We start from the raw sequence: 57,671 nt of genomic DNA on the forward strand, positions 1-57,671 counted from the left end.
CGGTCGAAGCGACCGCGGCATCGCGCCGAGGTGAATCTGGTCAGCTGATCGTGACGACCTTGGCGGCGGAGTACGCCTGGGCGTGGTCGGCGTCAGCCGGGAACCATACCCGGTAGGCGATCTTGCCGCGGACGGCCGGCTTCATGCTGAAGACGTACTTGCCCGTCGAGCTCAGCTTCACCGAGGCGATCGACTTCCAGACCTTGTTCCCGTACTGCTGGAGGTACACGGGCTTGCCCGAGTGCGCGGGAGTGACATACCCGCTCAGGACTGTCGTCTTGCCCAGCGGCATCGTCGCCGGCGTGAGCGTCGCGGAGATCGCCGGTGCCACCTCGACGGTGACGTCGACGGTCCGGGTCCCCATCAGGTCGGCGTTGCCGGGGAAGGTCAGCATGTAGACCGACGACACGGCCGGCTTGTGGACGAAGCTGCTCGTCCCCGTCGACGACGCCTTGAGCGCGGCCAGCAACGTGAACTTGGTCGAGTTCTTCGGCCGCACGTACAGGTTGCTCACCAACCCGGGGTACGCGGCGCCGTCGATCCGCACCGTGCTGCCCTTGATCGTCACCGAGTCGCCGTAGTTGAGCAGCGTCGACGACATCCGGATCCCGGTCTTCATCCCGAGCAGTTGCGTGGTCGCGACCGGACTGGCCAGGCCGGTGCGGTCCTTGACCCACGCGCCGTAGGTGTACGTGACGCCCTGCGCCAGGCCGGTGTCCTTCACCGACGACTTGGTCCCGGCGTACACCAAGGTGCCGGTGTTGATCGACGGCGCCTTGCTCCCGGCGTTCCGCCGAACGATCACCTGGTCGAGGTCGGTGGGCGCCGGCACCTTCCAGGACAGGTTCGCGGCCAGGTAGGCACCGGTCGCGTCGAAGGTCCCGACCGGCTGCGGCGCGGTGTTCGCCGTCGAGAACACACTGCTGAACGGCGCAATCGCGACACCATCAGCGCCCTCCACCCCACTGACAACAATCTTGTACGGCGTGTTGTCCAACAGCGGCGCGGTCGGCGTAATCGTCGCCATGTTGAGGTCGGTCGCGTAGTCGACGGTCGCCCCGACCGAGGCGCCGGTCTTCCCGTTCAGCAAGCGAACCGTCGTATCCGACACCGTTCCGGCCGTCACCGGCCGCGCGAACCCCACAGTTGGCTTCGTGGACGCCAGTGCGTACGTGGACAGGTCCGTCGGCGCCACATTCCTGACTGGGTAGTCGGTCCCGGCCGGCGTCGATCCGGCGCCATCCGCCGAGACATACAACTTGTACGGCCGGTTGTTGTCGCGTGATCCGTTGTCGTTGCGTACGGCAATGTAGATGCTCTTTCCGGCCTCCGCACTGGCGTTCACGGTCGCGGACAGCTCCGTGGCTCGATTGCATCCGGTGACCGGATCGATCGGTGTCGTCGGGTACGGGTTCACCGCGTGCCCAAGCGAGATCAATTGGTCGTTGTACACGTCGACCCGGGGCCCGATGTTCGGAACAGACGCGCAATCGAAGCTAGGTCCGGTCAAGGTCACCTTGAGAGTGCGAGCGGTGTCCGAGTCCACCTCGTACCAGTCGACGTCACCCTCGACACCGAAGAACGTTTGGATCGGACTCATCTCCGGGGTGATCGTCAGCGCGTGCGCAGGCTGCTCGTTGCCGTCCGTCCCGACCGGGAAGTCCGTGGTCCACTTGCCGCCCAGAGCCGCGTACGCGTCGACGATCCCGGCGCCGTAGTACGGGTCGATGCCACGCGGACCGGCGTCCCGAGCGAGCGTCTTCAGCCACTGAGCCACTTGTGGCGCAGTCATCGTCGGGTACTTGTTCTTCACCAATGCCGCAATACCGGAGACGATCGGCGCCGAGCAGGATGTGCCGGTGCAGTACCAGTACGGCAAGTAGCCGGGCGGAGTCATCGAACGCACGCCGGTGCTGAGGATGTCCCAGCCAGGGGCCGCGATATCGACCCAGTCGCCGTAGGAGCTGAAGTTGGTCAGCTGGCCGGCGGCATCGGTGGCGGCGACCGCGATGGATTCGGGGTAGGCGGCGGGGTACTGCAGGGTGTCGTTGCCTTCGTTGCCAGCGGCAACTACTACGACGACGCCCGCGTTGACCGCGTTGATGATCGAGTTGTGCAGGACCTCGTTGTCGCCCGGGCCGCCGAGGGACATGTTGATCACCTTGGCGTGGTGGGCAACGGCCCAGTCGATGCCTTCGGCGATGTCGACGTCGTACCCGGAGCCCTCGGAGTCGAGAACCTTGACCGGCATGGCCTTCGCGTTCCAACCGACACCGGCGACGCCGGTGTTGTTGTTGGCCGCGGCGGCGATGATGCCGAGCGTCATGGTGCCGTGGCCGTTGTCGTCGATCGGCCCGCGGTTCGGCGAGGTCGCGTTGTAGCCGGCGACCAGGTGCCCGGCCAGATCGGGGTGACCGGCGTCGACGCCGGTGTCGAGGACCGCGACGATCTGGGTGTCACCGGTGGTCTTGGACACGTCCCAAGCCTGCGGCATCCGGATCGTGTTGAAGTAGGTCTTCTGGTCCTCGTTGTAATAGGTGTCGTTCGGGATCGCCGTCAGGTGGCGCTGGTAGTTCAGCGACGCCAGCTCGACGGTCGGGTCGGCCTTGGCCTTCTTCAGAAGGTCCTGCGCCGAGGCGGTTCCCTTGAGCCTGACGACGCTCGACGTCACCGAGTCTTCGGCGGTCGCACCGAACTTCGAGACCGCGGCCTTCCGGGCCGAGGTCGTGGTCTTCGCCTTGAACTTCACCATCACCGCGTTGGGCTCGAACTCGGCCTTCGCGGCGGTGTGGTGATGGGTGAAAGGCGGGCGGTACGCGCCGGGTTCAGCGGCGCTGCCGGACGAGCTGGTCAGGACGACCAGCGAGCCTGCGGCCAGGGCTGCGGGCAGGCCCAGACGCAGTAAAAGAGCAGGGCGGACGGACAAGGGGACCCCCCCAAGGGCCTCAGAGTGATAGTGGCCGGAGTATGTCAGAGGTCTGGTCCAGTCTGACCGGCACCGAAGATGTCAAAAGCTGCAATTCGGTCACGGGTCCTGCCCACACGCTCAGCCATCTTCGGGGCGCTGACGGTCCGTCATTGCGTCAACACGTACTGCGTGCGCGTCGTCCAGGATTTGACCCTAAGCTCGTGGCCATGATTGCGGCTGCGGACTCTGATCTGGCCGGTTGGCGGCGAGCGCCGTTCAGCGGTGCCGGCCTGACCTACGACTGCTTCGAGAAGGGCGAGGGGCCGGGCGTCGTACTGATCCCGGAGATCCCCGGTCTCACGCCCGGCGTGCTCGGGCTGGGCGAGCACCTTGTCGCCGAAGGGTTCACCGTCGTCATTCCTTCGCCGTTCGGTACGCCGGGACGCCCTGAGAGCGCCGGATACGCGATGGGGACGCTCGTACGACTGTGTGTCTCCAAAGAGTTCCGGTGCTTCGCAGCGAACGCCCAGCGGCCGATCACGCAGTACCTGCGGACCGTGGCGACCGACCTCGCCGCGCGGACGCCGGGACACGGGGTCGGGGTGATCGGGATGTGCTTCACCGGCGGGTTCGCGCTCGCGACGGCTGTCGAGGACGTGGTGAACGCGCCGGTGCTGAGCCAGCCGTCGACGCCGTTCCCTGTCACCGCGCGGCTGCGCCGCGATCCGGGGCTGTCGGAGGCCGAGCTCGACGTCATCAAGGAGCGCACGCACACCGACGGACTGTGCGTGCTCGGCTTGCGGTTCAGCGAGGACCGGATGTCACCGACCACCCGGTTCGACACGTTGCGTGCGCAACTGGGTGACGCGCTGGAGGTGATCGAGCTCGACTCCACGCCTGGCAACGCCGAGGGGTACGGGCGCGGCGCGCATTCGGTGCTCACCGCCGAAGTCCGGGAGAACCCGCCGAACTCGGCGTTCGCGGCTCGCGCGCGGGTGGTCGAGTTCCTCCGCGAGCGCCTCGCTGCTACGGACTGACGTCCCCGGTGACCGTCCGTGCGGAAATGTTAAAGCCTCGTTGAGGAACGCGCAGCGTGTGATTCGGTCGACTCCGGGTAGGGAACGCTGGGTTTATCTGGGGTGAATTGTTGCGGTGTGCAAGGTCGGGGGAGCGGTGAGTGACGCGATGTCATTTGCTCTGGTCTCGGGCGCCGCAGGCATGGCACCATCGGCCAGCGGAGGTACTTTCAGGGGGACGCGCATGGGGCCAAAAAATGCCATGGCCAGGCACTTGACGAGTGAGGCTGCATGAACGGGCGGACAGCGCAGGGAAACCGGCTGCCGGTGGACGATGTGGTGATCCCACCGGCCGACGGCACGACCGGCGAGAACTGGCAGGCCGACCAGCAGGTCGCCGAGATCCCGCTACCGCCCGCCGAGACCGGCAAGCCGACCGACAACGGCAAGCCGACCGACAACGGGAAGCCGACCGACAACGGGAAGCCGACCGACAACGGCAAGCCCGTCGAGAACGGGAAGCCCGAGACCGGCAAGGCGGCTGAGAACGACAAACCTGCTGAGAACGGCAAGGCGGTCGAGAACGGTAAGTCACCGGACGCGAAGCCGCTCGGCGACTGGACCACCGAGGTCCGCGACCGCCCGCGCGTCCCGAACGGCGCGACGCTGGGTGAGTTCAACACCCCCGTGCGGGTCGACGAGATCGCCGTCGCCGCGATGGCCCTGTCGGAGAACCTGCAGGCCGCGACCCGAGGTATGCCCGAAACCGTTGAGCTGCGGCGTTTCCGCCGCGACCTGGACCAAGCGGCGAGCACCTTCCGCACGATCGCGAACGAACTGGAAGTCACTGCCGGCAAGCTGATTCGCCTGGCCGCGAACGAAGGCCAGGCCTGCGGTGTCGGTTGGGGTGTCTGCCCGGAGCACGGCCTCACCCTGATGAACGTCGGTGAGACCGTCACCTGTCACGTCCTCGGTTGCGAGCGCGCGAACGAGGGCGCCGTCGAACGCTGCGAGCACCCGGTCGCGTACCGCGTGGTCGACGCCGCGGGGCCGGCGCTGCTCACCTGCGCCGGCCACGCGATCGCCTGCCGTCTCTACTTGGAGAACCCGGTCATCTCGGCAGCCTCCGACAGCATGGAGCTGTTCTAGTCATCACCAGGAACTAGGAGATCCGGCAGGACGTCAACTGGTCGTTGGCGTTCGGCGACAGGGCAACGAAGTTCGGGGTGTCGGCCGTGCGCACCCACGACTGGCCACCGAAGTTGTCGTCGGCAAAGATCGTCACGGTCCAACCGGCCGGCACCTTCACCGAGGAAGCCCAGTTGTCAGGTACGCCGGCGGCCTGTAGCTGTGCTCGCGTGTAGTTGCCCTTGGCAAGCGCTACGCCGGCGGCACCGCCGTAATCGATGTGCTGGTAGAAGATCACGCCGCCCGCGCCCTGACTGGGCATCGGAACCGTCGGCCGGACCTCGGTCAGCGGAATCTGCCCCTTGAGCATCCGTCCGCCGTCGTTGGTCAACCGCAGGTAGTAGTCCGCCGAGCACGCCGTACCGTCTTCGTCCAAGGCGCGGATGCCCGATCCGGCCGGCACCCACGCGCTGGTCTCGGCGGTCTTCGCGATCTGGTTGCCCTCGTTGTACTCGTCGAACATCGAGATGTAGAAACCCTGCACACCAACGCGCTTGAGGTTGTAGAACTGCCGCCACATCAGGTCTCCGTGGTGCCGATGCCCGGACTGCAGGTCACCCGGGATGACACACGGTTGGTAGTCGATCCCGTGCGCGTTGCAGTCGGCCTGGTCCTGCTGATTCACGTTGTTGTAGTAGTGATCCGCGCCGGCGACGTCGCTGATCCGGCCGACCATCCACGGCGAGATCATGTTGAACGCGTGATACACGTCCAGGTAACCGGCCCGCGAATCCTCGTTGCCAGGAAGCCAGTGCGTCGGCACCCCGCCGATCACGTAGCAGCCCTGGCCCTTGAACCAGTTGATCACGTCGAGACAGACCGACGCCGAGAAAGCCTTGTTGGCCTCGTTGAACCCGAAGCCCCAGATGCACACGACCGGCTTGCCGTTCTGGCGCGCGTACGCCGATGAGGACGTGTAGGCCTGCATCTTGTTGGTCCAGTCGGCCTTCATCTCCGACTGCATGTTCGTCCAGCCGGTGGCGTCGTACATGATGTAGAACTTGCGACCGTACTGCTCGGCGGCCTGCCGGACCTTGGCCGCCATCGCGTCGCGCGTCGGTCCTTCACCACCGGTCGGGTTGAACCGCTGCAGTGCGGCCGTGTCGCAGCCGTTCTGCTGCATCCACTGGAAGTGCGTGTTCACGGTCTGCTGGTCGTACGACGAGAACAGGCGCGCGCCCTGTCCGTTGCCGAGATTCGAGTACGCCGTCTGGTACGTCGAGGTGTAGTCGCGCACATCCGGCCAGCTCACGATCGCGGTGTTGGTCGGGGACGGCGGCTGACCCCAGTTGTTGCTCCAGTGCCACCAACCGTTGATCGGGGCACCGTCGCCGGCGCAGGCGAACCAGCCTTGGTAACCGACGGTGACCTTGCCAACGACATCACCAGGGCCGCTGGCAGCGAAAGCGGATTGCGGGAGGGTCCCGAGCGCGGCGGCGGTGGCGCCGGCGGCGGTCGAGGCGAGGAGGGTACGGCGAGACAGCTTCATGGGCGGACTCCTGTGGGGGCGGGAGGAAATTCCTGAACAGACTCTTGCAAGAAAGTGATGGTCGCAACCCCTTGACGGTAATCCTGCCGAAACTTAGTTTGTTGGCTCAACAGACAAAGTCTGGTGAGGGGGTGTCCGCATGACGTTGACCGACGGCAGTCGCCCGGGGAGTCGAGGTGTCGCCGCCGACCACGTCTCGCTCCGGCGGAACAACCTCTCCGTGGTGCTGCGGCATGTCCGCGACCTCGGACCGCGGTCGCGCGCCCGGATCGCCGCGGACACCGGCCTGAACAAGGCCACCGTCAGCAGCCTGGTCGCCGAGCTGGTCGAGCGCGGCCTGCTCCGCGAAGGCCCGGCCGACTCGACCCGAGCCCTCGGCCGACCCGGTCAGCTGGTCGAGCTCGACGGCACGAGCGTCTGCGGCGTCGGGGCCGAGATCAACGTCGACTACCTCGCCGTCGCCGCCCTGGACCTCACCGGCGAGCCAGTGCTGGAGCGCCGCGTCCCACTCGACGTCGCCCACCTCGACCCCGGTACGACGCTCGACCGCCTGGCCGACCTGGTCGGGGAAGCGGTCGCGGCCGTCGCCGCGCGAGGCGGACAGCTCGCCGGGGTGACACTCGCCGTGCCCGGCCTGGTCCAGGTCGATACCGGTGAGCTGAAGCTCGCACCGAACCTCGGCTGGGGCGAGGTGTCGGTGACGCAGGAAATGCGCGTTCGGCTAGGCGATCCGTCGTACCCGCTGCACGTCGACAACGAAGCCAACCTCGCCGCGCTCGCGGCGTACTCAGAGGTCCGGAACACCGACCAGGTGCAGGATCTCGTCCTTCTCACCGGTGCCGTCGGTGTCGGTGGCGGAGTGGTGTCGAACGGGCATCTGCTCCGCGGCGGGCACGGGTACAGCGGGGAGGTCGGGCACATGCCGGTCGCGCCACCCGGCCGGACCTGCGGCTGCGGCCGGACCGGATGCTGGGAGACGGTCGTCGGGCTGACCGCACTGTTGCACAAGGCAACGGACAGGGACGACCCGGTGCGAGATCCGTCCCTGGACGTGGAGCAACGGCTGGCCGGGATCACCCGGCGGGCCGAAGCGGGGGATGCGCGGACACTGACCGCGCTGAAGGACGTCGGCACCTGGCTGGGAATTGGGGGAGCGATCCTGGTGAACATCCTGAACCCGGACGTGCTCGTGCTCGGCGGCTACTTCGCCGTGCTCGGGCCGTGGCTGAAAGACCCGCTGGAGAAGGCGATCCGCGAGCGGGTGATCGCGCCGGACGGCGGCGGCTGCCGCGTGGTCCAGTCCGATCTCGGCTTCGCCGCGGCGGTCCGCGGTGGCGCCCAGATCTCGCTCGACCAGGTCTTCGTCGATCCGACCCTGATCGGCCGGACCGAGACCGGGGTGGCGCAATGAGCGAGCTGCTGCGAATGACCGGCATCGTCAAGGAGTTCCCCGGCGTACGGGCGCTCGACGGCGTCGACCTCGATGTGCGGGCCGGTGAGGTGCTGTGCCTGCTCGGGCAGAACGGCGCCGGCAAGTCCACGCTGATCCGTGTACTCACCGGAGCACACCAACCGGATGCTGGCACGATCCACATCAACGGTGCCGAGGTGCAGCTCAACTCGCCGACCGCGGCGATCCAGCGTGGCATCGCGGCGATCTACCAGGAGCTCGACCTGGTCCCGGACCTGACCGTTGCCCAGAACATCTTTCTCGGCAACGAACCGTCCCGCTTCGGCTTCAGCCGGACCCACGACGCCAACACCCGGGCCCGCGAGATCCTCACCGGCCTGGGGCACGGCGAGATCCCGGTCCACCGGGCGGTCGGGTCGCTACCGGCGGCCGGTCAGCAGGTCGTCAGCATGGCTCGCGCGTTGTCGCGGGACGCCCACCTGATCGTGATGGACGAGCCGTCCGCTGTCCTCGACTCCGAAGAGGTCGGCAACCTGTTCCGCGTCATCCGCGGGCTGACCGAGCGCGGCGTGGCCGTGGTCTACATCTCGCACCGGCTCGAGGAGATCCGCGAGATCGGCGATCGCGTCACCGTGCTGAAGGACGGCGCCACCGTCGCCACCGGCCTCGATGCCCACGAGACGCCGACCAAGGAACTCATCCGGCTGATGACCGGCCGCTCGATCGAGTACGTCTTCCCGCCGCGCCAGGAGATCGTCACTACGGCGCCCGTCGTACTGGAAGTGGACGACCTGAGTCGGCCGGGCGAGTTCGCCGGCATCGGCTTCAGCGTCCGCGCCGGCGAGATCGTCGGCCTGGCCGGCCTGGTCGGATCCGGGCGGTCCGAAGTACTGGAGACCGTGTACGGCGCTCGCCGGCAGGCAACCGGATCGGTCAAGGTCGACGGCGTGGAGCTGCGGCCGGGTCGCGTGCAGGCCGCTGTCAAAGCCGGCGTCGGGCTGGCGCCGGAGGAGCGAAAGAGTCAGGCGCTGCTGCTGGACGAGGCCGTGTACAAGAACATCACGGTCTCTACGATGCAGCGCTTTGCCAGCGGGGGATTCCTGAACAACCGAGCCGAGCGCGAGGCCGCCGCGGAGCTCACCACGGCACTGGATGTCCGCCCGGCCGGCGTGGACCAACCAGTGCGCAACCTGTCCGGCGGTAACCAGCAGAAGGTCGTGCTGGCTCGCTGGCTGCTGCGGGACTGCCGGGTGCTGTTGCTCGACGAGCCGACGCGTGGCGTCGACGTCGGCGCACGGTCGGAGATCTATGCGTTGATTCGCAAGCTGGCCGGTAACGGGGTCGCGATCGTGCTGGTCTCCAGCGAGGTCGAGGAAGTGCTCGGTCTGGCCGACCGGGTCGTCGTACTGCGGGAGGGGCGTGCTGTCCACATCGGGCCCGCGCAAGACATCGACGAACACCAGGTCCTCGACCTGGTCATGGAAGGAAGTGCGGTGTGAGTGAGGACGCACCACTCGAAACAACAACCACAACGACCTCGACGCAGGCGACGGTAACGCCGCCTGGGGCGCCGCCGTCATCGAGTCTGCTGAGGAGCGGCCTGGGACGCAACCTCGGCCTGGTGGTGGCACTGGTCCTGCTGTGCATCGTCGGCGTCGTCACGGCCGGGGACACGTTCGCCACCGGTGCCAATGTGCTGACGATTCTGCGGTTGGCGGCGGTGATCGGCGTGGTCAGCGTCGGGATGACCTTCGTGATCACGGGTGGCGGTATCGACCTCTCCGTCGGTGCGCTGGTCGCGCTGTCGTCGGTCTGGGCGACCACGCTGGCCACCCAGCAGCTGGCCGCCGACTATCACTGGATCTTCATGGTCAGTACGGCGCTCTTGGTCGGAGCCGCCTGTGGTCTGGTCAACGGACTGCTCGTTGCCTACGGCAAGATCGTTCCCTTCATCGCGACGCTGGCGATGCTGGCTTCGGCCCGCGGTCTGGCCGAACTCATCTCCGACCGGCGGACCCAGATCATCACGGTCAACTCGTTCGTCGACTTCTTCGGGGGCTCGCTGATCGGCGTACCGGTCCTGGTCTGGATCTTCCTGCTGGTCGCCGCGGCCGGGTGGGTGCTGCTCAACCGGACAACCTTCGGCCGGCGCACCTTCGCCGTCGGTGGCAACGCCGAGGCGGCACGGCTGGCGGGCATCAAGGTGCAGCGCCACACGGTCGCGCTGTACGTGCTGGCCGGGCTGTGCTGCGGGATCGCCGCGGTGATGTTGATGGCCCGGACCACGACCGGCAGCGCGACCCACGGCCAGTTGTACGAACTGGACGCGATCGCGGCTGTGGTGATCGGCGGCACGCTGCTGTCCGGCGGCCGGGGAACGATCGTCGGCACGGTCATCGGCGTCCTGATCTTCACCACCCTGAACAACGTCTTCACCCTGAACAACCTCAGCATCTCCGCCCAGTCAGTGGCGAAGGGCCTGATCATCGTGATCGCCGTCCTTCTCCAGCAGCGTCTGGCCGCACGCAGCACCAGCTCATGAGAAGGAGGACAAGGATGTCCACACGTTCCGCCCGAACTGTGATCGGCACCGTCGTCGCGGGTATGGGCGTGCTCGCGCTCGTTGCCTGCACCAACAACACCCCGAAGGCCGACGAGAACGCGAACACCGCGACGCAGGCGGTGGCCGCCGGCAAGAACGACGAGCCCGGCAAGAAGGTCAAGATCGGCTTCTCCGCGCCGGCCGCAGACCACGGTTGGATGAGTGCCATCACCAAGGCGACCCAGGCGGAGGCGAAGAAGTATCCCGACGTCGAGCTGCAAGTTGCCGCCGGCACCAACGACCCCAACCAGCAGATCAGCCAGGTCGAGACCTTCATCAACCAGAAGGTCGACGCGATCGTCCTGCTGCCGTTCGACGGTGCCGCGCTCACCGCGGTCGCGACCAAGGCGATGCAGGCCGGTATCACCGTCATCAACGTGGACCGGGAGTTCGACAGCCCGTTCGCCGCGCGGACGACGGTCCTCGGCGACAACCACGGGATGGGTGTGTCGGCCGGCACGTACATCTGCGAGCAGCTGAAGGGCAAGAAGGACGCGGTGGTCGGGGAGATCGCCGGGATCGACTCGCTGCCGTTGACTCAGGAGCGCAGCGCGGGATTCAAGGAGGCACTCGCCGACTGCGGCCTGAAGGTGAACAACCGCGTCGCCGCCAAGTTCACCGTGGAGTCGGGCGAGGAAGCCGCGACCAACCTGCTGCAGGCGGCGCCGAAGATCGACGCGATCTGGAACCACGACGACGACCAGGGTGTCGGTGTGATGGCTGCGATCAAGAACTCCGGGCGCAAGGAGTTCTTCGTCGTCGGTGGGGCCGGCTCGGCGAACGTGATGCGGGACATCAAGTCCGGCAACTCGTTGCTCAAGGCCACCGTCATCTACCCCTCCACGCAGGGCGCGGACGGGATCCGGCTGGCCCGGCTGCTGGTGCAGAAGAAGGCCCTCGGCGACCTGGTGGAGGTCGAGGTGCCGCGCACCGTCCAGCTGTTCGCCCCGGTGGTGACCAAAGACAACGTCGACCAGTACCTGCCGACGGCATTCGAGAGCTAAAAGAAGAGGGTTATGACGGACCTGCCGACGGCATTCGAGAGCTGATAGGAGAGTTATGACTGACCTGGGCATCGGCCTGATCGGCTACGCGTTCATGGGCGCGGCCCACTCGCAGGCCTGGCGGAGCGCGCCGCGTTTCTTCGACCTGCCGCTGAACCCCGCCATGAACGTGCTCTGTGGGCGCAACGCCGAGGCCGTCACCGCGGCCGCGACGAAGCTCGGCTGGAAGGACACCGAGACCGATTGGCGCAAGCTGCTCGGCCGCGACGACGTCCAGCTGATCGACGTGTGCACGCCGGGCGACAGCCACGCCGAGATCGCGATTGCCGCCCTGGAAGCCGGCAAGCACGTCTTGTGCGAGAAGCCGTTGGCCAACACCGTCGAGGAGGCCGAGGCGATGACCGCCGCGGCCGACGCGGCGGCGGCCAACGGGATCAGGTCGATGGTCGGGTTCACCTATCGCCGGGTGCCGGCGATCGCACTGGCCCGCCAGCTCGTTGCCGAGGGCAAGCTCGGAACCATCCGGCACGTCCGGGCGCAGTACCTGCAGGACTGGATCGCCGACCCGGAGGCGCCGCTGTCGTGGCGGCTGGACAAGGAGAAGGCCGGTTCCGGCGCGCTCGGTGACATCGGCGCGCACATCATCGACCTGACCCAATTCATCACCGGGGACACCATCGGTGAGGTCAGTGCCCGACTGGAGACGTTCGTCAAGGAGCGTCCCGTCGCTGCCGAGCACTCGGGCCTGGCCGGTACGGCCGGGACCGAGCGTGGACCGGTCACGGTCGACGACGCGGCAGTGTTCCTGGCGACCTTCCGCTCCGGCGCACTCGGGGTCTTCGAGGCGACCCGGTTCGCGACCGGTCGGAAGAACGCCATCCGGATCGAGATCAACGGCAGCCTCGGCAGCCTCGCGTTCGACTTCGAAGACATGAATCTCCTGCACTTCTACGACGCGACCGAAGACTCGAGGACCGCGGGCTTCCGCCGCATCCTCGCCACCGAACCCGTCCACCCGTACGTCGCTGCCTGGTGGCCGCCCGGCCACCTGCTCGGCTACGAGCACGGGTTCACCCATCAGGTCGTCGACCTGGTCACCGCGATCGCCGAAGGCGTCGATCCGCTTCCGTCGTTCGCCGACGGGCTGCAGGTCCAGCGCGTGCTGGCCGCGGTCGAGGCCAGTTCGACGTCACGACAATGGCAGGAGATTCCTGAATGACTAGCTTTACTCCCACTAGGGACGACAAGTTCTCCTTCGGTCTGTGGACGGTCGGCTGGCAGGGCGTCGACGTCTTCGGGACCGAGGTCCGTCCCGCGATGGATCCGGTGCACGCGGTCGAGAAGCTCGCGGAGCTCGGTGCCGCCGCGATCTCGTTCCACGACGACGACCTCGTACCGGACGACGGGACCAGGCAGCAGGTGCTCGAGCGGTTCACCAAGGCCCTGGCCGACACCGGCATCGTGGTCGAGATGGCCACGACGAACCTGTTCAGCCACCCGGTCTTCAAGGACGGCGGCCTGACCGCCAACGATCGCCAGGTACGCCGGTACGCCCTGTCCAAGGTGCTCCGCAACCTGGACCTCGCGGCCGAGCTGGGTGCGTCGACGTACGTGCTCTGGGGCGGTCGCGAAGGTGCGGAGTCCGGCGGCTCGAAGAACGTCCGGTCCGCGCTGGATCGGTACAAGGAGTCGATGGACATCCTGTGCGCGTACGTGCGCGAGCAGGGGTACAACATCCGCTTCGCGATCGAGCCGAAGCCGAACGAACCGCGCGGTGACATCCTGCTGCCGTCGATCGGGCATGCGATTGCCTTCATCAACGATCTCGCGGATCCCGAGCTGGTCGGCATCAACCCCGAGGTCGGCCACGAGCAGATGGCCGGGCTGAACTACGCGCACGGCATCGCGCAGGCGCTGTGGCACGGGAAGCTGTACCACATCGACCTCAACGGGCAGCACGGTCCGCGGTTCGACCAGGACCTGCGGTTCGGTGCCGGGAACCTGCGCGAGGCCTTCTGGACGGTCGATGTCCTGCAGGGCTCCGAAGGACAGCCCGGGTACGACGGTTACGTCCACTTCGACTACAAGCCGCCGCGGACCGAGGACGAGGAAGGCGTCTGGGAGACCGCGCGCGGATGTATGCGGAACTACCTGATCCTGCGGGAGAAGGTCGCCGCGTTCCGAGCCGACCCGGAGGTGGCCGAGGCACTGGCCGCGGCCCGGGTCGCGGAGCTGGCCGAACCCACCCTGGCCGAGGGTGAGAGTCTGGCCGATCTTCGCGCCGAGAAGTATGACCGGGAAGCGCTGGCCGAGCGCGGTCTCGGGTTCGAGAAGCTGGACCAGTTGGCGATGGAGCACCTGCTCGGCGTTCGCTGATCCAGTTCTGTAGCAATCCCGCGCAGGGCAGAGCACGGGACTTGTAGTAGCTGGGGTTCTACCGCCCCGGAATCGTTGGAGCGCGCACCTTGTCCGACCCATGAGGAGCTCCGCATGATCCAGCTACGCAGGCACGGCACGGTGATTCGTGTGCTCGTGCTCGCCCTGATCGCATCCCTACTGATACCGGCAACCTCGCTGCCGGCCCGGGCCCATCCCGGGCACGGCGACGAAACCTTCAACGCACTGATCTTCAGCAAGACGGCCGGGTTCCGGCACGACTCGATCCCGGCCGGGATCCAGGCGATCAAGGACCTCGCCGCGGCGAACAACTTCACCGTCACGGCGACCGAGGACGCGACGGTGTTCAACGACACCGAACTCGCGAAGTACGAGGTCGTCATCTGGTTGTCCACGACCGGTGATGTCCTGAACGCCGACCAGCAGGCGGCGTTCGAGCGGTACATCCGTGGCGGTGGCGGGTACGCCGGTATCCACGCCGCGTCCGACACCGAGTACGACTGGCCGTGGTACGGACAGCTCGTCGGCAGCTACTTCGACAGCCACCCAGCCGGTACGCCGGGTGCCACAGTGAAAACCGAGGACCACGCGCACCCGTCGACCGCCGGCGCTCCGACGCTCTGGCCGCGGACGGACGAGTGGTACAACTACCGGACCAACCCGCGCGGCACGGTCCACGTGCTCGAGTCGCTGGACGAAACGTCGTACACGGGCGGCAACATGGGCCCGGAGCACCCGATCACGTGGTGTCAGGATTACGACGGTGGCCGGTCCTGGTACACGGGGATGGGCCACACGATCGAGTCCTACGCCGATCCGACGTTCAAGAACCTTCTGCTCGGCGGCATCAAGACGGCGGCCGGCGTTCTGCCCGCGGACTGCGGCGCGTCGTTGAGCGACAGCTACGAGAAGGTCACGCTGGACGACGACACGTCGAACCCGATGGAGTTGTCCATCGCTCAGGACGGCCGGGTCTTCTACATCGACCGGAACGGCGCGGTGAAGATCGTCAAGACCGACGGGTCCGTCGTGACCGCCGGGACGCTGAATGTCTACACGGGCCAGGAGTTCGGCCTGCTCGGCATCGCGCTGGATCCGGCGTTCGCGACGAACGGATTCATCTATCTCTACTACTCGCCGGTGGGCACGGAGCCCTTCGACCGCATCTCCCGGTTCAAGGTGACTGGTGACACCCTTGACCTCGCGAGTGAGAAGGAAGTGCTGCGGGTCGATACGCAGCGCAACGAGTGTTGCCACGCGGGCGGCGCGATGGAGTTCGATGGCAACGGCAACCTTTACCTGGCCACCGGCGACAACAGCAACCCGTTCGACTCCGACGGATACTCGCCGCTGGACGAGCGGCCCGGACGCGCGGCCTGGGATTCGCAGCGCAGTGCCGCCAACAGCAACGCCCTGAACGGGAAGGTCCTGCGGATCCACCCCGAGCCGGACGGCACCTACACGATCCCGGACGGGAACATGTTCCCGCCGGGTACGGCGAAGACCCGCCCCGAGATCTACGCGATGGGCTTCCGCAACCCGTTCCGGATCGGCATCGACCCGACCACGAACCACCTCTTCGTGGCCGACTACGGACCGGACGCCGGCCAGGTCTCGCCGACGCGCGGACCGGACGGCCGGGTCGAGTGGAACATCCTCGACAAGCCGGGCTTCTACGGTTGGCCCTACTGCGTCGGCGCGAACACGCCGTACAACGACTACGACTTCGCCACCGGTACGGCGGGAGCCACGTTCAACTGCAACGCTCCGGTCAACGACTCGCCGAACAACACCGGCATCACCCAGCTGCCGGCCGCAATCCCGGCGAAGCTCTGGATGGGCAAGTCGACGACCGGCGTGCCGGAGATCGGCGGGAGCGGTGCGCCGATGACCAGCGGTGCCTACAAGTACGACGCGGACAGCACCTCGGATCGTAAGTGGCCGGCGTACTTCGACGGCAAGGCGGTCTTCGCCGACTGGAACGACAGCCGGCTCTTCTCGGTGCAGCTGACCGACGACCGCACCGGCGTCGCGGACGTCTCCCGGATGCTGCAGAAGATGAACTTCATCCGGCCGCACGCACTGCAGTTCGGGCCGGACGGCGCGCTGTACGTGATCGAGTGGGGCAGCGGGTTCGGTGGCAACAATGCCGACTCCGGGATCTACCGAATCGACTATGTCCAAGGGAATAGAGCGCCGATTGCGCAGATGAATACCGACAAGACGTCCGGGCCGGTGCCACTGACTGTCACCTTCGACTCGACCGGGTCGCGTGATCCTGACGGTCAGCCGGTGACACTGGCGTGGGACTTCGACGGCAACGGTACGACGGACAGCACCGAGGCGAAACCGTCGTACACCTACACCACTGCCGGGGTCTACTCGGCGCGGCTGACCGTGACCGATCCGGACGGACGGACGGCGGTGTCGAACCGGACCATCACGGCCGGCAACACGGCGCCGACGATCACCGTGGAGGCGCCGGTCGACGGTGGGTTCTTCGACTTCGGCGACACGATCCACTACAAGGTGACGGTCACCGATCCCGAGGACGGCGTGGTCGACTGCAACGACGTGATCACGCAGCCGGCGCTCGGCCACGACGAGCACGCCCACCCGTACGAGCAGTACCACGGGTGTGAGGGCGACTTCCCGCTACCGGGTGACGACGGCCATGTCGGCGCGAACATCTTCGGCATCGTCACCGTGACCTACACGGACAAGGGTGCGCCGGGGACCGGGAAGATCACCACGCAGAAGGTCGTCCAGCTCCAGCCGAAGACGCGCGAGGCCGAGTACTTCAGCGAGACCGGCGGTCCGGGCTCCGCACCCGGAGTGCAGGTCGAGGACACCGGTGACACTGCCGGCGGCGGGAAGAACATCGGGTTCATCGAAGACGGCGACTGGTGGGGCTGGAAGCCGACCAACCTGACCGGGATCAACCAGATCGGATTGCGCGCGGCGTCACCGGATGCCGGTGCGACGGTCCAGGTCCGGCAGGGTTCGCCCACTGATGGCCCTGTGGTCGCAACGATCCAGGTCACTCCGACGGGTGGTTGGCAGACGTACGGCGACTTCACCGCGCCGGTCAGTGGAGCGTCACTGACCAGTGGACCGCTGTACTTCGTCAAGACGACCGGGCAGCTCAACGTCAACTGGGTGAAGTTCATCGGCAAGGGCGTGACGGAGAACGAGCGTCCGGCCGTGACGACGACCGCCTCCGCCACCCAGGGCAAGGCTCCGCTCAAGGTCGACTTCACCGCGGCGGCGACCGACCCCGAGGGCGATCTGCCGTTGACCTACGCGTGGAGCTTCGGTGACGGAAGCACCGCGACCGGGGCGACGGTGAGCCACACCTACACCTCGGCCGGGACCTTCACGGCCACGGCGACCGTGACCGACTCGCGCGGTGCGGTCGGCACGGCGAAGACGGTGATCACGGTGGATTCGCCGTCGTTGCCGACCTGCCTGACCGGACGTTCGGACGGGTTCGACGGTACGGCGCTGAACACCGGGCGCTGGTCGTCCGTTGTGCGCGGCAACCAAGATCTATCGGTTGCCGATGGCAAGTTGTCGATCCCGTTGACCGCGACCGACATCTACGGGACCGGCAACACGGGCACGCCGAACCTTGTTCTGCAGCCCGCCCCGGCCGGTCCCTGGCAGGCGACCACCAAGGTCACGTTGCCGGCTCGACTGGCCTATCAGCAGGCCGGGTTGATCGTCTACGGCGATGACGACAACTACGCCAAGATGGTGATCCAGGGTCGCAACACCAGCGGACCGTCCGCGGCCGACCGGATCTTCCAGTACATCCGCGAGGAGAACGGCGTACCGAACGAGGTCGCCGCGTCGAACACGGCCAACCTGGGTGCGGCGTACCCGGACACCGTGTGGGTGCGGTTCACGTCGGACGGGACGTCGCTGAAGGCGTCGTACAGTGCCGATGGCTCGACCTTCACCGACATGCCGGAGACCAAGCAGCTCGCCGGGATCACGAACCCCCGGATCGGGATGTTCGGGCTGGCCAACCGGACCGAGGCACTGCCGATCACGGCGTCGTTCGACTACTTCACCTTGACGCCGGACGACACGGCCGAGACACCCGCGCCGGATGACGAGTTCACTGGTACGACGCTGGACGCGTGCCGGTGGTCGAACGTCGTACGGCCGGATCCCGCGGCGTACCGGGTGACCGGTGACAAGCTGGAGATCGACACCAGCAAGGGCGACATCTACGGCGGGACGGCAACGAACCCGCGCAACCTGATGCTGCAGCCCGCCCCGGATGGGGACTGGACCATCGAAACCAAGGTGGACGGCTCGACGTTCAACGAGGCGTTCCAGCAAGCCGGGTTGATGGTCTACGCCGATGACGCGAACTATGTCAAGCTCGACTACCTCACCACCAACACGCCAGGTTCGACCGTTGCGCGAGGCATCGAGTTGCGGAGTGAGGTCGGCGACGTCGTCCAATCGACGCAACCGAACGCGCCGAGCCCGACGCAGGGAGTCTGGTATCTGCGTCTTGCCAAGTCGGGGTCGACGTTCACCGGCTCCTACAGTGCGGATGGTCTGACCTGGAACGCGCTGGCACCAGTAACCAACCCGGCGTTGTCGTCGGCAAAGTTCGGTGTCTTCGCGTACGGCGTGGACCAGACGGCCTCGAAGACCGCCACGTTCGACTACTTCAAGCTGGTCAGGGACACGGTCGCGCCGACGGTCACGCTGTCGGTGAATCCGTCGACGCCTTCGGGCCAGGCGGGCTGGTGGACCGGTCCGGTCGTTGCCACGGCGATGGCAACCGACGACCAAGGTGGTCAGGTCTACGTGGAACAGAAGGCCGGCGACGGCGACTGGTCCGAGTACACGGCACCCGTCACGTTGTCCGCGGACGGGACTCATACGCTCGCCGTTCGAGCCAGTGATACGGCCGGCAATGTGTCGGAGCCGTCTTCGGTGACGGTCAAGATCGACAGCACACCGCCGAAGGCGACCGTCACGGGTCTGCCGAGCTCACTGGGAGTGGCCTCGACGGTGACGGTCGCGGCGACTGCGACGGACGCCTTGTCGGGTCCGGCGGGGGTCACGCTGGCGGTTGACGGCAAGCCGACGAACGGCAAGCTGGACGGGATGACGCTCGGGCTCGGTGACCACAAGGTGACGGCCACGGCATTGGATGCCGCTGGCAACAGCTCGGTGACCACGGTGCCGTTCACGGTGGTCGCCTCGTACGCCGAGGCCACCAAGCTGGTCGAGCGGTATCGCGTGGCCGGAAAGGTGCCGTTGGCAACTGCGACGGTCATGAAGGTTCAGTTGGGGCTGGCGCAGCGTGCGGCCGACCGTCATCAGACGGTCGTCGCGACGGTCGCGCTCAACCTGTACCTGGCTCAGGCTCGCTCGGTGCGCGACGTACCGGCCCGAACCTTGCTCACCGCGGTCGGTAACGACCTGAAGTCGCGGCTGGGCCGATAACGTCGTCGTGGGAGATCGCGTGCATCTGTCGCCGCTCCGGCCGGTTCGGCCCCGGCCGAGGCGTCGGCAGCGCGGCTCCCACGGCGACCGTCCCCGGCGGCGCCTCGCGCTCCGGCTGCCGCCGGGGACACCCCCAGTTCACAGGTACGTGGCGGACATCTGATGACGTCTGGAGTTACGCTCTGTCGCATGACTGATGGCAGGTACGTCGCGCAGATCGTCGAGGTCCCCGAGCACGGCATCAAGCTCGTCCCCGCGGAGGGATCGGTCGCGCCGGACGAGCCGACCGAGGTCAACCTGCTCGGCATGGCGATCGCCTTGGCGCTCGGCGCGGCCGGCTACCGCCATCACACCGAGCAACGCGATCCCGAACTGCAGACCCTCGACGCCCTGCTCACCGGCGACGCTGTCATGCCGTGGCGGCCGAGCGAGGCGGGTGGCACTCCGCACATCGTCTGCGAGCTGAACGACGGTCGCCCGACCTGCGAGGTTCGCCCCACCGCGGAGTGAGCATGGCTGCGATCTGGCCGGAGGCGCCGCCGCTGCGCCGACCACGGATCCTGCGGCAACGCTGGCTCGATCTGACCTTCCTGCATTGGGCCGTCGAGCCAGCTGAGGTTGCACGCTTCTTTCCACCCGGCACCCGCCCGGACACCTTCGAGGGACGCACGTACGTCGGCCTCGTGCCCTTCCGCATGGTCGACACGGGCCTGCCGCACGGTCCCGCCGTACCGTATTTCGGCTCGTTCCTGGAGACGAACGTCCGGTTGTACTCGATCGACGCCACCGGCCGACGCGGCGTGATCTTCCTCAGCCTCGACGCCAACCGCCTGGCGGTCGTCGCGACCGCGCGCACGGTCTTCGGCCTCCCGTATCGCTGGGCCCGCATGACCCACACGCGCGACGGCAATCACCACACCTACACGTCCACCCTCCGTTGGCCGGGCGTCCGCAGCAGCTCAACCATCGCCATCGAAATGGGTTCGCGGTTGAAGCCAGGTCCGCTAGAACACTTCCTCACCGCGCGCTGGGGTCTCCACAAGCCCTCGTTCTACCTCCCCAACGAACACCCACCCTGGATCCTCCACACCGCAACCATCACCACCCTGGACGCCGACTCCCTCCTCAGCTCCGTCGGCCTCTCCGTGAACCGCCCACCCGACCACGTCGCCTTCAGCCCCGGAGTACCCGCCACCTTCGGTCTGCCTATCCGACCGGTTCCCAGGTGAAGCCGGCGCCGCGGCGACTGACGTGACCGAGGCCCGGGAACGGCAGGTGGTAGGCGTGCAGCAGGAGTCGCTCAGCCGCGGCCCACTCCAGGATCCTGCGCCGGGACGCGACCGAGCTCGGACGGTCGAGGTCCCATGGGGTCGCCCACTCCGGATGCGTTACCTGTAGCGGGTCGTAGAAGGTGTCGCCGACACACAGCAGGCGTTCCCCGGCCGACTCCAACAGCACGGCTGTGTGGCCGGGCGTATGCCCAGCCGCGTCGATGGCTCGGACCCCAGGCAGCAGCTCCGCATCGTGCTCGAACGGCCGGAGCCTGTCGCCGAACTCCCGGATCGCCGCTCGCGCCGCCTCGACATGCGGCTCAGCAGACGGCAACTCGATCGGCGCGGACCAGAAGGCGACCTCAGCAGCATGCGCGTACGCCGTCGCCGCCGGGAACCTCACCTCACCCGACCAGGTCGCCCCGCGCGAATGATCCTGATGCAAATGCGTGAAGACCACCGCCGCCAGCTCTGCACGCGAGAACCCCGCCCCGGCCATCCCGCCCTCGAGCTGCCCGACCAGCGGCTCGATGTACTCGCCGTACCCGAGGAAGCTCGCGCCCAGTCCGGTGTCCACCACCGCGAGCCCGTCCGGAGTCCGGACGAACAGGCAGTTGTACCCGCAGGTCAGCGTCGACCGGCCCGCCGCGGCCGCCCGCAACTCGTCCTCGGCCACCCCGACGTCCGGCGTGAAGTACGAATCCAGCGGAGGCTCCCACGGCGGACTCGGCTGGCCGTCGCTGACCACCACGCACTCCAGCCGCCCCACCACGAACCGGTAGATCATCACGGGAGTATTTCATCGCCGGTGGGTGTCAAGATCCGGCCGGCGGTTCCGACGTACCCGTGAAAGCGCCTGGAAGGGGCGCCCGGACACGGAGGACAGACCGATGGAACCGCTGAACCTGATGGTGTCACTGAGCATCTTGGCCAAGGACGAGCGCGAGCACAAGCACGGACTCAGCCGGCCCGCCGGCAGCGGACAGCGAAGCGCTCGCGGATGGTGGAGCAAGCTGGTCGGCGGCCGTCGTCGCGCGAACGCGTACCAAGGCGCGCGGGAGGCGCTCACCTCGAACAAGGCCTGCGGCTGACACCCGCAGCGTCAGTGGTCGAGGGGAGCCGTTGGGACCAGGACGGTCGGAGGGTCGTGAACCAGCGACCCGACGCCGGACGGGACGATGCCGACGAGCCAGCCGTCCGGGGCCGGTTGGCCGGTCACCCGGATCACGTCGCCTTCCCTGACCAGGTCGGGCCGGAAGTCGCTGACCATCCACAGCCACCGGCGACCGTCGAGGTCCTCGATCACCAGTCCGACCTGCGTCTCGACCGAACCGTCGCGCCGCCGGATCCAGAGGTCGTCCGATGGCAACTTGCGGACGATCTCCAGCACTCGGACCGGCTCGATCCGGCGGGCCCGGGACAGCGCTCTGCGCACCGGACGGCGGAGTCGTACCCGGCTCCACAACAGCCAGGCCCCGACCAACCCCAACGTCACCGGGATGATCCCGAGCAGGGTGATGAGCGTGCGATGCCGTGCGGAGACCTTCCATTCGACATCGGCGGCGAGAGCATGGTCCTTCTCGAAAACAACCCGGATCTGCTGGTGCACAGCCGGTGCCGGGACCAGGCGCTCAGCGCCCCGGACCGGTAGTGGCTCGCCGTTGGCATCCACCTCGACCCGGAAACGCCGGTCCGGCCAGGGACCCGGGCCGGCGGACACCACTTCCGCCTCGACGATCGTGTCGGACCGGACCGTGGCGGCCTCGACCGAATAGTTGCGACCGGTGTAGTCGAGGTACGCAAAACCGAATCCGGCGAGGATCGCGACTACACCGGCAAGCAGCAGCGCACGGTCTCGGTACAGCAACTGCCGAATCCGTGGTCGCGCCGCCCGAATCAACGGATGGACGTACACGATCGCCAGTGTGAACTCGGCCATCCGGTCCCACAATCCTTTGCACTTACCCGGCAACCTCGACGGTAAATCGGTGGTGCGGAGAGTCGCGAGGGTTCAGCCTGGTCCGTATGCGGCTTACCTTCGTGCACGACGAGCGCGGTGAGAGTGTCACCCTGATCCGGCGCGCGGACGGCGCCGAGTTCAGCCTCGTCTCGTACTCACGCAAGCATCGCGTGCCGCACGATCTGGCCCACGCGGTCACCGAACGCGAACTGGCTATGCCCGACGGCATCTTCGGCTGCATCGCGGCCGGCGCGGTCTTCGACAGCATGCAACAGACCGCGGGCAAGAAGCGGTACGACGCGAAGGTCCGCAGCACCCGCATCCTGAAGGCGCCGAACAGCATCGGCATCAGCGAGGCGGTCACCAGCGCCATCCACGAAGCGGTCGAGAACGGCTGGGCAACGCCGTACGCACGAGTCCGCGAGCTGTGGGGCGTGAGTCGCTCGGACCCCTGTCCCTACCTCGATCCTGACATCAACCGCGCCACCGAAACGCTGCGGGAGCTAGGCCGTCAATGGCAGGCAAGCTCCGCCCCGCTGGATTTCCCCTGGCCCACGAAACTGCGGGCTGTTCCACCGCCCGCCGATACACCGCGTAATACGTCGGGCCGCCGGGGCCGAGTTTCAGCTCGGCGGTGACGGGCCTTCAGGCTTTGAGTCTGGCCACGATGAGGTCGGCGACGGCTTGCATGCCGGCGGCGTTCGGGTGGTAGGGGACGAAGCCGGTGAAGGCGCCGCGTAGACCGCGGGAGAAGCCGGTGACCCACGGATCCGAGGAGCCGATGGCGTGGTCGCGGCTTGCGGCCGATGCCGTGATCAGGTCGGCTCCGGTGGCGGCCGCGGCTTTCGCGAAGGCCGCGGCGAGACCGTCGGCCATCATCGCGACGCTGGGCAGTTGTTCCTCGTTCAGCGGTACGTCGAGACGCGCCCGGGTGCTCGGGCCGACAAGCGTGAGGTAGTCGACCAGGATGATCCGCGCGTCCGGAGCGCGCTCGCGGACCTTCGAGACCACGGCGACGAGGGAGTCCGTGACGGCCTGGTACTGCGCGTCCTCCTTGAGGTAGCTGACCCGAGCCCGGATCCGGTTCGCGAACCGGCGGCCGAGGATCGTGGCCGGCTTGGCCAGCGTGTTCAGGAAGCTGCCGCGAATGAAGGTCCCGACGTAGTCGAGATCGTTGCCCCCGACAGTGATCGTGACGAGCTCGGTGTCGGCGGTGACGGCATCGAGCTGCGGGGCCGCCTCGTCCTGCCGGGTGTCGAGCAGGTGCGCGGTGGTCGCGCCGGAGTAGGTGACGTCGGTGAGCTCGAGCTCCAGGGCCGACGCGACCAGGTGCGCGTAGTTGTTGCCTGATCGACCGGCTTTTGGTTGCACGATCGGTCTGATTCCCGGCCCTGCCGCGAACGAACTGCCAAGGGCGACGTACCGGCTTCCGGGTGGGATCACCGCACCACGATATCCATGCTCTGCCACGATGACGTCAAACACCTTCACCGAAAGGAACGAACATGCGCGGAGTCACTCGGGGAGCGCTCGCTGTTCTCGCGACCGGAGGCCTCGCGACGGCCTCGATCGCCCTGGTCCCGGCGGCCGCCGACGCGACGCCCGGTTCGGGAGTCACCGGCACGATCCTGTCGCAGACGACCGTCGGCGGTAAGGACATCATCCTGCGCGAGATCACGATCCAGCCGGGCGGTACGACCGGCTGGCACTTCCACGACGGCACGCTGTACGCGTTCGTGAAGTCCGGGACGCTGACGCACTCCGACCACGACTGCACGACCGACGGCGTCTACCGCGCCGGCGCCGCGTTCACCGAGCCGAGCGGCGCGAACCACGTCCACATCGGCCGCAACCTCGGCACGAAGCCGCTCGTCCTCGAGGTCCTGTACGTCGACCCGGCCGGCAGCCCGCTCTCCGAGGACGCGCCGAACCCGGGGTGCTCCTTCCAGTAACGGCGTACCGCTGAGGCCGTTCGTCGGGGCAGATTTTGCTGCCCCGGCAGACGGTCTCCGGGCGTGCGGCATACTGCACCGGTGAGTGACGACGTGTTCGGTACAGCGGGGATTCGGGAGCGGGTCCTGGCTGGGTGGTCGGCGGCGCCCGTACGGTTCCGGGAGGACGCGAACGCCGAGGAGGACCTCGCCCTCGGTGGGTATGCCGACCGCCTCGTGATCGAGCTCGCCCAGAACGCCGCCGACGCCGCGGAACGTGCGGGGACGCCGGGCCGGGTGCTGTACTCGTTCCGCGGGGAGACGCTCGTCGTCGCCAACACCGGTACGCCGCTGAGCCCGGACGGCGTCGAATCACTGGCGACGCTGCGGGCCTCGGCGAAGCGGGACGAGCCCACGGTCGGTCGCTTCGGCGTGGGGTTCTCCGCCGTACTCGCGGTCTCCGACGAACCGATCATTCTGTCGCGGACGGGTGGGGTGCGGTTCTCCAAGGCAGACACCGCGGCCGCGATCACGGAGCTCGGCTCGGCCGGCCTCGACACCGAGGTCCGACGACGCGACGGTCAGGTCCCGGTCCTGCGGCTCCCGTTCGAAGCCGACGGCGAACCGCCCGAGGGCTACGACACCGCCGTCATCCTCCCACTCCGCGACGAGGCCGCGGCCGCCCTCGTCCGGCGCCTCCTCACCGATGCGAACGACGCTCTGCTGCTCGCGCTCCCCGGTCTCGACCGCATCGAAATCGAGGCCGACAACGAGCACCGCGTCCTCGCCGACGCCGAGTCCCGCTGGCACATCCACCGAACCAGCGGCACGTTCACCGCCGAAGAACGCGAACACCTGTTGGCCGACCGTCCCACCGAAGAGCGCTCCCGACCCACCTGGTCAGTCCTCTGGGCGCTTCCACGCGATCTGACTACCCAACTACCAGGTGTGGTCCAGGCGCCCACACCAACCGATGAACCGCTCTCACTTGAAGCTTTGCTGCTCGCGAGTTTTCCGTTGGATCCGACTCGGCGGCATGTGGCGGGTGGGGGGTTGGCGGATCGGATCGTGGGGGAGTCGGCTTCGGCGTACGGGGAGTTGTTGCGGGAGCGGGCGGAGGCCGGCGACGACGTGTTGCGGCTGGTGCCTACCGGGTTGGCGGCGGGGGCGCTTGATCGGCAGCTGCGGGACGCGATCCTGAAGGTGCTCTCGGAGACGCCGATCGTCCGAGGCGTTGAGGACGGCGAGTTGTTGCGGCCGCGGGACGCGGTGGTGGTTGAGGGCGCGGATGACGCGTTCAACCGGGTGCTGGCGCCGATCGTCCCGGGGCTGGTTCGGGGCGTACGCCAGGATCGGCTGGCGTTGGATGCCCTGACGGTCCGTCGACTGGAGTTGGCGGACGTGATCGATCAGCTGGGAGCTGAGGAGTCGCCCGAGTGGTGGCGGGCGCTCTACTCCTCGCTGGCCGGCATGGTCACGGATGCCTTGCTGCGCGAATCCCTTGGCACACTGCCGGTTCCGCTCGCCGACGGCCGGCTGGTCCGCGGTGCGCGCGGTCTCCTGCTACCTGGCCCGGAGATCCCCACCGAGATACTCGCCGCCTTCGGGGAGTACGGCGTCCGCGTCGTCCACCCGGATGCGGTCGACCCCGCGCTCGAGCGGCTCGGCGCGCTTCCGGCGACACCGCGGTCGTTGCTGGAGGACAGCGCCGTACGCACTGCTGTCGAGCACTCCAACGAGGCTGACGATCCCGACGCGATCGCCCACGCCGTGCTGAGCTTGATCGCCGCCGATCCGTCCCAAGCCGAAGGGTTGTGGTGGCTGTCCGACCTGGTGCTGCGGGATGCCGACGGTGAGCTCGTCCCGGCCAACGCCCTGGTGATCCCCGAATCCGACACCGAGAAGATCCTCGACCCCGACGAGGTCGCCCCGGTCGCCGGTGAGTTGCTCGACCGCTACGGACTCGACGCGCTTGAGGCGGTCGGCGTACTCGCGTCCCTGGGCGTCGTCACCGCATCGGACGTCGCGCTGGATCAGTTGCCGGAGGCACTCAAAGACCTCGATGCCATCGACGATTGGGCGTACGACGTAGCCCCGGACGGATCGCGGTACGGCGCGACGGTCGGCGAACTCCTGGCGATCCGCGACCTCGACTGGATCACCGACGACTCCTGGCCGCGTGTCCTCGATCTGTTCGGGTCGTCGCCGGAGCTGCGGCGCGCGCTCGTGACTCAGGTACGGGTGGTCGGACCGGACGACCGGCCGCTCGGCGTACCGTCGTACGCGGCCTGGTGGATCCGCGACCGGGTCCTACTGGATGACGGCGAACCGCTGGCGGGGCGGGCAGATCCTGACGCGGAGCCTGTGCTGGCGCAGTTCCTGGACGAGGCGCCGGCGTGGACGGCCGGGCTCGATCCTGAGGTGCGGACCGCGGTCGGGCTGGTGCGCGAGGTCGGCGATCTCGATGCCGACGGCATCGATCTGCTGCTGGAGCGGCTCGCCGATCCCGAGCGCGAGGTCGACGAGGCCACGCTCCTGCGGCTGTGGAGCCGGCTCGGGACGTTGTCGCTGTTCCCCGGAGACGCGCCGGACCACGTCCGAGTCCTCGCGAACGACGGACTCACGCGGGTGACCGATTCCGACGACGCGGTCGTGGTCGACAGCCCAATGTGGTTACAGCGCGAGGACCTGGGTGGCTTCGTGGTCGCGTCCGGCGCCGCGGCCGACGGTTTGAGTGACCTGTTCGACGTACCGATGGCGCAGGAGGTTGCCGAGGGCACCATAGACGGCGAGGGTACGGCGGCCGACGTACCGGACCTGGTCCGTGAGCTGGTCCCCGAGGTCCCTCCAACCTGGTGGGAACACGACGAACTCACCGTCGACGGCGTAGAGGTCTCCTGGTGGGTAGACGCCGAAGGCGCCCCCCACGCCGCAACCTTCGACGGCCTCGCGAAGGCCCTCGCCTGGTCAAGCGGCCGCTGGGACCAACGCCACGTCATCCGAGCAGTCCTGAACGAGCCGGACCGCGCGTCAGAACTCCTGGTGGACTCCGCCTACGACTAGTGAGCGATCTCCAGGCCATCACAATCTGTGGTTTTGGTGGAGGTCAGGCGTGAGCCCTCCGCTGGTCGGAGATTGTGATGGCCTGGAGATCGGGGTGCGGACGCTCTGAATCCTCAGATAGCGCTCCCGGCTCGTCGACGAGTCTTTGCCAGATCCTGCTGGCCACTTCCGGCCGCGCGGTGCGGCCGTCGTACCGGAGTCAAGACGGTCACCGTGTGACGCCGCGTGTGATCCCGGGAGCCGGTGCACGACTGGACCACCTGGGTGTCTGGTCACGCAGAGCAAAACATCGTTGTCATGGGTTGGTATATCGACTGATCTGCGGATATGACGTCGTGCTTTCAACGTGGCAATGAACTCTTGCCAACGTTGTCATCCCTACTTATAGTCCGACACACCTCTCGGTCGGTGATCGCCATGTCCGCGCAAGAGAAACGGAGGTGACTTTCGTCATGAACGAAACACCTGGCTCGCAGTTCGAAGATGTCGCCGAGGTCGTCCGCTATCAACTCAGCCGCCGCAACATGCTCGGCGCAGGTGCCGCCGCGGCGATGACAGCCTTCCTGGCCGCCTGTTCCGGCGGCGGAGGTTCGTACTCCGACAAGCCCGCCAACAACAAGCCCGTCGCCACCAAGACGATCCAGATCGGCAAGGCCAACATCCCGGTCCCCCGGGAACAGTCGATGATCGTCGGCCAGGTCGAGTACACCGTCTTCGACAGCTTCAACGGCATGATCCCGAACGGGTCTCCGGGCGGCGCGGGCGTGGAGCTGGCCACCGAACCGTTGTTCTTCCTCAGCTTCGCCACCGGCAAACTGACGCCGTGGTTGGCGACCGAGTTCAAGTACAACGACGACCACACCGAGCTGACGCTGAAGTTCGACCCGAAGGCGCACTGGAACGACGGCCAGCCGCTGGGCGCGAACGACTTCAAGTTCACCGTGATGCTGCTGAAGGACCGGCCGGACCTGTTCGGCGGTGGCGGTGAGCTCAAGGAGTTCGTCAAGAGCATCGACGTACCGGATGCGCAGACCGCGGTGGTCAAGCTGCTCAAGCCGACGCCGCGACTGCACTACAACTTCATCGCCGCGATCGCGGGTGCGCCGATCAACGTGATGCCCGAGCACATCTGGAAGGGGCAGGACCCGACCAAGTACAAGGACAATCCGCCGGTCCGGTCCGGCCCGTACAAGCTCAAGCAGGCGATCCGCAACCAGAAGATGTTCGTCTGGGAGAAGGACCCGAACTACTGGAACAAGGACAAGCTCGACGTCAAGCCGCAGTACGCCGTCTACCAGAGCACGTCGAAGCAGCTCGACCAGGCGTCACTGGCCTTCGAACGCGCCGAGTTCGACGTCGGCTCGATCGACGAGCAGCACGCCAAGCAGCTGCGCAACACCGGCTACCCGAACCTGGCCACGACGCAGTTCCACGACCCGAACCCACGGGTGATGTGGCTGAACTGCGACCCCGCCCGCGGCGTGATCTCGGAAGAGAAGATGCGCTGGGCGATCAACTACTGCTTGGACCGCGAGAAGATCGGCAAGTCGATCTGGCCGGTCGAGGTGCCGCCTGCTGTGTACCCGTGGGCGGACTATCCGACCAACGACAAGTGGAAGAACGACGACCTCGCGAACAAGTACAAGTTCGAGTTCAGCCCGGACAAGGCGACCAAGCTGCTCGACGAGATCGCGCCCAAGAACGCCGCCGGCAAGCGGACGTACAAGGGCAAGGAGATCAACCTCGAGATCATCACGCCGTCGCCGGTCGACGGCGGCGAGTACGCGATCGCGAACGTCCTGAAGACCGAGCTGGCCAAGGTCGGCGTACCGGCGACGCTGCGCAGCCTGTCCGGCAGTGTGCACGACGAGAAGTTCCAGCGCGGTGAGTACGACATCGACTCCAGCTGGGCCGGGTTCGCGATCGACCCCGAGCAGTTGTACACCGACTGGACCAGCGACAAGTACCAGCCGATCGGCAAGAACGCCGCCGGCAAGAACAAGATGCGCTTCCGGAACCCGAAGTTCGACGAGCTGTCGCACCAGCTGGCCGGGATCGACCCGAGCAGCCCGGAGGCGAAGCCGCTGCTGGACCAGGCCCTGGAGATCTACTTCCAGGAGCTGCCGATGCTGTCGGTGATCCAGACCGGTTACCCGTCGTACTTCAACACGGCGTTCTGGAAGGACTGGCCGACCGACGACAACCTGTACGAGGTGCCGCTGAACTGGTGGCCGCACTTCATCTTCGTGCTCGCGAAGATCAGCGCCACCGGGCAGAAAGGACCGGCGTGACGGCGGATGCCCCGCCGGTGGCTGCCGTCGACAAGCCGAGGAAACAGACGGCGTCCCCGAGCGGGGTGCGGGCCTGGCTGTCGCGGCACCCACTGGCGGCGTACGCGATCCGCCGGCTCGGGCTGTACCTGGTCGAGCTGTGGGGAGCGCTGACGATCACGTTCTTCTTCTTCCGGCTGATGCCGGGTGACCCGATCCAGACGCTGATCCAGTCGCTGCAGCAGAACTACATCTACAACCAGCAGGCCAGTGCCGAGATCATCGCGCGGTACCAGCACGAGTTCGGGCTCGACGGCAACATCTTCACCCAGTACGTGAAGTACATGGGGAAGCTGATCCTGCACGGCGACATGGGCCCGTCGCTGATCAACTACCCGACCCCGGCGCAGACCGTCATCCTCAGGTCGTTGCCCTGGACCATCGGTCTGCTCGGCATCTCCGCCGTGCTGGCGTGGATCCTCGGCATCGTGATCGGCGCGATCGCGGGCTGGCGGCGCGGCAAGCTCGGTTCGCGGATCGCGACCAACCTCTCGATCGCGCTGTCGCACGTGCCGTACTTCTTCGTGGCGCTGATCCTGGTCTACATCTTCGCCTACTCCATGGGCGTGCTGCCGGCGAGATCGGCGTACGACTCTCGAATAAGTCCCGGGATCACACCCGAGTTCATCGGCAGTGTGCTGAAGTACGGGCTGCTGCCCGGGCTGTCGATCGTGGTGATCGGGACGTTGAGCTGGATCCTGTCCACCCGGATGTTGATGGTCCCGGTACTCGGCGAGGACTTCCTGGTGTACGCCGAGGCCAAGGGCCTCAAGGGCTGGCGGATCCTGACCCGCTACGCGCTGCGGAACTGCTACCTGCCGCAGATCACCGCGTTCGGGATCTCGCTCGGCTTCATCTTCAACGGCAACGTGCTGGTCGAGCAGCTGTTCAACTACCCGGGTCTCGGCACGACCCTGGTCACAGCGATCCAGCAGCTCGACTTCAACACGATCCTTGGGGTGACCAACATCGCGATCTTCTCGGTGCTGACCGCCGTCCTCCTGCTCGACCTCCTCCTCCCACTACTTGACCCACGCGTCAAATATTGGAAGTGATCGCGATGAGACTACTGAGAGCTGCATGGCGAACGATTCGGCACAGTCGTCGGCTGGCGACCGGGATGATCATTCTCGCGGCGATGATCTTGCTGGCCCTGTTCAGCCCGTTGATCGTGAGGGCCATCGGCGGGGGACAGGATCCGATCGAGCTGGCGGCGTACGAGAAGTGGCTGGTGCCTGGGCCTGGTCACCTGCTCGGGACCGATCAGTTCGGGCGGGACGTGTTCGCGATGGTGGTGAGTGCGCTGGCGGTCTCCCTGCAGATCGGGGCGATCGCGGGCATCATCTCCACCGTCGTGGGTGTGATCGTGGCGTTCGTCGCGGGGTACAAGGGCGGCTGGATCGACGGGATCCTGTCGACGTTCACCGGGATCCTGCTGGTGATCCCGACGTTCCCACTGCTGATCGCGTTGTCGGCGTACGCGAAGAACGTGAGCCTGTTCCAGGTCGGCGTGATGATCTCGATCTTCTCGTGGCCGTTCGCGGCGAAGACGATCCGGTCGCAGGTGCTGAGCCTACGGTCGCGCCCGTACGTCGATCTGGCGCGGGTCAGCAAGGCCCGTGACCTCGAGATCATCGTGACCGAGTTGCTGCCGAACCTGCTGCCGTTCATCGGGGTCGGGTTCGCGTCATCGGCCCTGGGCGCGATCTTCGGGCTGGTCGGCCTGGAGGTGATCGGGCTCGGGCCGGGTGGAGTGATCGACCTCGGTCAGATCATCTTCAACGCCATCAACACCGGCGCGCTGACGCTGGGGGCGTGGCCGATGTTCGTCGTACCGATCGTGTTGCTGACGCTGCTGTTCGCGGCGCTGAACATGGTGAACATCGGGTTGGAAGAGGTCTACAACCCTAGGCTGAGGGGAGTGGCCGGTGAGTGAATCTGTTTTGGAGATCAAGGGACTCGAGGTCACCTACTCGACCAACCGTGGTGACGTGAAGGCGGTCCGCGATCTGGATCTCGACGTACGACGCGGCGAGATCCTCGGGATCGCGGGCGAGTCGGGCAGCGGGAAGAGCACACTGGCGGTCGCGCTGCTGCGGTTGCTGAAGCCGCCGGGAAAGGTGACGGCCGGGTCGGTGGTGTTCAACCCGGCCGGGCGGTCGCCGGTGGATCTGCTCAAGGTGCACGGTGAGGAACTGCGGGTGCTGCGGTGGAGCGCTCTTTCCTATCTCCCGCAGGGATCCATGAGTTCGCTCAATCCGGTGATGCGGGTGCACGAGCAGTTCAAGGACGTGATCCTCGAACACGCGCCGAACCGGAAGGAAGCGGTCGGGGACATGATCCCTCGGCTGCTCGGCCAGGTCGGACTCGAGCCGCGGGTCGCGCGGATGTATCCGCACGAGCTGTCCGGCGGGATGAAGCAGCGCGTGCTGATGGCGATCGCGGTCGCGCTCGAACCCGATCTGGTCATCGCGGACGAGCCGACCACCGCGCTCGACGTGACGATCCAGCGGGTGATCCTGCAATCGCTGGCCGATCTGCGGACCGACTTCGGCGTGACGCTGATGGTCATCTCGCACGACATGGGTGTGCACGCGCAGCTGGTCGACCGGGTCGCGGTGATGTACGAAGGCCGGCTGGTCGAGGTCGGCGACGTACGGCAGGTGTTCAAGAATCCGCAGGATCCCTATACGCGGCAGCTGATCGAGTCGATCCCGCGATTGGGACGGAGGGCATCATGAAGTCGGAGCTCGAACTTCGTGGCGTACAGCAACGATTCCATGCCCGTGGGGTCGAAGGCGGCTACCTGACCGCGGTGGACGACGTGAGCTTCACGCTCGCGGCGTCACCACCGCAGGTCGTCAGCCTGGTCGGCCAGAGCGGCAGCGGGAAGAGTACGATCGCGCGGAACGTGCTCGGTCTGCAGAAGCCGACGGCGGGATCGGTCCTGTACGGCGGCAAGGACATCTTCAAGCTGAGCAGGACCGAGTACGACGAGTACCGGCGCGACGTCCAGCCCGTGTTCCAGGATCCGTACGCGATCTTCAATCCCTTCTATCGGGTGGATCGCGTGCTCTGGAAGGCGCTCAAGAAGTTCGGTCTCACCAAAAGCCGGTCCAAGGGTCTGGAGCTGATCGAGGAGTCGCTGCGGGCGGTCCGGCTGGAGCCGGAGAACGTCCTCGGCCGGTATCCGCATCAGCTGTCCGGCGGTCAGCGGCAACGAATCATGCTGGCCCGGGTGCACATGTTGCGTCCGTCGTTCATCATCGCCGACGAACCGGTCTCGATGCTGGACGCCCAGGTACGCAAGCACTTCCTCGACATCCTGCTCGACTTCCAGCGCGAGCACGGCATGACGACGCTGTTCATCACCCACGACCTGTCCACGGTCTACTACCTCGGCGGCGAGGTCATGGTCATCACCAAGGGCGAGATCGTCGAACGCGGCCCGGTCTCCACGGTCATGCACGAGCCGTCACACCCGTACACCAAACTCCTGCTCGACTCGATCCCCTCACCCGACCCCGACAACCGCTGGACCACCCGCATCAACGTCGAAGGCCTCGACCAGCCCGCGGACACCAACCTGGTCGACACCAAACCCGAGGCCCCGATCATCTGACCCACCCGCCGAAGCCGCCTCGTCCACAGCCGGCCGACGTCCATCTCATGAGATAACCCTGCGGGTTGTCCCTTCTCCACTGGGGTTTCCAGGGGAGAAGGGACACTTTGACCGGATATCCCATGAGATTGCGGACAGGGGATTCGAGGGTGTTGGTTCAGACGGTTTTGATGGCGGGGTCGCTGGTGCCGGGGGCGCCGGTTTCTACGTGGCCGGCGAAGCGGCGGAGGTAGGTGGTGTCCGCGTCGGCGGTGACGGAGACGTCGTACCAGCGGCTTTCGGTGGTGACGGTGTAGGTGGTCGTGCCGGGTTTGAGGCTCAGCTTCTTCGGGCGGCCGCCGTACGCGCTCGTGATGGTGACGCGGCGGGCGACGTCGGTCGTCAGGGTGAGTACGACGTCGCCGGTGCGGGCGTTGTCGCGGGCCGTGATCTCGAGAGCGGTCGCGGCCTTACCCTTGAAGGTGCGGAGGAAGCCGTTCGGGCCGTGCACGGTGAGGTCGGTGACGCCGCCGGAGTAGATCGGGTTCCAGCTGTCCGCGATGGTCTTGCCGGCCTCGGTGGTGTAGGTCCAGGGACCGTCGCCGCGGTTCGCCGACGTGATCAGGAACCCAGCGCCCGCGTGCGGACCGGAGCTGAAGGTCAGCTTGTACTTGCTGTCGGCAACGGCACCGTCGACGATCGGTGCGTAGGGCAACGGTCGGGTCTGACGGCAGCCGCGCTCCTGCGCCGGGACCGTGCCGACCGCGGGCGGCGTCGGCACGTAGTCCGGGTGCCGCTTGTCGTCCGGCGGCTGGTAGGACGAGGTGTCCGGGAGCTGCGTCGGCCGGGTGGTCTTGGTGTCGAAGTCGAACGCCGAGGTGAGGTCGCCGCAGACGGCCCGCCGCCACGGCGCGATGTTCGGCTCGTGCACGCCGAACCGGCGCTCCATGAACCGGATGATCGAGGTGTGGTCGAAGGTCTCCGAGCAGGTGTAGCCGCCGGTGCTCCACGGCGACACGACCAGCATCGGCACCCGCTGGCCCAGACCGTACGGGCCGTGCGCGGCCTTCGTGCCGGTGTACAGGTCGGCGCTCGGGTCGACGGTCGACAGGCCCTGGTTGGCGTTCATCGGCGGGAACGGCGGTACGACGTGATCGAAGAAGCCGTCGTTCTCGTCGTACGTGATGAACAGCGCGGTCTTGCTCCAGACCTCCGGGTTGGAAGTGAGAGCGTCGAGGACCTGGGAGATGTACCAGGCGCCGTAGTTGGCCGGCCAGTTCGGGTGCTCGGTGAACGCCTCGGGTGCGGCGATCCAGGAGATCTTCGGGAGCTTGTTGCCGCGAACATCCGCGGTGAGTTGGGCGAAGAGGTTCTCGCCGGCCTTCGCGTTCGTGCCGGTGCGGGCCTTGTCGTACAAGGGGTTCCCGGGCTTGGCGTTGCGGTAGTTGTTGAAGTAGAGCAACGAGTTGTCGCCGTAGTTCCCGCGGTACGCGTCGTCGATCCAGCCCCAGCCACCGGGACCGTCCAGGCCGTCACCGATGTCCTGGTAGATCTTCCACGAGACGCCGGCCTGCTCGAGCCGTTCCGGGTACGTCGTCCAGCCGTATCCGGCCTCGTCGTTACCCAGGACCGGGCCGCCGCCCGTGCCGTCGTTCCCCGTGTAGCCGGTCCACATGTAGTACCGGTTCGGGTCGGTGGACCCCATGAACGAGCAGTGGTACGCGTCGCACAAGGTGAACTTGTCGGCCAGGGCGTAGTGGAACGGGATGTCGTCGCGGGTGAGGTACGCCATCGTGGTCGACGTCTTCGCCGGGATCCACTGGTCGTACTTGCCGCCGTTCACGGCCTGGTGCGCGTCGCCCCAGCTGTGCGCGAGGTCCTGGATGAACTGCATCCCCAGGTCGTCGGCGTCGGGGTGGAACGGCAGGATCTCCTTGCCGAGAACATTCTTCTGGTGCCACACCGGCTGCCCGCTCGGCAGCGTCACGGGCCGCGGGTCACCGAAGCCGCGAACACCCTTGAGGGTGCCGAAGTAGTGATCGAACGAGCGGTTCTCCTGCATCAGGACGACGATGTGCTCGACGTCCTGGATGTCGCCGTACCGGTGCTGGGCCGGAATCGCGGCGGCCTGCTCGATGCTGTTGCTCATCGCCGCGAAGGCGGCCGAGGCTCCGGCGAGTTGCAGGAACCTCCGGCGGTTGATGTCTGGCATACGGTTCTCCTGACGGGCTAGGGCGGATGGAGTCTGAAACACCAGCACTGCATCGCAGGCACCCTAGCCTGAACGTTTCAGCCACAGAAGATGAACTCTCTGCTGTCCTGATCCGGTGGCACTGCGGCCACTCGGACGGGTGAGCCTCCGCAGCTCGATCACTGCGAGCGATTGCCCTCGCCGCCGTCCGGCGGGAAACTGGATGAGCGCGGCCTGGGGGACTCGGGGTTGGAGGCTGCGATGGGTGGGCGGGCGCTCGCTGGAAGCGCCGGGACGGAACTGGAACGGCGACGGCTCCAGGGGCAGCTCGCGGCCCTGGCCGATCAGTTCGCCGCAGCCAACGAAGTACTCTCCGCAGTCGGCCGCTCGGCCGGTGACCCGGACGCGGTCCTCACCACCATCGTCGAGAGTGCCTGCCGGCTCTGCCGTTCGCAGGCCGCGCAGCTGTATCTGTTCGAGGACGGCTACTACCGGCTCAGCAAAGCAGTCGGTATGTCGGCGGAGTCGATCCGGTACATCACCGAGCACCCGATCCCGATGAACCGGGGAACGCTGGTCGGCCGGGCGGGCCTGGATCGGGCCACCCAGCAGATCGACGACGTCCTCGCCGATCCGGACTTCGATCGGCAGGACCTGCAGCGGGTGGCGGGTTTCCGGACCACGATGGGGTCGCCGATGCTGATCGACGATCAGGTGGTCGGGGCGCTCTGCGTCTGGCGCAACGAGGTCAGCCCGTTCGACCAGCGGGAGCAGAACCTCGTGACCGCGTTCGCCGGCCAGGCGGCGATGGCGGTGAACAGCGTCAAGCTCGTCCAGCAGCTCGAGGCTCGGGGCGCCGAACTGGCCCGCAAGGTCGGTGAGCTAGAGGCGCTGCGCGAGGTCGGCGAGGCGGTCAACTCCAGTCTCGACGTGTCCAAGGTGCTGGCGACCATCGTGAAGCAGGCGGTCCGGATCTCGGCGACCGACGGCGGCTCGATCATGGAGTACGACGCGGTCGAGCGGTGCTTCCTGGTCCGCAGCGTGTTCCAGACCGACCCGAGCGTGATCGAACGGCTGCGAGCGACCCGCATCCACCTCGACGAGACCCTGGTCGGTCGCGCGGCCAAGCTCGGTCGCCCGCTCGCGGTGCCCGACCTCGGTACGGCGGAACTCGATCCGCACCTGTCGGTGCTGTACGAGGCGGGCTGGCAGTCACTGGTCGCCGTACCCCTGCTGCGGGCGGGCCGGATCGTCGGTTCGCTGGTGGTTCGGCGCAAACGGCCAGGTGAGTTCTCGGCCGAGACCCTGACCCTGCTCGAGATGTTCGCCGATCAGTCGACACTCGCTTTGCTGAACGCTCAGCTCTACCGGGAGCTGACGCAACGCAGCGCGGAGCTCGAGGTAGCCAGCAGGCACAAGTCCGAGTTCCTCGCCAGCATGTCGCACGAGCTTCGGACGCCGCTGAACGCCGTACTCGGGTTCTCGGAAGTCCTCCTGGAGCGGATGTTCGGTGAGCTCAACGAGCGCCAGGAGGAGTACCTGCGCGACATCCACGGCTCGGGCAAGCACCTGCTCGAACTGCTGAACGAGATCCTCGACCTGTCGAAGGTCGAGGCCGGCCGGATGGAGCTGGAGTACTCGACCTTCCCGCTGCGGCGGGTACTCGACGGCACCCTGGCGATGCTGCGCGAGCGGGCGGCTGCGCACGGCATCGACCTGCGGGTCGAGGTCGGACCCGGTATCGACGAGGTGTACGCCGACGAGCTGCGCCTGAAGCAGGTCGTACTGAACCTGATGACCAATGCGGTGAAGTTCACCGCCGACGGCGGTTCGGTGGTGGTCCGGGCGAGCCGGTCCGGAGCTGAGGTGCGGATCGCGGTCACCGACACCGGTCGGGGCGTGCCGCCGGAGGACCAGGAGCGGATCTTCGAGTCGTTCCAGCAGGGCGGCCGCGGACCGTCCCAGGAGGAAGGCACGGGCCTCGGCCTGACGCTGTCGCGGCGGATCGTCGAGCTGCTCGGTGGTCGGATGTGGCTGGAGAGTCAGGTCGGTGTCGGCAGCACCTTCGGATTCTCCTTGCGGAGCAGGGAGAACGAGCACCGGCCGGACCCGAACCGAACTGTGGCCGATGTCGTCGTCATCGAGGACGACCGGCCGTCGCTCGACCTGATCACGGCCTATCTGTCCGGGCCCGCGGTGCGGGTGACCGTGGCCGGGGACGGGCAGTCCGGACTGGACGCCGTCCGCCGGGTCCGGCCGGCCGCTGTGCTGCTCGACATCCGGTTGCCGGGGATCGACGGGTGGGCGGTGCTGCAGGCGCTGAAGGCCGAGCCGGGAACCCAGGACATCCCGGTGATCGTCGTGTCGATCGTCGACGAACAGACGCGCGGTGCCGCGCTCGGTGCCGCTGCCTACCTGGTCAAACCGGTGAGCCGATACGCGTTGCTCCGCGCGCTGCGGGCGGTGGGAGCCATAACCGACGAGGGGGAGGATCGATGAGTTCAGGCCGGATCCTGGTGGTGGAGGACAATCCGAAGAATCTCAAGCTGGTCAGGGATGTGCTGCAATTCTCCGGGTACGAGGTGATCGAGGCGACCTCGGGTGAGGACGGCGTCCGGCTCGCGGCCCTGGAGGAGCCGGACCTGATCCTGATGGACCTGCAGCTGCCCGGCATCGACGGCGCCGAGGCGTTGCGCCGGATCCGGGCCGGTGAGCGGACTCACGCCGTACCGGTGGTCGCTGTGACGGCCTTCGCGATGAACGACGACCGGCAGAACGCGTTCGACTCCGGCTTCACCGGATACGTCGAGAAGCCGATCAGCGTGCGTCGGTTGCCGCAGCAGGTCAGGGACTTCCTCCGGCTGGGTGGTGCGAGATGACCAAGGTGCTCGTGGTCGACGACCAGCCGCCGAATGTCCGGTTGCTGGAGGCGATCCTCAGCCCGCGTGGGTACGACGTTCTGACCGCCTCCGCCGGGCAGCAGGCACTCGAGCTGATCGCTGCCGAGGACATCGATCTCGTCCTGCTCGACATCCTGATGCCGGGGATGGACGGCTATCAGGTGTGCCGCCGGATCCGGGACCAGGTGGACACTGCCTATCTACCGGTCGTGATGGTGACAGCCAGCGGCGACGAGCAGAAGGTGAAGGCGCTGGAGGCCGGCGCGGACGACTTCCTCACCAAGCCGGTCAATCAGAGCGAGCTGCTGGCCCGAGTGGCCTCGCTGGCCCGGATCAAGCGGTACCAGGACACGATCAAACGCCAGGCCACCGAGCTGGCGGCGTGGAACCAGGAGCTGGAGTCGCGGGTCGAGAGCCAGGTGTCGCAGCTGCAACGCATGGGCCGGTTGCGCCGGTTCCTGAGCCCGCAGCTGGCCGAACTGATCGTCGACTCCGGCGACGAGTCGTTCCTGGCCAGTCACCGGCGCGAAATCGTGGTGGTCTTCTGTGACCTGCGCGGGTTCACCACCTTCGCGGAGGCGAGCGAGCCAGAGGAGGTGATGGGCGTGCTGGAGGAGTACCACCAGGCGCTGGGCGACCTGATCTTCCGGTTCGAAGGGACCTTGGAACGCTTCGCGGGCGACGGCTTGATGGTGTTCTTCAACGATCCGGTGCGCTGCGAGGACGGCCCGCTGCGGGCCTTGCGGATGAGCGTTGCGATGCGGACCCGCGTCCGCGGACTGGCCGAGACCTGGAGCCGGCGAGGCCACGATCTCGGGCTCGGCATCGGCGTCGCGCAGGGGTACGCGACGCTCGGCACGATCGGGTTCGACGGACGGATCGACTACGCCGCGATCGGTAGCGTGACCAACCTGGCCGCGCGCCTGTGCGCCGATGCGGAAGCGTGGCAGATCCTGGCCACCGAACGGGTCTACACCGCTGCCGGTGACGTGGTGATCGGCGAGGACGCCGGGCTCCGCGAGGTCCGTGGTTTCAGCCGGACCGTGCACGCGTACAGCATTCGTGGTCTCGACAATTCGCGGATCGCGTCATGACCGGCGACCTGTGGACGGCTCCGGGCGAGACCGAACGTGGGCTGTCTGCTCTGACCGAGGACGAGCGGTATCAGCGCTTCGACGAGTTGCAGGCGCGGATGGCCGGCGTGTGGGCGGCGATGCGGCTCAACCACGAGGACGAGTCGGTGGTCGTCGTACCCTCGCTCACGCTGGACCGGACCGAGAGCGCCGGGACCGGGACGATGATGCAGGCCTACGAGGAACGGTTCCTGTTCCTGCTGATCCTGTTACGCGAACCGCGGCTGCGGATGATCTACGTGACCTCCATGCCGATCGCTCCCGAGATCGTCGAGTACTACCTGGCGCTACTACCCGGCGTGATCCCGAGCCATGCCCGCGCCCGGTTGTCGCTGCTCGCGGTCAACGACGCCAGTCCGATCTCTCTCAGTGAGAAGCTGCTGGCCCGGCCGCGACTGCTGCAGCGGATCGCGGCGCTGATCCCGAACCCGCGGCGCTCGCACCTGGTGCCCTACAACACGACCGAGCTCGAGCGCGATGTCGCGATCAGTCTCGGCATCCCGATGTACGGCGCCGATCCGCGGCTGGCTCCACTGGGTTCGAAGTCCGGGTGCCGCCGCCTGTTCGCGGAGGTCGGCGTACCGCATCCGCTCGGTGCGGAGAACCTGCGCAGCCTCGACGACATCGCGGACGCCGTGCTCTCGATGCGCGCGGAGCGGCCCACGATGGACAGCGCGATCGTGAAGCTCAACGAGGGTGTTTCCGGTGAAGGCAATGCTGTGGTCCGGTTGAAGGGCCTGCCGGCGCCCGGGTCGGAGACGGAACGCGCGGAGGTGATGAAGCGACTGCTGGAGATGGAGCTGGAGTCGACGACGACGCCGTTCGAGGTCTACGTCGCCAAGTTCGCGGAGAACGGCGGGATTGTGGAGGAGCGGATCGTCGGCGACGAGCTGCGGAGCCCGAGCGTTCAGCTGCGCGTCGTGCCTGGCGGCGCGATCGAGTTGTTGTCGACACACGATCAGCTGCTCGGTGGCGCGAGTGGTCAGAGCTACCTGGGGTGTGTGTTCCCGGCAGCGCCCGAGTATGCGCGGCTCATCACCGAGCACGCCTCGACGATCGGACGACGACTGGCGAGCGAAGGTGCGCTCGGACGGTTCGCGATCGACTTCGTCGTGGTGCGTGGCAGCGACGGCGGCTGGACGCCGTACGCGATCGAGCTCAATCTGCGCAAGGGCGGCACCACCCATCCGTTCCTCACGCTGCAGTTCCTGACCGACGGGCGTTACGACCCGCGGACGGCGCTGTTCGTGACACCGGGTGGGGACGAGAAACATCTGGTCGCGACCGATCACCTCGAGTCGGAACTCCTGACGGGCCTGCTGCCCGCGGACCTGTTCGACATCGTGGCCCGGCACGGGCTGCACTTCGATCAGTCCCGGCAGGTCGGTGTGGTGTTCCACATGATCAGCTGCCTGACCGAGAAGGGCCGGTTGGGGTTGACGGCGGTGGGGAACAGTCCGGCCGAGGCGGATCGCCGGTACCGTGATGCTTCTCGCATTGTTCTGGCAGAGGCTGAGCAGGCCTTCGCCGAACGTCCGCTCCCGGTCTGAGAGGTTCGATGCAGCGAGTTTGGTACGTCGCCTACGGTTCCAATCTCGCGTTCGACCGCTTCCGGTGTTATGTGGCCGGCGGGCGTCCGGCCGGCGGCAGCCGCGAGTACCCCGGTTGCCGCGATCCGAGCGACCCCGGGCGGATGGAGGGCGTGGAGATCAGCGGTGGTCTGCTGTTCGCGGGCGAGTCGAAGGTCTGGGGCGGTGGTTCGGCCTTCTACGACCCGACCGCGACCCGTGGTGTCGCGGGGCGGGCGTACTTGCTGACGCCGGATCAGTTCGGCGACGTCGCGGCCCAGGAGATGTGGCGCCTGCCGGGCAGCCCGTTCGCGCTGTCGCTGGCTTCGCTGCTGCCGGATGTGTTCGAGCTCCACACGATGGGCCCGGGCCGCTACGAAACCGTGGTGCGGGTCGGCGAACGAGACGGCGTACCGATGTTCACCATCACCCACGAGGCCGCGGCCGACCTGAGCCCGGCCGCGCCCTCCGCGACGTACCTGCGGTGGATCTCAACCGGTCTGCACGAAGCGCATGGCTGGGACGATGCCCGGATCGCGAAGTACCTGAGCACGGCGCCAGGCGTCAGCCCGGGGGAGTAGGGGTGGTGCGGATCCACCATTCGGCGAAGGCGGCGTGGAGGGCGAAGGCGATCCAGAAGGATGCGGCGAAGGCGGCGGGGAAGGAGAGAACGTCGGGGAGGGTGAAGAGGTAGACCCAGATCCGGATCGTGCCGACGCCGATCCCGATCGCGAACGCGCGGATCATCCAGCGGCGGTGGTTGGTCAGGTCGTGGCGACGGATCGCGCGGAACGCGCTGACCAGGCAGAACAGGAACCACAGCCCGAAGACCACCGACGCCGCCGCCTGCACCGGGCCTCCGAAGCTGTAGAACAGGCCGAACCAGATCGCGAAGACACCGCACAGCAACGCACACACCAGCACGATCCGGCCGAAGCGGCGGTGGAAGGTGTAGTGCCTGGATCTGATCCGATACGCGAGCTGGATCGGCGCCCCGAGCAGATACACCACCGCCGGCCCGATGTGCAGGTACGAGATCCAGGGGTGGGCGACGTACTCCTTGTCGATCGCCTCCGGCGGGACCGTGCCGTTGTAGATATGCGGTACGTCGTTGATCAGCCGCGCGATCGCGAACACCAGGATGATCGCCGCGAGCACGACGATCCCCACTTGCACGGTCCGCAACCGGCTCCGCCCCAGCATCACCTCGGTCTGCGTCATGTTTCGACGCTAGGGCGGAGCACCTTTCAGCTGTCTGACACCGCTTACCGCTTGATGGCGACGCAGGTTGCGGTCGCCTGTTTGCTGGGGTCGCTTTCGGACTTGGCGGTCAGGTTGATCGTGGCCACCGGACTTGTGCCGGCCTTGGTGTAGACGGGGACGGTGATGTTTTGGCCCGCGTTCGCAGTGGCCAGGGCGTTCGGGAGGCTGATCGCCCAGTTCTTGCCGTTCACCTTGGCCGACAGGCGATAGACGTCGCCCTTCAGGTACGGCGTGACGTCCTCGGGGTGCTGTGAGACCGTGCCGGCCTTGCCGGTGTTGGTGAGCTGGAAGTTGCAGGTCTGTACGCCGTTTTGTCCGGCCGGCTTGGCCACAGTCGGCAGGACGCGGACGCCGCGCTTCTGTGGGCCGGAGCCGTCCAGCGATCGGATGGCGACCGTGTACGAGAGGATCCCGGCGCGGTCCCGGCATACGTTCGTGATGTAGAAGTGCAGGCGGTTCGCGGTGTCGGTGTACTCGTACTCGCTGCCCGAGTTCGTGCCGGCGTGGAACAGCGCGTCCGAGAGTTGGCGGTAGTCGCCGATCGTGATCGGCACCTTGGTGCCGTCGGGCAGGACGTAGTCGGTCATGTTGATGTCCTGCGGGTTGGCGTCGACGACCCATTCGAACGGCGCCTGATCCTGGTTCTTGGTCTTCGCCAGCAGTACGCCGGAATCGGAGGTGTACGAGTCCGTGCCCATCCGGTCCACCACCTCGACCGTGTAGTTCTGGTAGCCGCGACCATCGCAGAACGGGTCCGTCGCGACGTCGCACGCGGGCGCGAGGTCACCGGATCCACCGAGCTGAATGTTGATGCCGGACAGGTCTTTCGGCCCCGGCTGGACGGCTCGGGCGGTGACGTTCGCGATCACCACGCCCGAGGTCGCCAGCGCTTCCCGCGACAACCGCAGCACGTTCTGCTCGTCGACCATCTGGAGCTTGATCTTGTTGCGCAGCATGTGTTGCGCGCCCATCGAGGCACCACCGGTGGCAGGGATCATCCAGCGACTGTGTGGACCACCCGGACCGTTGAAGCTGCCGCGGCTGAGCATCTCCCACATGCCGGTGTAGTCGCGCCGGGCCGGGATGCTGTACGGGTTGTTGTAGTTGTCACCGATGCCGAGGATATGGCTGAACTCGTGTGCGTACACGCCCATGCCTGAGCTCTCCGCCTGCGTCGAGGAGCCGCCGCCGGCGTTCGGCCAGATGGACGCACCCGCGAGCCAGGACGTCCAGTCGACGTACCGGGTGTCCGACCAGTTCGGCAGGTTCGGGTCCGGCGGGCCGAAGTCGTCGCTGACGTCCTCCTTGGTCGGGAACTTCATCATCCCGAACTCCTGCCAGGTGGACGACTCGTCCTGGCCGGCACTCAGGTAGAAGACGAAGTCGTACCCCGCCGGGACCTCGGCACCTTGGTCCGCGACCCATGCGGCGCGACCGTCGGTGCGGATGTTGCGGTTGCAGTTGTCGCCGGCCGGACAGGCGGTGCCGCCCTGGAACTCCATGCCGTACTCGTGCGACTTGCCCGGCATCCGGTACGGACCGAATGCGGTCAGGTCCACGCCGTACCGGCCGCCGGAGTCTTCCATCCAGTACTCGTGCAGCGTGTGGCCGTGGTTGAGAGGCCCCGGGGTGTTGAGGAGATCCTGGTAGAACTGGGCCACCTGGTCGCGCGGTACGCCGTTCGCCGCGGCACTCGGATTGCCGAACGGCGTCGACCCCTTGGGCTTCGTGATCACGAAGTCCTGGTTGGGGTAGTCGAGCAGGACGAGCGCACCCTTGAACGTACGGGTCGAGCCCGGGGTCGCCGGGTTGGCCCAGTCGGTTCCCGGCGGTTTGACGTAGTCGTCCCACGTCATGTGGTCCGGGTTCACCCAGTTCTGCGGGTCGATCGGCCCGGGCAGACCGTTCGACGTGGTGGTCGCGACGCGCTTGTCCTGGCCGGCCTCCTGCTGTGTCTCCTGCCAGGGCTGCTTCTGCGGCCAGTGCGGGTACTGCCAGGCGTTCGCGGGATCCGGGGGAGCGGTCGCACTCGGCGACGCAAGTGCCATCGTGGGCACCGAGACAGCGGCCAGTACGGCGATCAGCCGTACGACAACACGTACTTTCCGTTGCTCAGACACGGGCGGGCATCCGATCGACGAAGGGGCGGGACATCGGGCAGATCCACGAGCTTGCCTGGTCGACGCCCCCGAACACAACAGATGAGATGACTGTATACAGTATGGGGTGGAGTGGTTAGCCTGAGCGGGGGTTCGTTGGCGGCTTCAACTGGAGGAACGATGTACTCAGTCACCGACCCGGCGACGGGACAACTGGTCGAAGAAGTGGCGAACTCGACCGAGGCAGAGGTCCGGGACGCGATCAGCCGGGTGCATTCCAGCTATCCGGGGTGGCGGGCTCGGCCGGTCGAGGAGCGCGCGGCGATCGTGGCGCGGGCCGCCGACCTGTTCGAGGAGCGGGCCGACGAGCTGGCCGCGATCATGACGCTGGAGATGGGCAAGCGGATCAACGAGGGCCGGGGTGAGGTCGGCATCGTGGTCGACATCTTCCGGTACTACGCGGAGCACGGGCCGGCGTTGCTCGCCGACGAGCCGGTGGCGATCAAGGGCGGCAAAGCGGTCATCACCAAGAATCCGATCGGGCCGCTGCTCGGGATCATGCCCTGGAACTTCCCGTGCTACCAGGTCGCCCGGTTCGTCGCCCCGAACCTCGTGCTCGGCAACACGATCCTGCTGAAGCACGCATCGATCTGCCCCCGCTCGGGCCGGGCGATCGAGGAGATCCTGTGGGCGGCCGGCGTACCGCAGGACGTCTACGTGAACACGTTCGCGTCGAGCCGGCAGATCCCGGCGATCCTGGCCGACCCGCGGATCGTCGGCGTCTCGCTGACCGGGAGCGAACAGGCCGGCGTCTCCGTCGCCGCCGAGGCGGGCAAGAACCTCAAGCGGACCGTGCTCGAACTCGGCGGCTCCGACCCGCTGATCGTGCTCGATACCGCCGACCTCGACGAGACGGTGAACGCCACCGCGACCGCACGCATGCGGAACTGCGGCCAGTCCTGCAACGCGCCGAAGCGAATGATCGTGCTCGCCGACCTGTACGACGAGTACGTCGATCGGCTGACCAAACGGGTCGCGGAGTACTACATCCCCGGCGACCCCGCCGACCCGGAGACGAAGCTCCCGCCGCTCGCGTCGGCCGCGGCCGCGGACGAGGTCGCCGCGCAGGTCGCCAAGGCGGTCGACCAGGGCGCGACGCTTCGTACCGGCGGTCATCGCGTCACGCCTGGTGCGTATCTCGAAGCGACCATCCTGACCGACGTCACGCCGGAGATGGACGCGTACTACGAAGAGATCTTCGGGCCGGTCGTGATCGTGTTCAAAGCCGAGGACGAGGACGACGCGATCCGGCTGGCGAACGACACACCGTTCGGCCTCGGCGCCTCGGTCTGGGGCACCGACCCGGACCGCAACCGCCGCGTCGCCGATCGGATCGAGGCCGGCATGGTCTACCTCAACCGCGCCGGCGGCTCCCAGGCCGACCTCCCCTTCGGCGGCATCAAACGCTCCGGCCTCGGCCGCGAACTGGGCCCCGCCGGCCTCGAAGAATTCATGAACAAGAAGTCGATCCGCTTGTAAACCGACTTCGAGGCACCTCAGAAGAGGGTTATTTATATCCCCAGCGAAGAAGAGCAAGGGAAAGAAAAAGGTAGGGACAGAAAAGATAGAGTGGCTGGGTGCCTGGTGGGCTTGGTGCGTAGGTGCGGCCAGTCGGTGGCCGGCGGGTGCGGAGTGCAGCGACTCACCGCATGCGAGGGACCGGGCTGCCGAGAACCAGCCACTGAGTGACCGTGGCTCCAGGCCATCACAATCCACGGTCCCGGCGGATGGTAGGCGTGTTTCGCCTGCTGGACGACGATTGTGATGGCCTGGCGGTCGGGGTGCAGCTGCTTTGAATGCTTGCCTAACGAGCCGAGGGCGTCGATCAACCAGCTGAAAACCGTCCGGTGCGCGACCTCGGCCGATCGTCGGTTCAACCACCACTGGCCGCCACCATGACGCCGACCCCAGCCACTCCGTCTTCTTTACCTGTTCCTTATAGTCGGTGTGAACAAGAAATGACCTGTGCACACCCGCCACGAGCTGTCCAAGCCCTGCGCGAATCGCCCGTTCCATACCCAGAAACCCGCCACCCGGACAACACCGTCCACCTGCTGATCCGTCGGCCCGGAACAGTCAGCTTCGGGAGGATCTCTCCCCACATCAGGCGCGATATCCTCCCAAAACTCCTTCCCGCCGCCGACCTCAGCCAGGGACCCGGCCCCCTCTTATTTTTTTCTGTCCCTGTCTTTCCCTGCTTTTGTTCTTTGCTCTTCAAAGAAGAAGAGCAGAGAAACAACATCAATGAGGGTTATTCGGAAGCCTATGAAGCTTGAATATCAGGGGACGGCGGCGGTCCGGGGTGGGGCGGGTACCAGCCAGGCAGCACTCAGCAATCGGGGTCGGTGCGCTTGTGTCCAGGCTTCAGTGCCCGTCGGGGTAGTGCGCGGTTCGTGGTTGAGAGTGGCCCGGAGATCCGCCCCTCCGCCCCTCCGCTCGCTTCGCCCGCTTCGCGCTGGCTTGCCGTGAGCCACGATCCCTCTCAGTCGCCGCGGGAGCAGGCGATGCCGTCGTGGTTGCGGTCGAGGGCTCTCGAGTAGCCGGGGTTGCCGCGGGGGAGCGGTGCCTTGTGCGCGGCCCGGACCGCGGCGCAGTCCTTGTAGACCACGGTCGCCTTCGGCAGGACCGTCGAGGTCGGTAGGACCGCTGCGGTCGGTGCGGGTGTGTCGAGCGTCGGGGTTCGGGCCGATTGCCGCGTCGGCTTCTGGGTGCGGTGGATCGGTGCCTCGGTCGCCGGGACGAGCATCGGGATGACGGTTGGCGTCGTACTCGCGGAGTCGCCGGCGTGCCACGGGTTGACCAGCACGAGCGTCATCAACGCGGTCGGGATGACCACGATCGCGGTGGCCGCGAGCCGGCTGCCCCCGCCGTACCTACCGACCGGTCCGCGCACCGGCTGACCGTGTTCGTCGACCCAGAACGACCATCCCTTGGGTGCGGTCGGCCACTCCGTCGGCGGACGCCAGCGTCGGGGTGGTCGCCACCGTGGCGTCGGCGGGGCGGGCCATTGCGGTGGTGTGTTGAACTGCCTCACAACATCCTCCCGCAACGCAGCCTATCGAGTGCGCGGTGCAAAGGAAGGGAAACGGGCGAAACCCCTTCATTTCATGCGTTTGTCAGCCTGCCGTTACGTCGCCGCGCACCCGGCCCAGGACGCGGTACGGCGTCCCGCGGCGAGTTCACCGCATGTCCGGATTCGCACCGCAGTTCCGCATGAACGGGCGCCCCGCAGTCGCGGTGCTCGATCGCGAGCGGCGATCCTTCGGGGCCGACCAGGTACTTGTCACCCCAATCGCGGATGGCGATCAGCATCGGGTAGAGATCGAGGCCCTTCTCGGTCAGCCGGTACTCGAACCGCTGCCGTGAGCCCGGCTCGCGGTACGGCGCCCGGCGCAGGATCCCGTGGTCGACGAGCTTGGCGAGCCGGTTCGACAGCACCTGGCGCGGGATGTCGGTGCGGACCCGGAGGTCGTCGAACCGGCGGATCCCGTTGAACACCTCGCGCAGCACCACCACGGTCCACCGCTCACCGAGGATCTCCATCGTCCGGCCGATCGGACAGTTCTCCACCGACCAGTCCAGGGCGTCGTACGTCGTCATACCGTCATCGTAATGAGGGCTAGGTCTCGTTGACAGACCCAGTGGGGAATGTGAGGCTCAGGGCATGACTGAGACGCAGCAGCAGGACGCTCCGGCCGATCCGGCGGTCCGGACCCGGACCTTCTCGTGGAGCGATCCGATGCAGACTGCCGCGCGGATCGGCACGACGTCCGGGCTGGAGTTGCTGCGGGCGCTCCGAGACGGAGAGCTCCCGCCGCCGCCGATCCTGCAGCTGATGGGCGCGACCGGGATCGAGGTCGAGGAAGGGCACTTCACGGTCTTCATGCCGGCGGCCGAGTTCCACTACAACCCGCTCGGGACAGTGCACGGCGGGGTCATCGCCACGATGCTGGACACCGCGGCCGGATGCACCGTCCACTCGACCCTGCCGGCCGGCGTCGGTTACACCTCGCTCGACCTGGTGACCCGCTTCATCAAGCCGGTCTCGGTCAAGTCCGGCGCCCTTCGCTGCGAAGGCGCAATCATCAGCCGAGGCCGTCGTACGGCGGTCGCCGAAGCACACCTATACGACGAAGCCGGCAAGCTCCTCGCGCACGCCACCTCAACCTGCCTGATCTTCGACCTCCCCACCCCCTAGCTCCGCCGCGACCTCCCACCCCCTAGCTCCGCCGCCACCTCCCCACCCCCTAGCTCCACCGCGACCTCCCCACCCCCTAGCTCCGCCGCGACCCACCGCAACTTCATGGGATACCCCATGAACTTGTCCCTCCTCCCCTGGGGTTTCGGGGGGATAAGGGACCAGCTGATGGGATATCCCATCAGCTGGCGCCGGCGGCAGGTGGGTTCTGGAGGTGGCGTGGGTTAAGGGGGTTCAGCTGTTGGCGAGGAGCTTTTCGGTGGCTACCAGGCGGACGCAGGTTGCCAGGCCGGTGATCGCCGCCTCGACCTCGGGGAGCTCGGGGTAGGTGGGCGCGATCCGGATGGTCTGGTCGGTCGGGTCGTCGCCGTACGGGTGGGTGGCGCCGGCCGGCGTGATCGCGATGCCTGCCGCCTTCGCCTTGGCGACGACCTCGGCGGCGCAACCCTCGGGGACCTGCAGGCTGACGAAGTAGCCGCCGGCCGGGGTGGTCCAGGTGGCCAGTCCGGTGTCACCGAGCTCGGCGGTGAGGATCTTGTCGACCGCCTCGAACTTCGGCCGGATGATCCCGGCCAGCTCGCGCATGTGGGCGTGCAGCCCGTTGGCGTCGCGCAGGAACTGCACGTGCCGCAGCTGATTGATCTTGTCCGGCCCGATGCTCCGCTTGACCGTGTGGCTCAGCCACCACTTCACGTTGTCCGGCGACGATCCGAAGAACGCCACCCCGGACCCCGCGAGCGTGATCTTCGAGCTCGACCCGAACACGAACGCCCGATCCGGGTGCCCGTTCTCCGCGCACAACGCCAGGACGTCGGCGATCTCGGCGGGCGAGTCGGTCAGGTGGTGCACGGCGTACGCGTTGTCCCAGAAGATCCGGAAGTCCGGCGCGGCCGTCTCCATCGCCGCCAGCCGGCGAACCGTCTCGTCGGAGTAGACCGTGCCGTCGGGGTTGCTGTACTTCGGCACACACCAGATGCCCTTGATCGCGGCGTCCTCCCCGACCAGCCGCTCGACGACGTCCATGTCCGGACCCTCGGGAGTCATCGGGACGGGGATCATCTTGATCCCGTACCGCTCGTTGATCCCGAAGTGCCGGTCGTAGCCCGGCACCGGGCACAGGAACGCCAGTCCCTCGACGTCGGCCCACCGCTGCTCGGCGCCCGGCACCTTGCCGAGCAACGCGAACACGACCGCGTCGTGCATCAGTTCGAGGCTCGAGTTCCCGGCGGCGAGCAGCTGGTCGACCGGAACCTGCAGGTCCGCGGCGAAGATCGCCCGCAGCTCCGGCAGCCCGTTCAGACCGCCGTAGTTCCGCAGGTCGGTACCGTCGGCCGCGACCGGATCCCCGGACAGCGTCAGCACGTCCTGGGCCGCATCCAGTTGTTGCGGCGAGGGCTTCCCCCGGGTCAGATCAAGCTTCAGCCCCTTCGCCACCAACGCCTCGTAGTCCTGCTGGGCACGGTCACGCTGGGCGGTCAGCTCATCGACACTCACGGAGAAGTCCTTTCACGCTGCTAGTGATCACCCACAGCCTAATGACCCGCCCCACCAACTCACTTCGGGAGGTCCATCTCAAGCTGGTAATCGCCGCCCCCGGTCGGCGGAACGTCGTACCCGACCGTGAGCAGCTTCCCGCCCACAGGCACCGCCGAGACCAACCCCTGCCGCCCGGGTCCCTTGGTCCGATCGCCTGGCACAGTGATCGGCTTCCAGGTCCGTCCGTCGCGACTGAACCAGGCGGCCGCGTCGGTCTCGTCGTCGCTTCCAGTGTTGCCCAGCGCGACGACACCGTTCGGCACGCTGACCAGGTCAATGACGTCGGCCTTGGCCGGTACGGCGATCTGGTTCGTCCAGGTCAGACCGCCGTCCTTGGAGGTCCAGCTCGTCCAGCCACCATCGCTGTCGCCGTCCTTCCGGCCGTAGTCGCCGACCGCGACGAGCGTGGTCCCGATCTGGCTCAGCTCGAGCACACTCGCCGAGTTCACACCCTTGGCGAGTGGGAGGTTCACGACCGTCTTCCAGTCGCTCCCGTTCGGCGACAGCCAGACCGCCGGCGTTCCGTCACCACGATCGCCACCGGCGACGAATCTCTTCCCGACCGCGAGCACCGCGGTCAGCTCCGCGTCGCCGGTCCCCGTCGTGCGCAGGTTCTGTGCGCGAGTACGCCGGGTGTCCTTGTCGGGGTCGAGCGACAGCACCTTCCCGCCGACCCCCTCGACCCAGCTCTTGCCGTCCTTGGAGTACGCCGACCACGCGTCGAAATGCCCGTCGCCGTCGTGGCGCTGCCCGACCACGACCCATCCCGACGGGCCGATCGCCACCGAGTTCGCGACTGGTCCGCCGTACGCCGATCGTGCCCACACCCCGAACACCGGTGAGTCGGCCTCGGCCCACTGGCCGTTCGTCGCGCGGATCCAGACTGCGGCCCGCTGCCCGATCGGCAGATTCTTCTCGCCGACTGCGACGACGCGCCCGTCCCTGGTCGCGGCGGCGCCGTGCAGGTAGAGGGACACATTGTTCGTGCGCCCCGGGAGGGTGGTGGCTTGCCAGGTCGATCCGTCGCGAGTCCAGCCGGTCGGAGCGGTCGAGACCTCGCCGACCGCGACCAGCTCCTTGCCTGCCTGCACGATGGTGTTCACGTCCGACGACGGGCGGCCCCCGGATGCTTCGGCGGGTAGCGCGATGGGCGACACGCGGTTCTCGGCGTACCGCCAGACCGCCGGCTCCGTCGATCCGGTCCGATCGTTCGAGCCGACCATCACCACGTCGTCGCCGACGGCCACCGAATCGACCACCATCTGAGTGCCGCGAGCCCGTTGGCTGTCCGCGTCGGTCCCGTCGGCGAGCTGCGCCCAGGTGGGCCCGACCGCGACCGTCGTGTCCGTCGTGTCAGAGGTCACCGATGCCGTCGCGACCCAGTCCTTGCGGGCCTTGACCAGCGTGCCGGGAATGTCCTCGAAGGTCGAGCCGAGAGTCCACGGTTTGGCCGCGACCTGCCAGGATGCGCCGGTGCTGCCGCCTTCCACGACGACTCCGTCCCACGAGTTCTCCTCCGACTCGTCGAACCCGGAGCCTTGAACGAGCGCGACGAACCTGCCGTCGCCGACGGCCAGCGCGTTGTTGTAGACCCGGTACCGAGTAGCGAGCTCGCCCTTGATGGCAGCGGCTCGGAAATGTTTGCCGCTGTCAACGGAGTACCAGTACTGCAATCTGTCGGTCTGCTTGGTGTTCGCCGGCGTCGAGAGGTTGCCACTGATCACCACGGTCTTGCCTGAGGCAACGATCTCGGCGGCACCGACCTCGCCCGGAACTGTCGGCTTGAGGCCGATCGCCGGACCGTCGTTTCGACTCCAGGAGGTGCCGTCGCTGGACTGCCAGTAGACCAGGGTCCCGTCTCCCAGCGTGCTGCCGCCGACGATCGCGAAACCGGTCGGAGTAGCCGTGATCGCCCTGAGGTAGTCGGTCTTGCGGAAGACCTTGGCGTCGGTTGGCAGCCGTCGCCAGCTCGTCCCGTCGGCGCTCTGCCACAGCACCAGACCAGGTGATCCGTCGCCGATGGCAACGAATCCCGTCGGGCCGGCGGCCAGATCACTGACCCCCTCGAAGGCTGCCGATCGCTTGACGGAGTCCTGGTCCAGGTTTCGGCGGGTCCAGGTCACACCGGCGTCGTCGCTGCTCAGGAACAGCGCGCGGCCGAGGTTGTCCGACTGGTCGACGCCGCCCGCCACCACGCGCTGGTCCTTCACGGCGACGGCCCGCAGGATCTGTGCGGTTCGATCGCCTGCCGGCGCTGCCTTTTCGGCTGCCTGTGGAGTTGTTGGTTGGTCGAAGTCGATGGGTCGGGCAACTGTTTGGTCGGTCGTCAGTCGGCTTGTGGCCGACGTCGTACAGGCAGTTAGGCCGAGAACCAGGCAGGTGATGGTGACGCGGAGCCCCAGACGCTTCATGCCCAAGAGTCTAGGGAGATTGCGCCGTCCGCGTGGCCGTCAATCCTTCAGCTGTGGATAACTAGCGGGGCTTGCCGCAGTGGGGGTACTTGGGGTCGGTGGGGAGGCAAGTGGGCCAGCCTGATGGGGGTGTGATGGGCGGTGGTACCGGGATGCCGGTTGGCGGGGTGACGGGTGGGGTGACCGGCGCGTCGCTGCCGTTGGACAGGCTCAAGGTGATCGTCGCGCCCGCGGGTGCGCCGTCCTGCTGGCGTGGGGTGGTCCAGGCGACTGTGCCGGCGGGTGCGTCGGAGTCGACCGGGGTCGGCGAGATGACTGCCTTGAAGCCCATCGACAGCAGCTTGGCCGTGGCGTCGACCGGCAGCATGCCCTTCAGGTACGGGAGATCCTTGACGTCGCCGCGGATGGTCTTGTCGTCGGGCTGGACGAACTGCGTCGTGGGGACGTCCCGCAGCGCCAGCTGCATCGCGGTCTCCCAGATCGGTCCCGCGGTCCCGGAACCGGAGGCGTCGTTGATCCGCTTGCCGTTCAGCGTGAGCTTGGAGATGTCCTCGGCGTGGGCCGACGCATCGGCGACCACGGCCGCGGCGGCGAGCTTGTTCGAGTAGCCGACGAACCAGACCGCCCGGTTGTTCTGGATGGTACCGGTCTTGCCGGCCAGATCGCTGCGGCCGAACTTCAGCTTGGAGCCGGTACCGCCGGACTGCATGACCTGCTGCAGCACGAAGTTCACACCGTCCGCGACCTTGGCGGGGATCGCCTGCGTACAGCTGCCGGCCGGGGTCGGGATCGGCTTGTGCGTCTTGTCCTCGATCGAGGTGATGACCTGCGGCGTGCAGTACTTGCCGCGCGCCGCGAACGTCGCGTACGCGTTCGACAGCATCAGCGGCGTGACCAGACCGGCCGATCCGAGGGTGAACGACACCACCTGCTTGAGCGGCTTGAGCTCCTGGCCGTCGTACATGCCGAGCTTGTTCGCGATGGTCGCGATCGGGCACAGGCCGATCTGCTCGGACAGCTGCAGGAAGTAGGTGTTGGTCGAGGCCTTTGCCGCGTCGACCATGGAGGGGTCCGGGACCGTATGCGTCGAGTTCTTGGGGTTGTAGTTGTCGTCCCAGGTGACCCCGTTGCACGTGCTGAACCGCTTCCCGCTCAGGTCCAGCGGCGACGGCGAGTTGATCCGGTACGTCGTGGGCACGCCCTTCTGGATCGCCGCGGCGATGGTGAACGCCTTCATCGTCGAGCCGTTCTGGAACCCCCCGAACCCACCCGGATAGGACTTCTCGACGTTGTAGTTGTACGCCGTCTGCCCCTTCTTGCTCCCGTACGCACGACTCTGCGCCATCGCCCGGACCAGGCCGGTGCCCGGCTCGACCATCGTGACCGCGGCGGCCGCCTTGTCACCGGGCTTGGAGTGCTTGTTCATCGACTCCTCGGCCGCGGCCTGGATCTTCGGGTCGATCGACGTGTGCACGATGATGCCCGCGGTCTCGATGTAGTTCTCGCGCTCTTCCTCGGTCTTGCCGAAGGCGGGGTTGTCCTTGAGCTTGGCAACGACGTACTCGCAGAAGAACGGGTACTTGGAGTTCGCGCAGCCGCTCGGCACGTTGATCACCTTGGCCAGGTTGATCACCGGGGTTCTGATCGCGACCAGGGCTTGATGCGCCGTGATGATGTTGAGTTCCTGCATCCGGCGCAGGACCACGTCGCGCCGTTCCTTGGCCCGCTTGGGATTCTCGATCGGGTCGTAGCCGCTCGGGTTCTTCACCAGGCCGGCCAGCATCGCGGCCTGCGGCAGGTTCAGCTTCGCCGCGTGTACGCCGTAGTAGTGCATGGCCGCGGCGTCGACGCCGTACGAGCGATCGCCGAAGAAGGCGAGGTTGAGGTACCCGTTCAGGATCTGGTTCTTGGAGAGCTGCTTCTCGACCGCGATCGCGTAGCGCAGCTCGAGGACCTTGCGCTCGTAGGTCTCGGCCGTGGCGGCCTGGACCTCCTGCGGGGTCCGGGCCTTCGCGATGAGGGTCCGCTTCACGTACTGCTGGGTGATGCTGGAACCACCCTGCTGGACGCCGCCGGCCGCCTTGTTGCGCAGGAGTGCGCGCAGAGTTCCCTTCGCGTCGAGGGCGCCATGCTCGTAGAACCGGTCGTCCTCGATCGCGACGATCGCCTTCAGCATGATCGGGCTGATCTGCTTCAGGGTGACCGGGGTGCGGTTCTCCTGGTACAGCGTCGCGATCGTGGTGCCGTTGGCGTCCTGGATGAAGCTCTTCTGTGCCAGCGGCGCCGTCTTCAGCTCCTGTGGCAGGTACTGCACCGAGTCGCGGGCTGTGGCCGTCGTCACACCAATCAGACCGGCCAGCGGGAGCCCGAGACCGGCAACGAGACCTCCGGCGACAACGCTGACCACCAGGAAGACGAACACCGATTGAACGACGTTCGGCCGCCGGGGCCGTCTGGCCCGCTCGCCTCTGTGCATGGTCCGGCAGATTACGGCAGGAACGGGACTACCGGGAGTCTTTTCGTTACAGAATTTACACATCCACCGCGCGATCTCACCACTGGTGACCCCATGATCACTGTCGGCCGATCACTCCAGCGGCTGTCAGAACGGCGGGGAGGGGGCCGCGGGAGAGGATGGTCAGGCGTTTGGTGGCTCGGGTGATGGCTACGTAGAGGTTGGAGAGGCCTCGGGGGGATTCGGTGATGATGGCGGCTGGGTCGGCGATCAGGACCGAGTCGAATTCGAGGCCTTTGGATTGGAGGGTGTCGAGGAGGGCGGCGTCGGCGTCGAGGATGGACGGGGTGTGGCCGTGGGCGACGTCGGGGAGGGCGGCGGCGAAGTCGTCGTACTGCGGGGTTGGGACGATGACGGCCAGTCTGCCGTCGCCGATGGCTTCTTGTTCGGTTTTGACGGCGGCGGTGAGGGCATCCAGGAATTCGTCCGGCGAGATGCTGCGGATGGTCGGGTGAGCGTCGGTTTCGCGGACCGAGGTCGGTGGGGTCAAGGCCGGGTCGATCGCGGCCAGGACGTTGGCTGCGACGGTCATGATCTCGGTGGGCGTGCGGTAGTTGACGGTCAGCTCGGCGGTGCGCCAGCGTCGGGGCGCGTACTGGTCGAGCAGGTCGGTCCACGAGCGCACGCCGGCGGCCGAGCCGGTCTGGGCGATGTCGCCAACCAGTGTCATCGAACGGCGGGGGCAGCGGCGCATCAGCATGCGCCAGTCCATCTCGGACAGCTCCTGCGCTTCGTCGACGATCACGTGGCCGAAGACCCAGGTGCGGTCGGAGGCGGCGCGTTCGGCCAGGGTGAACGGGTTCTCGATCAGTTGGGTCCGGCGGGCGACGAGGTCGGCGAACTGTTCGATCTCCCAGGGCATCAGCGCGATCCGCTCCGCGGTCAGCTCGATCTGGACGACACCATGGGCGTACTCGCGGTTGGCCGCCTCGGCAGCGTCGGACTCCGCGGTCTGACGGTTGCGCGCGGCAACAGTCGCGTCGACGTCGCCGAGCAGCTCGGCCGCCTCGTCGAGGAGCGCCACATCCGACTGCGACCAGTCGGCGTCCAGCGGCCGGACGATCGCGGTCAGTTCCTCATCGCTGAGCTCGGGCGCGGCGGCCTTGAGCCGATCCGGCGACGAGAACAGCACACTCACGAGAAGCTGGGGAGTGAGCTCCGGCCAGAGGCGGTCGAGCATGCTCTGGACGCGGTCGTCCTCGGTCAGCTCCTTGCGGATGTCGTCGATGTCCTCCTGGCCGACGTACTGGCGCCCGATCTTGTCGACGACCTGATTCGTGAGCGACTTGAGGATCCGCCGTACGAAGACCCGACGCGCGCGGTTGTGCTGCGGCTCGTCGGTGTCGAGCGCGTGCGCTTGTGCCTTGCGTACGACGTCCGGCCGCAGGACGAGCTCGTGCTGGTCCACCTTGAGCCGGATCGGCGCGGTCGGGACCGGCCGGAAGCTCCGGATGGCCTGTGCGAGGACCTCGGCCATGCCCAGGCCGCCCTTGATCCGCGCAGCCTCGGCAGACTCCGGCGCGGTCGCGACCACGCCCGGGTACAGCTCGGCGACAGTCGCCAGCACGACATCGGTCTCACCGAGCGAGGGGAGGACCTGGTCGATGTAGCGCAGGAAGGTGCTGTTGGGGCCGACGACGAGTACGCCGCTGCGCTTCAGTTGCTCGCGGTACGTATAGAGCAGGTACGCCGCCCGATGGAGCGCGACCACGGTCTTGCCGGTGCCCGGACCACCTTGGACGACGAGGACCCCGGGCAGGCCGGAGCGGATGATCTCGTCCTGTTCGGTCTGGATGGTCGCGACGATCTCGTTCATCCGGCCGGTGCGGTTGGCGCCGAGGGAAGAGAGCAACGCGGCCTCGCCGATCAGTGTCGAGCGTTCGTCGTCGCCGATCGCGTCGAGATCGAGTACGTCGTCGTCCACGCCGACGACCGTCCGGCCCTGCAGGCGGATGTGCCTGCGCCGCTTGACGCCCAGCGGGTCGGCCGCGGTGGCGCGATAGAAGACCTGCGCGATCGGCGTTCGCCAGTCGATCAGGATCGGGTCGTACTCCTCGTCGAACAGCCCGATCCGCCCGATGTGGAACCGCTCGCCGGCCGTTTCGTCGATGCGCCCGAAACACAATCCGCGCTCGACCGTCGACAGTTGGG

General features: G+C 67.1%; 41 protein-coding genes (1 of these 41 running past the window's edge). 27 read left to right on the forward strand and 14 right to left on the reverse strand.

The features are described 5' to 3' along the window. Positions 1-40: 40 nt before the first annotated feature. Entirely contained in the window at positions 41-2,926 is a 2,886-nt protein-coding gene (locus tag ACWF4Z_RS21760) for a S8 family serine peptidase (RefSeq protein ID WP_452244927.1), read from the reverse strand. Between the two features lie 209 nt (positions 2,927-3,135). Here ACWF4Z_RS21760 and ACWF4Z_RS21765 point away from each other — a divergent pair, with 209 nt between their 5' ends. Further along, the gene (locus tag ACWF4Z_RS21765) at positions 3,136-3,945 is read left to right on the forward strand and encodes a dienelactone hydrolase family protein (protein WP_452244928.1); all 810 of its coding nucleotides are present in this window, start codon (positions 3,136-3,138) and stop codon (positions 3,943-3,945) included. 270 nt (positions 3,946-4,215) lie between these two features. Beyond that, positions 4,216-5,073: a hypothetical protein gene (locus ACWF4Z_RS21770; RefSeq protein WP_452244929.1), complete on the forward strand. Its 858-nt coding sequence runs from the start codon at positions 4,216-4,218 to the stop codon at positions 5,071-5,073. A gap of 13 nt (positions 5,074-5,086) precedes the next feature. Here the strand turns inward: ACWF4Z_RS21770 and ACWF4Z_RS21775 are convergent, their stop codons facing one another. Then, complete coding sequence (locus tag ACWF4Z_RS21775; RefSeq protein WP_452244930.1) at positions 5,087-6,601, reverse strand: lectin; 1,515 nt, start codon at positions 6,599-6,601, stop codon at positions 5,087-5,089. Positions 6,602-6,740: 139 nt separating this feature from the next. Between ACWF4Z_RS21775 and ACWF4Z_RS21780 the strand changes: the two genes are divergently transcribed. The 9 genes from ACWF4Z_RS21780 (at position 6,741) to ACWF4Z_RS21820 (ending at position 20,719) form a co-directional block, all read left to right on the forward strand. Beyond that, positions 6,741-8,012 carry an ROK family protein gene (locus tag ACWF4Z_RS21780; protein WP_452244931.1) on the forward strand — a complete coding sequence of 424 codons (1,272 nt, stop codon included), beginning with the start codon at positions 6,741-6,743 and terminating at the stop codon, positions 8,010-8,012. Next, positions 8,009-9,511 carry a sugar ABC transporter ATP-binding protein gene (locus ACWF4Z_RS21785; RefSeq protein WP_452244932.1) on the forward strand — a complete coding sequence of 501 codons (1,503 nt, stop codon included), beginning with the start codon at positions 8,009-8,011 and terminating at the stop codon, positions 9,509-9,511. The genes ACWF4Z_RS21780 and ACWF4Z_RS21785 overlap by 4 nt, the downstream gene beginning before the upstream one ends. Beyond that, positions 9,508-10,554, forward strand: coding sequence for an ABC transporter permease (locus ACWF4Z_RS21790; RefSeq protein ID WP_452244933.1), 1,047 nt, complete (start codon positions 9,508-9,510; stop codon positions 10,552-10,554). The genes ACWF4Z_RS21785 and ACWF4Z_RS21790 overlap by 4 nt, the downstream gene beginning before the upstream one ends. Before the next feature lie 14 nt (positions 10,555-10,568). Continuing rightward, positions 10,569-11,618: a substrate-binding domain-containing protein gene (locus ACWF4Z_RS21795; protein WP_452244934.1), complete on the forward strand. Its 1,050-nt coding sequence runs from the start codon at positions 10,569-10,571 to the stop codon at positions 11,616-11,618. A gap of 55 nt (positions 11,619-11,673) precedes the next feature. Then, positions 11,674-12,837, forward strand: a complete 1,164-nt coding sequence (locus ACWF4Z_RS21800; RefSeq protein ID WP_452244935.1) for a Gfo/Idh/MocA family protein — start codon at positions 11,674-11,676, stop codon at positions 12,835-12,837. Further along, positions 12,834-13,994 (forward strand): xylose isomerase, encoded by a 1,161-nt coding sequence (gene xylA / locus ACWF4Z_RS21805; RefSeq protein WP_452244936.1) that lies wholly within the window; start codon positions 12,834-12,836, stop codon positions 13,992-13,994. Before ACWF4Z_RS21800 ends, xylA begins: the two co-directional genes overlap by 4 nt. Positions 13,995-14,108: 114 nt before the next feature. Continuing rightward, entirely contained in the window at positions 14,109-19,490 is a 5,382-nt protein-coding gene (locus tag ACWF4Z_RS21810; RefSeq protein WP_452244937.1) for a ThuA domain-containing protein, read from the forward strand. 189 nt (positions 19,491-19,679) lie between these two features. Next, positions 19,680-20,000 (forward strand): hypothetical protein, encoded by a 321-nt coding sequence (locus ACWF4Z_RS21815; protein ID WP_452244938.1) that lies wholly within the window; start codon positions 19,680-19,682, stop codon positions 19,998-20,000. A 2-nt stretch (positions 20,001-20,002) separates the two neighbouring features. Next, entirely contained in the window at positions 20,003-20,719 is a 717-nt protein-coding gene (locus ACWF4Z_RS21820) for a YqjF family protein (protein WP_452244939.1), read from the forward strand. On the opposite strand, the gene ACWF4Z_RS21825 is transcribed toward ACWF4Z_RS21820, so the two are convergent. Then, positions 20,697-21,548, reverse strand: coding sequence for an MBL fold metallo-hydrolase (locus tag ACWF4Z_RS21825; RefSeq protein WP_452244940.1), 852 nt, complete (start codon positions 21,546-21,548; stop codon positions 20,697-20,699). The two genes, ACWF4Z_RS21820 and ACWF4Z_RS21825, sit on opposite strands and share 23 nt — an antisense overlap. A 103-nt stretch (positions 21,549-21,651) precedes the next feature. Between ACWF4Z_RS21825 and ACWF4Z_RS21830 the strand changes: the two genes are divergently transcribed. Next, positions 21,652-21,852 carry a hypothetical protein gene (locus ACWF4Z_RS21830; RefSeq protein WP_452244941.1) on the forward strand — a complete coding sequence of 67 codons (201 nt, stop codon included), beginning with the start codon at positions 21,652-21,654 and terminating at the stop codon, positions 21,850-21,852. Positions 21,853-21,863: 11 nt separating this feature from the next. Here the strand turns inward: ACWF4Z_RS21830 and ACWF4Z_RS21835 are convergent, their stop codons facing one another. Next, positions 21,864-22,700: a hypothetical protein gene (locus tag ACWF4Z_RS21835; protein WP_452244942.1), complete on the reverse strand. Its 837-nt coding sequence runs from the start codon at positions 22,698-22,700 to the stop codon at positions 21,864-21,866. A gap of 86 nt (positions 22,701-22,786) precedes the next feature. On the opposite strand from ACWF4Z_RS21835, the gene ACWF4Z_RS21840 reads away from it, so the two are divergent. Further along, positions 22,787-23,359 (forward strand): hypothetical protein, encoded by a 573-nt coding sequence (locus tag ACWF4Z_RS21840; RefSeq protein WP_452244943.1) that lies wholly within the window; start codon positions 22,787-22,789, stop codon positions 23,357-23,359. Between the two features lie 7 nt (positions 23,360-23,366). Here ACWF4Z_RS21840 and ACWF4Z_RS21845 read toward each other — a convergent pair whose 3' ends face one another. Beyond that, on the reverse strand, positions 23,367-24,164 hold the full coding sequence (locus tag ACWF4Z_RS21845; RefSeq protein ID WP_452244944.1) for an SGNH/GDSL hydrolase family protein: 798 nt from the start codon (positions 24,162-24,164) through the stop codon (positions 23,367-23,369). 62 nt (positions 24,165-24,226) lie between these two features. On the opposite strand from ACWF4Z_RS21845, the gene ACWF4Z_RS21850 reads away from it, so the two are divergent. The 7 genes from ACWF4Z_RS21850 to ACWF4Z_RS21880 all read left to right on the forward strand — a co-directional run bounded on the left by ACWF4Z_RS21850 (position 24,227) and on the right by ACWF4Z_RS21880 (position 33,667). Further along, the gene (locus tag ACWF4Z_RS21850; RefSeq protein WP_452244945.1) at positions 24,227-24,673 is read left to right on the forward strand and encodes a cupin domain-containing protein; all 447 of its coding nucleotides are present in this window, start codon (positions 24,227-24,229) and stop codon (positions 24,671-24,673) included. A gap of 81 nt (positions 24,674-24,754) precedes the next feature. Beyond that, the gene (locus tag ACWF4Z_RS21855) at positions 24,755-27,715 is read left to right on the forward strand and encodes a sacsin N-terminal ATP-binding-like domain-containing protein (RefSeq protein ID WP_452244946.1); all 2,961 of its coding nucleotides are present in this window, start codon (positions 24,755-24,757) and stop codon (positions 27,713-27,715) included. Between the two features lie 452 nt (positions 27,716-28,167). Continuing rightward, positions 28,168-30,006, forward strand: coding sequence for an ABC transporter substrate-binding protein (locus ACWF4Z_RS21860; protein WP_452244947.1), 1,839 nt, complete (start codon positions 28,168-28,170; stop codon positions 30,004-30,006). Beyond that, the gene (locus ACWF4Z_RS21865; RefSeq protein WP_452244948.1) at positions 30,003-31,100 is read left to right on the forward strand and encodes an ABC transporter permease; all 1,098 of its coding nucleotides are present in this window, start codon (positions 30,003-30,005) and stop codon (positions 31,098-31,100) included. Before ACWF4Z_RS21860 ends, ACWF4Z_RS21865 begins: the two co-directional genes overlap by 4 nt. A 5-nt stretch (positions 31,101-31,105) precedes the next feature. Further along, positions 31,106-31,981, forward strand: coding sequence for an ABC transporter permease (locus tag ACWF4Z_RS21870; RefSeq protein WP_452244949.1), 876 nt, complete (start codon positions 31,106-31,108; stop codon positions 31,979-31,981). Next, the gene (locus ACWF4Z_RS21875; RefSeq protein ID WP_452244950.1) at positions 31,974-32,786 is read left to right on the forward strand and encodes an ABC transporter ATP-binding protein; all 813 of its coding nucleotides are present in this window, start codon (positions 31,974-31,976) and stop codon (positions 32,784-32,786) included. Before ACWF4Z_RS21870 ends, ACWF4Z_RS21875 begins: the two co-directional genes overlap by 8 nt. After that, on the forward strand, positions 32,783-33,667 hold the full coding sequence (locus tag ACWF4Z_RS21880; protein ID WP_452244951.1) for an ABC transporter ATP-binding protein: 885 nt from the start codon (positions 32,783-32,785) through the stop codon (positions 33,665-33,667). The genes ACWF4Z_RS21875 and ACWF4Z_RS21880 overlap by 4 nt, the downstream gene beginning before the upstream one ends. A gap of 157 nt (positions 33,668-33,824) precedes the next feature. Here ACWF4Z_RS21880 and ACWF4Z_RS21885 read toward each other — a convergent pair whose 3' ends face one another. Beyond that, a complete protein-coding gene (locus tag ACWF4Z_RS21885; RefSeq protein WP_452244952.1) occupies positions 33,825-35,858 on the reverse strand; it encodes a phosphocholine-specific phospholipase C in 2,034 nt (677 codons plus the stop codon). Between the two features lie 240 nt (positions 35,859-36,098). Between ACWF4Z_RS21885 and ACWF4Z_RS21890 the strand changes: the two genes are divergently transcribed. Genes ACWF4Z_RS21890 through ACWF4Z_RS21910 form a run of 5 tightly spaced genes read left to right on the forward strand, consistent with a single transcriptional unit; the run spans position 36,099 to position 42,019 of the window. Beyond that, complete coding sequence (locus tag ACWF4Z_RS21890; RefSeq protein WP_452244953.1) at positions 36,099-38,336, forward strand: hybrid sensor histidine kinase/response regulator; 2,238 nt, start codon at positions 36,099-36,101, stop codon at positions 38,334-38,336. Beyond that, entirely contained in the window at positions 38,333-38,716 is a 384-nt protein-coding gene (locus ACWF4Z_RS21895; RefSeq protein ID WP_452244954.1) for a response regulator, read from the forward strand. The genes ACWF4Z_RS21890 and ACWF4Z_RS21895 overlap by 4 nt, the downstream gene beginning before the upstream one ends. Beyond that, entirely contained in the window at positions 38,713-39,831 is a 1,119-nt protein-coding gene (locus ACWF4Z_RS21900) for an adenylate/guanylate cyclase domain-containing protein (protein ID WP_452244955.1), read from the forward strand. The genes ACWF4Z_RS21895 and ACWF4Z_RS21900 overlap by 4 nt, the downstream gene beginning before the upstream one ends. After that, positions 39,828-41,420, forward strand: coding sequence for a peptide ligase PGM1-related protein (locus tag ACWF4Z_RS21905; RefSeq protein WP_452244956.1), 1,593 nt, complete (start codon positions 39,828-39,830; stop codon positions 41,418-41,420). The genes ACWF4Z_RS21900 and ACWF4Z_RS21905 overlap by 4 nt, the downstream gene beginning before the upstream one ends. An 8-nt stretch (positions 41,421-41,428) precedes the next feature. After that, complete coding sequence (locus ACWF4Z_RS21910) at positions 41,429-42,019, forward strand: histone deacetylase (RefSeq protein ID WP_452244957.1); 591 nt, start codon at positions 41,429-41,431, stop codon at positions 42,017-42,019. On the opposite strand, the gene ACWF4Z_RS21915 is transcribed toward ACWF4Z_RS21910, so the two are convergent. Together ACWF4Z_RS21915 and ACWF4Z_RS21920 are read right to left on the reverse strand one after the other, a co-directional pair. Continuing rightward, the gene (locus ACWF4Z_RS21915; protein WP_452244958.1) at positions 42,003-42,659 is read right to left on the reverse strand and encodes a DUF2306 domain-containing protein; all 657 of its coding nucleotides are present in this window, start codon (positions 42,657-42,659) and stop codon (positions 42,003-42,005) included. The genes ACWF4Z_RS21910 and ACWF4Z_RS21915 overlap by 17 nt on opposite strands. 44 nt (positions 42,660-42,703) lie before the next feature. Beyond that, positions 42,704-44,821, reverse strand: coding sequence for a M6 family metalloprotease domain-containing protein (locus ACWF4Z_RS21920; protein ID WP_452244959.1), 2,118 nt, complete (start codon positions 44,819-44,821; stop codon positions 42,704-42,706). 159 nt (positions 44,822-44,980) lie between these two features. Here ACWF4Z_RS21920 and ACWF4Z_RS21925 point away from each other — a divergent pair, with 159 nt between their 5' ends. After that, entirely contained in the window at positions 44,981-46,339 is a 1,359-nt protein-coding gene (locus ACWF4Z_RS21925; protein WP_452244960.1) for an NAD-dependent succinate-semialdehyde dehydrogenase, read from the forward strand. A 1,003-nt stretch (positions 46,340-47,342) separates the two neighbouring features. Here the strand turns inward: ACWF4Z_RS21925 and ACWF4Z_RS21930 are convergent. Both ACWF4Z_RS21930 and ACWF4Z_RS21935 read right to left on the reverse strand, forming a co-directional pair. Further along, complete coding sequence (locus ACWF4Z_RS21930; RefSeq protein ID WP_452244961.1) at positions 47,343-47,894, reverse strand: excalibur calcium-binding domain-containing protein; 552 nt, start codon at positions 47,892-47,894, stop codon at positions 47,343-47,345. 71 nt (positions 47,895-47,965) lie between these two features. Further along, positions 47,966-48,460 (reverse strand): winged helix-turn-helix transcriptional regulator, encoded by a 495-nt coding sequence (locus tag ACWF4Z_RS21935; protein ID WP_452244962.1) that lies wholly within the window; start codon positions 48,458-48,460, stop codon positions 47,966-47,968. A 64-nt stretch (positions 48,461-48,524) separates the two neighbouring features. Here ACWF4Z_RS21935 and ACWF4Z_RS21940 point away from each other — a divergent pair, with 64 nt between their 5' ends. Continuing rightward, positions 48,525-49,058 (forward strand): PaaI family thioesterase, encoded by a 534-nt coding sequence (locus tag ACWF4Z_RS21940; RefSeq protein WP_452244963.1) that lies wholly within the window; start codon positions 48,525-48,527, stop codon positions 49,056-49,058. Positions 49,059-49,292: 234 nt separating this feature from the next. On the opposite strand, the gene ACWF4Z_RS21945 is transcribed toward ACWF4Z_RS21940, so the two are convergent. The 4 genes from ACWF4Z_RS21945 to ACWF4Z_RS21960 form a co-directional block, all read right to left on the reverse strand. Then, positions 49,293-50,552 carry an aminotransferase class I/II-fold pyridoxal phosphate-dependent enzyme gene (locus tag ACWF4Z_RS21945; RefSeq protein WP_452244964.1) on the reverse strand — a complete coding sequence of 420 codons (1,260 nt, stop codon included), beginning with the start codon at positions 50,550-50,552 and terminating at the stop codon, positions 49,293-49,295. A 59-nt stretch (positions 50,553-50,611) separates the two neighbouring features. Then, positions 50,612-53,005 carry a hypothetical protein gene (locus ACWF4Z_RS21950; RefSeq protein ID WP_452244965.1) on the reverse strand — a complete coding sequence of 798 codons (2,394 nt, stop codon included), beginning with the start codon at positions 53,003-53,005 and terminating at the stop codon, positions 50,612-50,614. A 61-nt stretch (positions 53,006-53,066) separates the two neighbouring features. After that, a complete protein-coding gene (locus ACWF4Z_RS21955; protein ID WP_452244966.1) occupies positions 53,067-55,481 on the reverse strand; it encodes a transglycosylase domain-containing protein in 2,415 nt (804 codons plus the stop codon). 97 nt (positions 55,482-55,578) lie between these two features. Next, on the reverse strand, positions 55,579-57,671 hold the 3' portion of the coding sequence (locus ACWF4Z_RS21960; protein ID WP_452244967.1) for a HelD family protein. Its footprint extends 193 nt past the window's final position; 2,093 of the gene's 2,286 nt are visible here — the last part of the coding sequence; the start codon falls outside the window, past its right edge — the gene reads right to left on this strand; it ends in the stop codon at positions 55,579-55,581.

It is taken from the genome of Kribbella sp. NPDC055071, from assembly GCF_053608045.1.

Excerpts from the sequence above, each read along its gene's own strand:
- ACWF4Z_RS21765 (WP_452244928.1), top strand. The coding sequence starts at position 3,136 with ATGATTGCGGCTGCGGACTCTGATCTGGCCGGTTGGCGGCGAGCGCCG.
- ACWF4Z_RS21770 (WP_452244929.1), top strand. The coding sequence starts at position 4,216 with ATGAACGGGCGGACAGCGCAGGGAAACCGGCTGCCGGTGGACGATGTG.
- ACWF4Z_RS21775 (WP_452244930.1), bottom strand. The coding sequence starts at position 6,601 with ATGAAGCTGTCTCGCCGTACCCTCCTCGCCTCGACCGCCGCCGGCGCC.
- ACWF4Z_RS21780 (WP_452244931.1), top strand. The coding sequence starts at position 6,741 with ATGACGTTGACCGACGGCAGTCGCCCGGGGAGTCGAGGTGTCGCCGCC.
- ACWF4Z_RS21785 (WP_452244932.1), top strand. The coding sequence starts at position 8,009 with ATGAGCGAGCTGCTGCGAATGACCGGCATCGTCAAGGAGTTCCCCGGC.
- ACWF4Z_RS21795 (WP_452244934.1), top strand. The coding sequence starts at position 10,569 with ATGTCCACACGTTCCGCCCGAACTGTGATCGGCACCGTCGTCGCGGGT.
- ACWF4Z_RS21800 (WP_452244935.1), top strand. The coding sequence starts at position 11,674 with ATGACTGACCTGGGCATCGGCCTGATCGGCTACGCGTTCATGGGCGCG.
- xylA (WP_452244936.1), top strand. The coding sequence starts at position 12,834 with ATGACTAGCTTTACTCCCACTAGGGACGACAAGTTCTCCTTCGGTCTG.
- ACWF4Z_RS21810 (WP_452244937.1), top strand. The coding sequence starts at position 14,109 with ATGATCCAGCTACGCAGGCACGGCACGGTGATTCGTGTGCTCGTGCTC.
- ACWF4Z_RS21815 (WP_452244938.1), top strand. The coding sequence starts at position 19,680 with ATGACTGATGGCAGGTACGTCGCGCAGATCGTCGAGGTCCCCGAGCAC.
- ACWF4Z_RS21820 (WP_452244939.1), top strand. The coding sequence starts at position 20,003 with ATGGCTGCGATCTGGCCGGAGGCGCCGCCGCTGCGCCGACCACGGATC.
- ACWF4Z_RS21825 (WP_452244940.1), bottom strand. The coding sequence starts at position 21,548 with ATGATCTACCGGTTCGTGGTGGGGCGGCTGGAGTGCGTGGTGGTCAGC.
- ACWF4Z_RS21830 (WP_452244941.1), top strand. The coding sequence starts at position 21,652 with ATGGAACCGCTGAACCTGATGGTGTCACTGAGCATCTTGGCCAAGGAC.
- ACWF4Z_RS21835 (WP_452244942.1), bottom strand. The coding sequence starts at position 22,700 with ATGGCCGAGTTCACACTGGCGATCGTGTACGTCCATCCGTTGATTCGG.
- ACWF4Z_RS21840 (WP_452244943.1), top strand. The coding sequence starts at position 22,787 with ATGCGGCTTACCTTCGTGCACGACGAGCGCGGTGAGAGTGTCACCCTG.
- ACWF4Z_RS21850 (WP_452244945.1), top strand. The coding sequence starts at position 24,227 with ATGCGCGGAGTCACTCGGGGAGCGCTCGCTGTTCTCGCGACCGGAGGC.
- ACWF4Z_RS21860 (WP_452244947.1), top strand. The coding sequence starts at position 28,168 with ATGAACGAAACACCTGGCTCGCAGTTCGAAGATGTCGCCGAGGTCGTC.
- ACWF4Z_RS21870 (WP_452244949.1), top strand. The coding sequence starts at position 31,106 with ATGAGACTACTGAGAGCTGCATGGCGAACGATTCGGCACAGTCGTCGG.
- ACWF4Z_RS21880 (WP_452244951.1), top strand. The coding sequence starts at position 32,783 with ATGAAGTCGGAGCTCGAACTTCGTGGCGTACAGCAACGATTCCATGCC.
- ACWF4Z_RS21885 (WP_452244952.1), bottom strand. The coding sequence starts at position 35,858 with ATGCCAGACATCAACCGCCGGAGGTTCCTGCAACTCGCCGGAGCCTCG.
- ACWF4Z_RS21890 (WP_452244953.1), top strand. The coding sequence starts at position 36,099 with ATGGGTGGGCGGGCGCTCGCTGGAAGCGCCGGGACGGAACTGGAACGG.
- ACWF4Z_RS21895 (WP_452244954.1), top strand. The coding sequence starts at position 38,333 with ATGAGTTCAGGCCGGATCCTGGTGGTGGAGGACAATCCGAAGAATCTC.
- ACWF4Z_RS21900 (WP_452244955.1), top strand. The coding sequence starts at position 38,713 with ATGACCAAGGTGCTCGTGGTCGACGACCAGCCGCCGAATGTCCGGTTG.
- ACWF4Z_RS21905 (WP_452244956.1), top strand. The coding sequence starts at position 39,828 with ATGACCGGCGACCTGTGGACGGCTCCGGGCGAGACCGAACGTGGGCTG.
- ACWF4Z_RS21910 (WP_452244957.1), top strand. The coding sequence starts at position 41,429 with ATGCAGCGAGTTTGGTACGTCGCCTACGGTTCCAATCTCGCGTTCGAC.
- ACWF4Z_RS21915 (WP_452244958.1), bottom strand. The coding sequence starts at position 42,659 with ATGACGCAGACCGAGGTGATGCTGGGGCGGAGCCGGTTGCGGACCGTG.
- ACWF4Z_RS21925 (WP_452244960.1), top strand. The coding sequence starts at position 44,981 with ATGTACTCAGTCACCGACCCGGCGACGGGACAACTGGTCGAAGAAGTG.
- ACWF4Z_RS21935 (WP_452244962.1), bottom strand. The coding sequence starts at position 48,460 with ATGACGACGTACGACGCCCTGGACTGGTCGGTGGAGAACTGTCCGATC.
- ACWF4Z_RS21940 (WP_452244963.1), top strand. The coding sequence starts at position 48,525 with ATGACTGAGACGCAGCAGCAGGACGCTCCGGCCGATCCGGCGGTCCGG.
- ACWF4Z_RS21950 (WP_452244965.1), bottom strand. The coding sequence starts at position 53,005 with ATGAAGCGTCTGGGGCTCCGCGTCACCATCACCTGCCTGGTTCTCGGC.
- ACWF4Z_RS21955 (WP_452244966.1), bottom strand. The coding sequence starts at position 55,481 with ATGCACAGAGGCGAGCGGGCCAGACGGCCCCGGCGGCCGAACGTCGTT.